Raw genomic sequence first — 57,336 nt, forward strand, 5'->3', positions numbered from 1 at the left:
AGGATCAGGGTGCGGCACTCCGGCACCGAGGTGTGCAGCGCGGCCGCGGCCGTGATGCCGTCGGTGCCGGGCAGGTCGATGTCGAGAACGGCCACATCCGGTCGCAGGGCGAGAGCGGTCGGCACGATGTCCGAGCCGGACGACAGCTCCGCCACGATCTCCAGGCCCGATTCCAGCTGGATCAGTGAGACCAGTGCCTTGCGCAACATGTGCATGTCTTCGGCAATCAGAACTCGTACCACTTAGGCCCCCCGAGCCTCAGTTGAGTCAGTCTCGGCCAAGTATGCCGTAAGTCGTGGCCAAAGCTGATGGCCTGAACCCGACCCGGTGCGACACCCATGTTCGCGGCTCCTCCACCCAAGATCCAGCAATCCTCCAGCCTGCCCTCTCATCCTCCCTGCCGCCCGGCCGCCGCACGGCCGGAGGCGAAGGGAGAGGCGACCGAGATGAATGGACCGCGCGGCTTGAAAGGTGTGCTCTGACATGGCACGACGGAAGCGTCCCGGCCACTGGCGCCGCCGGCTCGGCCGCTGGCTGCGCCCGGTGGGCGAGGCCCTCATGATCTACGGCGGCGTCGACCTGTACCTCACGGCCGCGGACGGCACCCGGGCCAGACTCCGCGGCCTCGACGACGGCTTCCGGCTGATGGTCGCCGCCGACGCGGACGGCCCGCCGCCCGGCCACCCGGAACGACTGCGCCCCGACGAACCGCTCAGCTCGCAGGAGCTGGCGCTGCTGCACGACCTGCTCGACGGGGCGCCCGGATTCCGTAGGTGAGCGATCCCGGAGGTGACCAGCACAGTTGATCTTCAAGCGTCCGTTTAGTACCGGCGCGGAGAGTGGGGTGGACAGACATCCGTGCCGACGCAGGGGGAGCAGAGGGATGACACCAGCGAGGAGCTTCACACATGCTCTGGCACAACGGTTCGCCGCGAGTGCCCAGGACACCGCTCTGCTCTGCCTGGACGAGGCGGGCCGGCCCACCGGCCGCACCTATCGCGAACTCGACGCCCGGGCCCGCGCCGTGGCCGCCGCACTGGACGGCCGCCGGGTCGCGGGCGCCCCGGTCCTGGTCGTCACCGACAGCGGACCGGACACGGTGGCGGCCCTGCTCGGCTGCCTGTACGCCGGTGCCGTCGCGGTCCCCGTACCGCCGCCGGACGCCTCCCGTGCGTCCGCCGAGCGCACCGCCGCCATCGCCGCGGACACCGACGCCACACTGCTGCTCACCCACTCCGCGCACGCCCCCGAGTTCTCCCGCCGCCTCGCCGGCGCCGGCCGCTCGGCGGTGGTGACGCTCGCCGTGGACAACCTGCCCTCCGGTACGGCCGACCGGCGACCGCCCGCGGCCGAAGCCGCCGACACCGCCCTGATCCAGTACACCTCGGGCAGCACCGCCACCCCGCGGGGCGTCCGCATCACCCATGCCAATCTGCTCGCCACCATGGAGAGCCTGCGCCGGGCCCTGCGCACCGACCGCACCGACCGCATCGGCGGCTGGCTGCCGCTCCACCACGACCTGGGCCTGGTCGGCCAGCTGCTGCACCCGCTGTGGCTCGGCGCCACCGCCGTCCTCATGCCCCAACAGCTGTTCGCCGCCGACCCGTTGCGCTGGCTGCACGAGGTCGCACGGCACGGCGTCACCGTCACCGCCGCCCCCGACTCGGCGTACGCCCGCTGCCTGGCCGCCGTCACGGACGCCGACCTCGCGGCACTCGACCTCGGCCGGCTGAACCTCGCCGTCAACGCCTCCGAACCCGTCTCCGCCGTCACCCAGGCCGCATTCACGAACCGCTTCGCCGCCGCGGGCCTGCGCCCCGAGGCCCTGGTCACCGGCTACGGGCTCGCCGAGGCGACCCTGCTGGTCAGCGTCGGCGGTTCGGGTCCCGCGACGAGGGCCACCGTCGGCGCCGAGGACCTGGAGCGAGGCGCGCTCAACCCGCCGGTCCCGGGCCGCCCGGTGCGCACGGTCGTCGGCAGTGGACGCCCCGCCTCGGTCACCGTACGCATCGTCGACCCGGCGAACTCGGCGGTGCTGCCGGACGGTTCGGTGGGGGAGATCTGGGTCCGCGGCGAGACCGTCGCCGCCGGCTACTGGCGCCGGCCCACGGAGACCGCGGCCTTCGGCGCCGCAACGGCCTGCGGCCAACGAGGCTTTCTGCGCACCGGCGACCTCGGCGCCCTGCTCGACGGCGAGTTGTACGTCACCGGCCGCATCAAGGACGCCCTCCTGGTCGACGGCCGCACCCTGCACCCACAGGAGGCCGAACGCCAACTGGCCCGCTGCGGCGCCCCGTTCGGCTCGGCGGTGGTGCTCTCCGCGCCCGCCGAGCGGGAGCAGATCGTGGCCATCCAGGAGGTCCACGGCACCGGCTGGAACCCCCGCCAACTGGCCGACCTGGCCGACCGGGTGCGCGGCTGCCTGCACGGCGAGTTCGGCGCCGAACCGGGCCGAGTCCTCCTGGTCCGCCCCGGCACGGTACGCCGCACCACCAGCGGCAAGGTACGCCGCTCCCTGATGCGCGACATGTACCTCAGAGGCGAACTGCACCCCCTGTACGCCCAGGCGACAAAAGAAGACCCGAGCCCATGACCCCACCACACCTGGCCCCCGAACCCACCATGACCCCGACCACCCCGCCCGATCCCAACACCCCACCCCCCACCGACATCCACCACCGAGCCGCCCGCCTGGAACGCCGTCTCGGTGACCCCGGTGACCCCGCCAACCCCCTCGGCTTCCGTGCCCTGCTGTCCGCCGATGACGGTTGCGAACTGCTCGCGGAGGCCGAGGAGTTGCTCGACGGAGAGGGGTTCGGGGGCGAGTTGGTGCCGGTCGGGCTGGGTGGGCGGCTGTGTGACGCCGACGGGCTGGTGCGCATGTTGCGGCCGGTCTTTCGGCGCGACGTCGCGCTCGGGTTCGGGTACGGCATCACCTCGTTGTTCGCCGCCGCGCCCGTCTTCGCCGCCGGTTCGCCGAGTCAGCAGGCCTCCGTGGCCCGGCTGCTCGGCTCCGGCGGGCGGGCCGCCATCGTCCACCGTTCCCTCGCGCACGGCACCGCGATGCTCCGCGGCGAGGTGGAGGCGATGCCGTACGGCGACGGACATCTGCTGCGCGGCCGCAAGGACGTCGTCATCAACGCCGAGCGGGCGGGCGCGATCGTCGCCTACGTCCGCACCGACCCGGCCCCCGGCTCCGCCGCCCACTCGGTGTTCCTGCTCGACCCCGGTCAACTCCGCGGCGCCGGGCTCCGGTTGCTCACCCGGCGCCCCACCACCGGCATGCGTGGCTGCCGTTTCGCCGGCTACGAGTTCGAGGACTGCCGGGTGCCGGGCGACACCCTGGTCGGCGCGGAGGGCACCGGCGTACGCCTCGCCCTGCGCACCTTCCAGCTCAACCGCACCCTCATCACCGGCGCGGTGATCGCCTCCGTGGACACGGTGCTGCGCTCCGCCGTACGCGCGGCGCTCGCCACCGGCACCCTCGGCCGCCGCCAACGCGGCGTCCTGGCAGGGGTGTTCGCGGACCTCCTGGCCGGCGACAGCTGCGCCACCGCCGTGGCGCGCGCCCTCTCCCTGCTGCCCGCCAGCGCCCACCTCGCAGCCGCCGGGCTCAAGTACCTCGTACCGGACCTGCTCCGCGACGACCTGGAGGAGCTGGCCACCGTGCTCGGCGCCGGCGGCTACAGCCGCGACACCGACCAGGGCATGCTCTCCAAACTGCTGCGCGACCTGCCCGCCGCCGGCCTCGGTCACGCCGGCACCGCCTCCTGCCAGGCCGTCGTGATCCCCCAACTGCCCCTGCTGGCCCGCACCTCCTGGGGCACGGAGGCAGAGCCCCCGCCCGCGCTGTTCCGCCCCGAGGCGCAGATACCCGCCCTGGACCTCGGCGCCCTCCAGGTCGCCGGCGGCGGCGACTTCCTGGCCGCCGCCCTCAGCGCCTCCACCGCCCGCCTCGCCGAGAACGGCGCCCCGGGCCCGTACGGCGAAGTCCTTCGCGCGACGGCCGTCGCTTTCCGCGACTGCCTGCTCGACCTGCGCGGCAGCTGCCGCGCCCTGGAACCCGGCGACCGGGCGGCGCTCACCAGCCCCGTCATGCCCGCGCTCGCCGACCGGCACGCCGTGCTCTGCGCGGCCGGCGCCGCCCTCGCCACCTGGGAGCAGCGCGCCGACGGTTTCCTCGCCGACCCCGCCTGGCTCGTCCTCGCCCTGCACCGGCTGGGCCGCCGCCTCGGCCTCACCCTGCCGCCCCTCCCCGCGGACTGCGTCGACCGCGTCACGGAGGAACTGCTGGCACGCTTCCGGGCCGGCCGCGGTTTCGATCTCCACGACGCACCCCTGGCGGAAGCAGGTACCCCGTGAACAGTCCCGCCGTAGCCCCACCCCTCCTCATGCCCGGACCGGACAGCCCCTGGAGCCGGGTCAGGCAGTCGATGGCCTGGCACGGCCACGTCGTCGTCCACGCGTCCTGGCACGACTGGCTGCCCGCCACCCTCGCCGACCCCCGGCTGCGCCCGCTGCTCGGCACCCGCGACTGGCAGCGACTGCACGCCCTGACCGACCCCCAGGCCCGCGACCGCTTCGCCGCCTCCCGCCTGCTCCTCAAATACACGGCGGGTGCCGCCCTGCAGACCCCGCCGGACGCCGTGGAACTCGCCTCCAAGGCGGGCGGCCGACCGTATCTGCGCGGCTGCGACCAGATCGAGGTGAGCCTCAGCCACACCGGCGACCTGCTGGTGGTGGGCCTGAGCCGGCGCGGCCGGATCGGCGTCGACACCGAGCGGGCCGACCGCCGCATCCAGTACTCGGCGGTCCAGCGGCACCTGTGCACCCCGGACGAGCGCCGCCGCCTCGCCACCCTGCCCCCGGACGCGCAGCAGCACGACCTCGTGAACACCTGGGTCCTGAAGGAGGCCTACACCAAGGCGCTCGGGCAGGGCATGCGGATGGGCTTCACCCAGTTCGGCTTCGACGCGGACCACTCCACCCTGCTCACCCCGCAGGGCGCCCCCGCCTCGCACGGCGAGTGGTCCTTCGCCACCTTCGAACTGCCCGGCGGCCACCTGGTGGGCGTCGCCTGCCACGACGCGGGCCACGGCGACGACGGCGACACCGCGGTCTCCACCATGCTCGACGAGGGCTTCCTCGGGGAGGTCGTCGACCTGATGGGCCGCGCCGCCCGCTGACCGCACGACGAAGGCCCCGCCTCGTACCCCTGGGGAAGGGGACGGTGGCGGGGCCTTCGGTTCAAGCTGCCGGATCCGCGCCCGCGTGGCGAACGCAGGCCGCGCGCGGATCCTTGAGGTGCCGGTCGGGAGCGGATGAGAGAGGGCCCGCTCTGGGTCCTTCCGGCGGTTCGGTCCCGTAGGACCGGTCGGTCCCGTGGGACCGGTCAGATCAGAGAGAGGTTCAGCCCTTGAGGGAAGCGACCTTGGAAGCAAGCGCCGACTTCTTGTTGGCGGCCTGGTTCTTGTGGATGACGCCCTTCGAGACGGCCTTGTCGAGCTGACGCGCGGCAGCGCGCTGGTACTCGGTGGCCTTCTCGGCGTCACCCGCGGCAGCGGCCTCGCGGGCCTTGCGGATCGCGGTCTTCAGGGAGGACTTGACGGCCTTGTTGCGCAGCCGGGCCTTCTCGTTGGTCTTGATCCGCTTGATCTGGGACTTGATGTTCGCCACGAATGAGCCTTTTCAGGTTCTGGCACGGGGCCGCAGGGGACCCGCACCGGTGAATTTCTGGAGAGTGCCTCGCGCTGAGAGGGCATGAGGCACAGCCACCCAGGCTACCAGTGGCACCGCCGACCGCCCAAAACGGTTCCCGGTCGCCGCCCGTGGGACCATGGAGCCTACGTATCGATCCGACCCGAGGCACAAGGCGCCTCAAGAGACAGGACCCTGCGTGCCCGCGACCCCTAACAATGTGCCCGAGCCGAGCCGTACCGCCCCGGCTCTGATTCGCAATTTCTGCATCATCGCGCACATCGACCACGGCAAGTCCACGCTCGCCGACCGGATGCTCCAGCTGACCGGCGTCGTCGAGCAGCGGCAGATGCGTGCTCAGTACCTCGACCGGATGGACATCGAGCGCGAGCGCGGCATCACGATCAAGTCCCAGGCGGTGCGCCTGCCCTGGGCTCCGACCCACGAGCCCGGCAACACGCACATCCTCAACATGATCGACACCCCGGGGCACGTCGACTTCACGTACGAGGTCTCGCGGTCGCTCGCCGCCTGCGAAGGCACCGTCCTCCTCGTCGACGCCGCCCAGGGCATCGAGGCCCAGACCCTCGCCAACCTCTACCTGGCGATGGAGAACGACCTCAAGATCATTCCTGTACTGAACAAGATCGACCTGCCCGCCGCCCAGCCGGAGAAGTTCTCCGAGGAGCTCGCCAACCTGATCGGTTGCGACCCCGAGGACGTCCTCAAGGTCTCCGCCAAGACGGGCCTGGGTGTCGAGGCGCTTCTCGACAAGGTGGTCGCCGAGATCCCGGCCCCGGTCGGTGTCGCCGACGCGCCCGCGCGCGCGATGATCTTCGACTCCGTCTACGACTCCTACCGCGGCGTCGTGACGTACGTACGAGTCATCGACGGCCAGCTCAACAAGCGTGAGCGGATCCGGATGATGTCCACCGGCGCGACGCACGAGCTGCTGGAGATCGGTGTCTCGGCGCCCGAGATGAAGTCGGCCGACGGCCTCGGCGTCGGTGAGGTCGGCTACCTCATCACCGGTGTGAAGGACGTCCGCCAGTCCAAGGTCGGTGACACGATCACCACCCTGCACAAGGGCGCCACCGAGGCTCTCGGCGGTTACAAGGACCCGAAGCCGATGGTCTTCTCGGGTCTGTATCCGCTGGACGGCTCCGACTACCCCGAGCTGCGCGATGCCCTCGACAAGCTTCAGCTCAACGACGCCGCGCTGGTGTACGAGCCGGAGACCTCCGCCGCCCTCGGCTTCGGCTTCCGCGTCGGCTTCCTGGGCCTGCTGCACCTCGACGTGATCCGTGAGCGGCTGGAGCGCGAGTTCGGCCTCGACCTCATCGCCACCGCGCCCAACGTGGTCTACCGCGTGGTCATGGAGGACGGCTCCGAGCACACGGTCACCAACCCGAGCGAGTTCCCCGAGGGGAAGATCGACGACGTGTACGAGCCCGTCGTACGCGCCACGATCCTCGCGCCCTCCGAGTTCATCGGCTCGATCATGGAGCTGTGCCAGACCCGGCGCGGCACCCTGCTGGGCATGGACTACCTCTCCGAGGACCGGGTCGAGATCCGCTACACCCTCCCGCTCGCGGAGATCGTCTTCGACTTCTTCGACCAGCTGAAGTCCAAGACGCGCGGTTACGCCTCCCTGGACTACGAGCCCACCGGCGAGCAGGCCTCCAGCCTGGTCAAGGTCGACATCCTGCTGCACGGCGACAAGGTGGACGCCTTCTCGGCGGTCACGCACAAGGACGCGGCGTACGCGTACGGGGTGCGGCTCGTCGCCAAGCTGCGTGAGCTCATCCCGCGACAGGCCTTCGAGGTGCCGATCCAGGCCGCCATCGGCTCCCGGGTGATCGCCCGCGAGACCATCCGCGCCATCCGCAAGGACGTCCTCGCCAAGTGCTACGGCGGCGACATCTCCCGCAAGCGCAAGCTCCTGGAGAAGCAGAAGGAGGGCAAGAAGCGAATGAAGATGGTGGGTTCCGTGGAGGTTCCCCAGGAGGCCTTCATCGCCGTGCTCTCCAGTGATGACAGCGCGGGGTCGGGCAAGGGCAAGAAGTAACCACGGGTAACAACGGGATACAACGAGGGCCCGTCGCGAAGTGCGGCGGGCCCTTGGTGCGGGAGCGGTCGCTCTCTGTACGAATTGAACCCTCCTCCGGCCGAAGCCGGGGGATTCCTGGCTCACGCTGCTCGGCCACTCGACGAGCGGTCGGGTCTTACGCGATCAGCACCAGCCGGGTTGGAACCAGCCCGGTTGACAGCAAGTGTCAAGGAGTAGCGCGTGCTTGGCTCTCGCGACGCACTAGACGCAGCGTAGCCGGTCCGAAGGTGAAGAATCCGGGGATTCGCAAGATCGCAGACCGTCGCCTCTTACGTAGGGGCCGGTCGCGCCTTACTCTGATCCCTGCTCGATAGTTACTCGCGAGTTAAACAACGCCTCGCGGGTAGAAACCAGCCGCACTGAGCCAGCCGCGCTGCCGCGGGCCCCGGAGGATGTCGTGAGCGACACACAGACACTGATCGAGAACCGTCCGCCGAGCGTGGCGGCCCTCTTCCTGGAGCGCGTTGCCGCCACACCGGATGCCGAGGCATACCGCTACCCGGTGGCGCCCGCCTCCGGTGAGGGCCCCGACGACTGGAAGGCGCTGAGCTGGGCGCAGGCCGCCGAGCGGGTCTACTCGATCGCCGCCGGTCTGATCGAACTGGGTGTGCAGCCCGAGCAGCGCGTCGCGCTCGCCGCCTCCACCCGGGTCGAGTGGCTCCTCGCCGACCTCGGCATCATGTGCGCCGGGGCCGCCACGACCACGATCTACCCGCAGACCAACGCCGACGAGTCGGCGTTCATCCTCTCCGACTCCGAGAGCCGGGTGCTGATCGCGGAGGACGCGGCCCAGCTCGCCAAGGCGGTTGAGAAGCGCGCCGATCTGCCCGAGCTCACGCATGTCGTCGTGATCGACCCGGCCGGGGTCGAGACCAGCGACTGGGTCCTCACCCTCACCGAGCTGGAGGCCCGGGGCGCCGCCCGGCTGGAGAAGGACCCCGACCTGATCAGGGAGCGGGTCGGCGCGATCACCAAGGACCAGCTCGCCACCCTCATCTACACCTCCGGCACCACGGGCCGCCCCAAGGGTGTGCGCCTGCCGCACGACAACTGGTCGTACATGGCGAAGGCGATCGCCGCGACCGGCCTGATCAGCACCGAGGACGTGCAGTACCTCTGGCTGCCGCTCGCGCACGTCTTCGGCAAGGTGCTCACCTCCGGCCAGATCGAGGTCGGTCACGTCACCGCCGTCGACGGCCGCGTCGACAAGATCATCGAGAATCTGCCGATCGTGCAGCCGACGTACATGGCGGCCGTCCCGCGCATCTTCGAGAAGGTCTACAACGGGGTCGCGGCCAAGGCGAAGGCCGGCGGCGGCGCCAAGTACAAGATCTTCCAGTGGGCCGCCGAGGTCGCCCGCGAGTACGCCAAGGCCTCGCAGGACAACTTCCGGCGCACCGGCACGGCGTCCGTCCCCTTCGCGCTCGGCGCCAAGCACAAGGTCGCCGACGCGCTGGTCTTCGCCAAGATCCGCGAGGCGTTCGGCGGCAACCTGCGGGCGTGCGTCTCCGGCTCGGCGGCGCTCGCCCCGGACATCGGCTACTTCTTCGCCGGCGCCGGCATCCACATCCTCGAGGGCTACGGCCTCACGGAGTCCTCCGCGGCCTCGTTCGTGAACCCCGGCGAGGCGTACCGCACCGGCACGGTCGGCAAGCCGCTGCCCGGCACGGAGGTGCGCATCGCGGACGACGGCGAGATCCTGCTGCGCGGCCCGGGCATCATGGAGGGCTACCACGGGCTGCCCGAGAAGACCGCCGAGGTGCTGGAGTCGGACGGCTGGTTCCACACCGGTGACATCGGTGAGCTGTCCCCGGACGGCTACCTGCGCATCACCGACCGCAAGAAGGACCTCATCAAGACGTCCGGCGGCAAGTACATCGCGCCGGCCGAGGTCGAGGGCCAGTTCAAGGCGGTGTGCCCGTACGTCTCCAACATCCTGGTGCACGGGGCCGACCGGAACTTCTGCACGGCGCTGATCGCTCTGGACGAGCCGTCCATTCTCGAGTGGGCCAAGGAGAACGGGCTCGAGGGCAAGTCGTACGCCGACGTGGTGGCCGCGCCGGTCACGGTCTCCCTGATCGAGGGGTACGTCAAGGAGCTCAACGCGGGGCTCCAGCGGTGGCAGACCGTCAAGAAGTTCCGGCTGCTGCCGCGGGATCTCGATGTGGAGCACGGGGAGATCACGCCGAGCCTGAAGCTGAAGCGGCCGGTTGTCGAGCGGGAGTACAAGCACCTCATCGATGAGATGTACGCCGGTTCGCGCGAGGCGTAGGGGACAAGAGGCGTAGGGGATGAAGGGGCGTCAGAGCCGGCCCCTGCTCACCAGTTGACGTAGCTCCCGGACCTGTGTGCGCAGTGCCTCCAGGTCCGGGGGATCGTCGCCGTCGAGCTCGGCCTCCAGTTGCGCCAGCCGCATGGTCACCTCCCCGTACTCCGTCTGCTCCTGCGCCAACAGGCGTTCCAGTTGCAGGTTCTTGCGGTGGAGGTCGAGGAAGACGGTGACCTTCGCCCGCAGGACCCAGGGGTCGAAGGGCTTGGTCAGGTAGTCCGCGGCGCCGGTGGCGTAGCCGCGGAACGCGTAGCCGGAGTCGTCCTCCGCGCCGGTCAGGAAGATGATCGGGACGTCCTTGGTCTGGTCGAGCCGCTTGATGTTCGCGGCTGTCTCGAACCCGTCCATGCCCGGCATGCGGACGTCGAGCAGTACGAGGGCGAAGTGCTGGCGCAGCAGCGCCTTCATCGCCTCCTCGCCCGAACGCGCGCGTACCAGTGGCTCGTTGAGGGACCCCAGGACGGCCTCCAGCGCGATCAGGTTGTCCTCCATGTCGTCCACGAGGAGGATGCTGGCGCGCTCGCGAGTCGTTGCCTCAGCGCTCATGGTGAGTGTGCCTCATTCGGTATTCGGCGGGATCGCCGCTTCCTCGGTCGTACCCGGCTCCGGGGCAGCGGTGTCGGTGGTCTCGTCCACGCACTCCGGATCGAGGAGTGTGCAGACGACCGTCAGCAGCTGGTCGACGTCCACCGGCTTCGGTACGTAGTCGTTCGCACCCCGCGCGATGGACTTCTCGCGGTCTCCGGGCATCGCCTTCGCGGTCAGGGCGACGATCGGCAGTCCGGTCCAGCGGGGGGTGCGGCGGATGGCGGCGATGGTCTCGTACCCGTCCATCTCCGGCATCATGATGTCCATCAGGACGAGTTCGACGTCCGGGTTGCGCTCCAGGGTCTCGATGCCCTCGCGGCCGTTCTCCGCGTACAGGACCGGCATGCCGACGCGGCCGAGGACATGGGTGAGGGCGAAGACGTTGCGGATGTCGTCGTCGACGATCAACACCCGTCGCCCGGGCAGCACTTGACCCGCCCGGCCGGTCTTCCACGCCTCCAGTTTGGTGGGGGCCGGCCAGGAGTCGTCCACATCGTGCGCGGCGGTGAACGGCTCGGTCGACAGCTGCTCCGGCATCGGCAGCTGACGGTCCTCGGTGGTCGGCCCGGTCGCGAGGTGGCCGGGGCTGACCACGGGGACGTACAGCGTGAACGTGGACCCCTTGCCGGGCTCGCTCTCGGCGACGATACGGCCGCCGAGCAGGCCGGCGATCTCCCGGCTGATGGACAGACCGAGGCCCGTGCCGCCGTACTTGCGGTTGGTGGTGCCGTCGGCCTGCTGGAACGCCTCGAAGATCACCGGGAGTTTCTCGGTGGCGATGCCGATACCGGTGTCGGTGACGGCGAAGGCGATCACGTCGACGCTGTCGTGGACCTGGGGGTGCTCGGGGTCCTTGATCCGGTTCACGCAGAGTTCGACCCGGCCGGTCGCGGTGAACTTGATCGCGTTGGACAGGAGGTTGCGCAGGATCTGCTGGAGTCGCTGTTCGTCCGAGTACATCTCACGCGGCACGTCCTCGCCGACCGACACCTCGAAGGCGAGCCCCCGGTCGAGGGTGAGGGGGCGGAAGGTGGCGTGGACGTAGTCGAGGAGTTTGATGAGCGGCAGCTTCTTCGGGCGTACGTCCATCCGGCCGGCCTCGATCTTCGACAGGTCCAGGATGTCGTTGATCAGCTGGAGGAGGTCGGAGCCCGAGCGGTGGATGGTCGTCGCGAACTGCACCTCCTGGTCGGAGAGATGGCCGTCCGGGTTGTCGGAGAGCAGCCTCGCCAGGATCAGCAGGGAGTTGAGCGGGGTGCGCAGCTCGTGCGACATGTTCGCCAGGAACTCCGACTTGTACTGGGAGGAGGTCGCCAACAGGGCTGCCTTCTCTTCCAGTTCGGCGTTGGAGCGCTGCAACTCCGCCTGTTGCTTCTGGAGTTCGTCGGAGCGTTCCTGCAGCTGCATGGCGAGGCGCTGGGACTCGCCGAGCAGGGACTCCGTACGGGAGTTGGCGATGATCGTGTTGATGGCGACGGCGATGGTGTTGACGAACTGGTCGAAGAACGCCAGGTGCACGTCGGAGAAGCGGGAGAAGGAGGCCAGCTCGATCACGCCGAGGAGCTTGTCCTCGAAGAGGATCGGGATGATGACGACGCTCGTGGGCGCCGCCTCGCCGAGCCCGCTGTTGATCTTGATGTAGTCCGGCGGGGCCTCCTCGACGAGGATCCGCTTCTTCTCGCGGGCCGCCTGCCGGACCAGGCCGTGCACGGGGAGGCCGCCGGTCTCGACGGTCGCACCCTGGGCCGAGCCGTACCCGGCGATGAACGCGAGCCCCTTGGTGGGCACGGTGGTGCGCAGCGAGGCGCTGTCCTCGCCCGGGTCGGCCAGGAAGAACGCGCCGTACTGGGCGTTCACCAGCGGTGTCAGCTCGCGCAGCAGCAGGTCGGCGACCTCCATCAGGTCGCGGTGGCCCTGCATCAGCGCGGCCAGCCGGGCCAGGTTGGACTCCAGCCAGTCCTTGGCGCGGGTGGTCTCGCGGAGGTTGGCCACCATCAGGTTGATGTTGTCCTTCAGCTCGGCGACCTCGCCCTGGGTCTCCACGCTGATGGAGCGGGACATGTCGCCCTGGGCCACCGCGGAGGCGACCTCGGCGATCGCGCGGACCTGGGTGGTCAGGTTCGACGCGAGTTCGTTCACGTTCGTCGTCAGGCGCTTCCAGGTGCCGTACACGCCCTCGACCCTTGCCTGGCCGCCGAGTTGACCCTCGGAGCCGACCTCGCGGGCCACTCGCGTGACCTCGGAGGAGAAGGAGGACAGCGTGTCGACCATCGTGTTGATGGCGGTCTTCAGCTCCAGGATCTCGCCGCGCGCGTCGACGTCGATCTTCTTGGAGAGGTCGCCGTTGGCGACGGCCGTGGTCACCTGGGCGATGTTCCGCACCTGCGAAGTGAGGTTGTCCGCCATGTAGTTGACGTTGTCGGTCAGGTCCCGCCACACACCGGAGACACCCAGCACCTGGGCCCGGCCGCCGAGCCGTCCGTCGGTGCCGACCTCGCGGGCCACGCGGGTCACCTCGTCGGCGAACGCGCGCAGCTGCTCCACCATCGTGTTGACGGTGTCCTTCAGCTCCAGGATCTCGCCGCGCGCGTCGACGGTGATCTTCTTGGACAGGTCGCCGTTGGCCACGGCGGTCGTCACCTGGGCGATGTTCCGCACCTGCGAAGTCAGGTTCAGTGCCATGAAGTTGACGTTGTCGGTCAGGTCCTTCCAGACGCCCGACACGCCCCGCACCTGTGCCTGGCCGCCGAGGTTTCCCTCGGTGCCGACCTCGCGGGCGACCCTGGTCACTTCGTCCGCGAAGGCGGACAGCTGGTCCACCATCGTGTTGATCGTGGACTTCAGCTCCAGGATCTCGCCCTTCGCCTCGACCGTGATCTTCTTGCCGAGGTCGCCCTGTGCCACGGCGGTCGAGACGAGCGCGATGTTGCGGACCTGCGAAGTCAGGTTGTCCGCCATGAAGTTGACGTTGTCGGTGAGGTCCTTCCAGACCCCGGAGACCCCTCGCACCTGGGCCCGGCCGCCGAGGTTTCCTTCCGTGCCGACCTCGCGGGCGACCCTGGTCACTTCGTCCGCGAAGGCGGACAGCTGGTCCACCATCGTGTTGATAGTCGACTTCAGCTCCAGGATCTCGCCCTGTGCGTCGACCGTGATCTTCTGGCTCAGGTCGCCGTTGGCGACGGCCGTGGTCACCTGGGCGATGTTCCGCACCTGTGAAGTCAGGTTCGAGGCCATGAAGTTGACGTTGTCGGTCAGGTCCTTCCAGACCCCGCTGACACCGCGCACCTGGGCACGGCCGCCCAACTGGCCCTCGGTGCCGACCTCGCGGGCGACCCTGGTCACCTCGTCCGCGAAGGCGGACAACTGGTCCACCATCGTGTTGACGGTCAGTTTCAGTTCGAGCAGCTCGCCGGTCGCCTCGACCGTGACCGTACGGGTCAGGTCACCGCGGGCCACCGCCGTCGTCACCAGTGCGATGTCCCGCACCTGGGCGGTCAGCCGGGACGCCATCGTGTTGACGGCCTCGGTCACGTCCCGCCAACTGCCGGAAAGGCCCGTCACCTTGGCCCGTCCGCCGAGCCGCCCCTCCGTGCCCACCTCGCGCGCGACCCGGGTCACCTCGCCCGTGAACAGCGACAGCTGGTCGACCATCTTGTTCACGGCGCGGCCCAGCCGCCGCAGATCACCTCGCAACTGCCGGCTGCCGTCGTGCAGGTCGACCCGCTGGGTCAGATCGCCGCCGGCCACCGCGTCCAGTACGCGCGTCGCATTGGCCGCCGGGGCCACCAAGGCGTCCAGGATCTGGTTCACGTCGTTGACCCGGGAGGTCCAGGCGCCCTGTCCCGGGCTGGCCGAGACCCGTTCGTCGAGTCGTCCGTGCCGCACCAACTCCCGCTTCACGCGCTGTGCTTCTGCATTGAAGTGCGTGCTGCGGTCCATGATCTGGTTGAAGACGGCGGTCATCTCGGCCACCACCCCGTGGCCCGTCTCCGGAACCTTCGTGAAGTCGCCGTCCCGGGCGGCGGTCATCGCGGCGAGCAGCGGGCGTAGCTCCGATGCTCGGACTTGTTCCGGTTTTTGTCCGTCTTCGAGCACACGCGTAGCACTGTTCTCACTCATGGCGGCCCACTTCGGTAACTCGGCGCTTATGGGCGTGGCCAGTCTGTCACTCTGTCCGCATTGACTGAGGCGTATTCGTCCGAACTGCTCGGGGAGCTGGACATGGGGGCCATTCCGACGCAACGGGAGACCGCTTCCTGTGCCTGCGATGCGCCTGCGCATCCGCACACGACCGCACACGGAAGCACGGACCGGTGTGCGCGGACGTACACGACGCTGCCCGGCAGCCCCCTCGCACCGGGTTCCGCCCGCGCGCTCGTGCGGTCCGCGGTCTCCGACTGGGCCGAGGCCCGCGTTCCCGGCGCCGAACACCTCACCGCCCGCCTCGCCGACGACGCCGTGCTGGTCGTCAGCGAACTCGTCACCAACGCCGTCGTGCACGCGGGCACCGAGGTCGAGGTGGAGTGCCGCCTGGAGGAGGGGGACCGAGCGCTCGTCCTGGAGGTCTCCGACCACCACCCCTCCCGCGCGCCCCGCGACCCGGACGCCGAAGTGCCGTACGAGACACCGGAGTACGGCCGCGGACTGCGCCTCGTCTCCACGCTCGCCGAGTCCTGGGGCGTGACGTTCCGCAGGGGCGTCAAGACCGTGTGGGCCCGGCTGCCCGCCGAGCGGAACACGGTCCGCGGCGAGACCGAGGCGTACGCCGGCCGGTACGCCCTGGAACGCGGCCTGCGCGCCGCCGAGATACTCGCGCCCGACCCCCAGCGCGCCGAGCGCGACCGGGACTGGCTCCACCGGGGCGCCCTGTCGTTCCTCGCCGAGGCCTCCGACCTGCTGGCCGGGCAGCTCGACGAGAACCTGGTCGCCGCGCTGGCCGGACAGCTGATCGTGCCGCGGCTGGCCGACTGGTGCGCGGTGTGGCTGGAGGACGAGGTCATGGGGCGCTGGGGCTCCCCGCGCTCGGGCGGAGCCGAGAACGAGGGCGGCTGGGCGGCCGACAGCACCTCGGGAACCGGGCCCCGGCTCGCCCGCGTCTGGCACGGCAGCGAGAACCGCATCGAGCAACTGCGGCAGGCCCTGGAGAAGGAACCGCCGTCACCGCCCGAGACGTTGAGGTCCGGACCCGTTCCGCACCCCTGGCCCGGCGAGGCCCTCGGCGTGCGCGACGAGCACGGCACGGCGCTCGCGTACCGCCTGATCGCGGGCGGCCGCCCGCTCGGCACACTCGTCATCGGCCGCGCCGGTCTGCTGCGCTTCCCCGACGAGGTCACCGGCCTCGTCGAGGACCTCAGCCGCCGGGTGGCCCTCGCCATCGGCGCGGCCCGCCAGTACGCCCGCCAGGCCACCATCAGCCAGGTCCTGCAGCGCGGCCTGCTGCCCGCCGCCGTCGCCGAGATCCCCGGCGTACGCAGCGCCCTCGTCTACGAACCGTGCGACAAGGGCGGCCCCAGCGGCGACTTCTACGACCTCTTCCCGGCCGGCGACGGCCGCTGGTGCTTCGCCATCGGCGACGTCCAGGGCAAGGGTCCCGAGGCCGCCGTGGTCATCGGCCTGGCCCGACCCTGGCTGCGCCTCCTCGCGCGCGAGGGCTACGGCGTCGCCGACGTCCTGGACCGCCTCAACCGCCTCCTCCTGGACGACGCGACGGAGGCCGCGGACGCCGCCGCCCGGGCACTGGTGCGACCGCCCGCCCCCGGCGACGGCCCGCAGACCCGCTTCCTCTCCCTCCTCTACGGCGAACTGGCCCCCTTCGACGGCGGCATCCGCTGCACCCTCGCCTCCGCCGGCCACCCGCTCCCGCTGGTCCTCGGCCCCGACGGGGACGTCCGTACGGCCGCACGTCCGCAGACCCTGCTCGGCGTCATCGAGGACGAGACGTACGTCAGCGAGACCATCGAGCTGCGCCCCGGCGACAGCCTCCTGTGCGTCACGGACGGTGTGACCGAGCGCCGCGACGGCTCCCGCATGTTCGACGACGCCGACGGGCTCTCGACCGCCCTCACCGGGTGCGCGGGGCTGAGCGCCGAGCTGATCGCGGAGCGCATCCGGAGGCTGGTGCACGAGTTCGGCGGGAGGCCGCCGGAGGACGACATGGCGCTGCTGGTGCTGCAGGCGGAGTAGGGATCTCCGTGGGTGCTGGACAATGGAGGGCATGCCCTCCGCACTCCCCGACGGCGAGCCGGTCCCCGACGACGGCGCGCTCCCCGCGTCCGCGCTCGCCGGTTCGGCCGACCGCCCCCTCGGCTTCTACCTGCACGTTCCGTACTGCGCGACCCGCTGCGGCTACTGCGACTTCAACACCTACACGGCCACCGAACTGCGCGGCACGGGCGGTGTCCTCGCCTCCCGGGACAACTACGCGGACACCCTGATCGACGAGGTCCGCCTGGCCCGTAAGGTCCTGGGCGACGACCCGCGCCAGGTCCGCACGGTCTTCGTCGGCGGCGGTACGCCGACCCTGCTGGCCGCGGACGATCTCGTACGCATGCTGCACGCGATCCGCGACGAGTTCTCTCTCGCGCCCGACGCGGAGATCACGACGGAGGCGAACCCGGAGTCGGTGGACCCGGCGTATCTGGCCACGCTCCGGCAGGGCGGCTTCAACCGGATCTCCTTCGGCATGCAGAGCGCGAAGCAGCACGTACTGAAGGTCCTGGACCGCACGCACACGCCGGGCCGCCCCGAGGCGTGCGTCGCGGAGGCCCGCGCGGCCGGCTTCGAGCACGTCAACCTGGACCTGATCTACGGCACCCCGGGGGAGTCGGACGACGACTGGCGGGCGTCCCTGGAGGCGGCGCTCGGCGCGGGCCCCGACCACGTCTCGGCCTACGCCCTGATCGTCGAGGAGGGCACGCAGCTCGCTCGTCGTATCCGCCGCGGCGAGGTCCCGATGACGGACGACGACGTCCACGCGGACCGCTACCTGATCGCGGACGAGGTGATGTCGGCGGCGGGCTTCGACTGGTACGAGGTCTCGAACTGGGCCACCTCCGAGGCGGGCCGCTGCCTGCACAACGAGCTGTACTGGCGGGGCGCCGACTGGTGGGGCGCGGGGCCCGGGGCGCACTCGCACGTGGGCGGGGTGCGCTGGTGGAACGTGAAGCATCCGGGCGCGTACGCGGGGGCGTTGGCGGCGGGGAGGTCGCCGGGGGCGGGCCGGGAGCTGTTGTCGGAGGAGGACCGCCGGGTGGAGCGGATCCTGCTGGAGCTGCGGTTGCGGGAGGGGGTGCCGTTGTCCTTGCTGCGGGAGGAGGGGCTGGCGGCTTCTCGGCGGGCGCTGGGGGAGGGACTGCTGCAGGGCGGGCCGTATGAGGAGGGGCGGGCGGTGCTGACGCTGCGGGGGCGGCTGTTGGCGGACGCGGTGGTGCGGGACTTGGTGGATTGATCACCCGTGGGGGTGGTTGGCCCCGGGTGGGCCCTTGCGGGGGTGTGTCCCGTTCTTAGGGTGCCGCCATGGACGACCGACAGATGATCGAGTTCTTCGGCACGCTTGACGTCCCCGAGGGCGTGAGGGCCGAGCTCTTGCGAGGGGACGTCGTTATGACGAGGTCCCCGGACCTGGTGCACAACTGCACGGTGACGGACGTCCAGGATGGTGTTCCGCGGAGCCGCTGGCAGCGGCTGCAGCGCCAGTACGTCGAGATGCACCGGGAGACGAGTGAGCCCGTCCCGGACATCGTGGTGCTCGAACGGGGTGCCGGGCCGGACTCCGGCCGCCTCGTACCGGCCGAGGCGGTCACCATGCTCGCCGAGGTCGTGTCCACGGCCAGTGCACACCGCGACTACGTGACCAAACGATCGATCTATGCCGGGGCAGGTGTACCGCTGTACCTGATCGTCGATCCGGCAGCGGCTGAATGCCTCGTACTCACCGAGCCGTACGGGAGCGGCGAGCGCGCCGACTACCGATGTCAGCGCAGCTGGAGATACGGGGAGACGCTCCTCCTGCCCGTGCTCGACACTGGCATCGATACCGCCGAGTTCAGGCCTGTCCAGGCGTCGTGACGAAGTCGATCAACTCCTCCACCCGCCCCAGCAACTCCGGCTCCAGGTCCTTGTAAGACCGCACCCGCCCCAGAATCCCCTGCCAGGCCGCCCCGGTGTTTTCCGGCCACCCCAGCGCCCGGCACACCCCCGTCTTCCAGTCCTGCCCGTGCGGCACCCGCGGCCAGCCTGCGATCCCCAGTGACGACGGCTTCACCGCCTCCCAGATGTCGATGTACGGGTGGCCGACGACCAAGGCGTGCTCGCTCGTCACCGCCTGCGCGATGCGCCACTCCTTCGACCCCGGCACCAGGTGGTCCACCAGGACCCCCAGCCGTGCGTCCGGCCCCGGTGCGAATTCGGCCACGATCGACGGCAGGTCGTCCACGCCCTCCAGGTACTCCACGACCACGCCCTCGATGCGCAGGTCGTCGCCCCACACCCGCTCGACCAGCTCCGCGTCGTGCCGCCCCTCGACGTAGATGCGCCCGGCCCGGGCCACGCGCGCGCGTGCGCCCGGGACGGCGACCGAACCGGATGCCGTACGGGTGGGACGTGCCGGAGCGGACGAGGACGGGCGGACGAGCGTCACCACCCGTCCCTCCAGGAGGAAGCCCCGCGGCTCCATCGGGAAGACACGGTGCTTGCCGAAGCGGTCCTCCAGGGTCACCGTGCCCGCCTCGCAGCGGATCACCGCGCCGCAGAAACCGGTGCCGGGTTCCTCGACCACCAGACCGGGTTCGGCCGGGACCTCCGGGACGGGCTTGGGCTTCTTCCACGGCGGGGTCAGGTCGGCGGAGTACTGGCGCATTCGGATGACGATAGGAGAAGCCGCCGGGCGGCGGTCACGACACGCCGAAACGCGCGGCCAGCTCGTCCCGCTGTGCCCGCACGAACCCCGCGTCCACCACCGCTCCGTGACCGGGCACGTACAGCGCGTCCTCGCCGCCGAGGTCCAGGAGCCGGTCGAGGGCGGCCGGCCAGTGCGACGGTACGGCGTCGGGGCCGGCCTGCGGCTCGCCGGATTCCTCGACCAGGTCGCCGCAGAAGACGACCTCCGGGGAGCCGGGGACCAGGACGACGAGGTCGTGGGCGGTGTGGCCCGGGCCCACGTTCGCGAGCAGGACCTGCCGCCCGGCGCCCAGGTCGAGGGTCCACTCGCCGGTCACGTGATGGCGGGGCGGCGCCAGCGCGTCGACCGCCTCCTCGGCCACGCGCGCGTCCAGACCGTTGCCCACGGCGTCGGCGCGCAGCTCCTCGCGCGCGTGCCGGGCGCCGAACACCGTGTCCATCCCCACCGGGCCGTACACCTCCGCGCCCGTGAACGCCGCCGCCCCGAAGACATGGTCGAAGTGCGGATGCGTGAGCGCGAGATGGGTCACACGGTGCCCGGCGATCTCCTGTGCCTCGGTGCGCAACCGAGCGCCCTCCGCGAGGCTCGACCCCGCGTCGATCACCAGCGCCGCGCCCTCGCCGACGACCAGCCCCGCAGTGCAGTCCCAGCCGGGAAGCCGGCAGCGCCCGACCCCGGCCGCGACCCGCTCCCACCCGAACTCTTCCCAAGTCACCCTCATACGGCGACGCTAACGGTGACACCCTTGAACAGCACGACGTCGCGGGACCGGCCTTGCCCGGGGCGTACCCCACCGCCGTACACTGGGCCGGGGAACGCTGGCACTCGGACGGACAGAGTGCCAGGCGACGGGCCTGGGGGACGACTTCTGGAGGTGTGCGCGATGCTGAGTGAACGACGGCTTCAGGTACTGCGCGCCATCGTCCAGGACTACGTCGGCACCGAGGAGCCGGTGGGGTCGAAGGCCCTGACCGAGCGGCACAACCTCGGGGTGTCCCCGGCCACGGTCCGCAACGACATGGCCGCCCTGGAGGACGAGGGGTTCATCGCCCAGCCGCACACCAGCGCCGGGCGGATCCCGACCGACAAGGGGTACCGCCTGTTCGTCGACAAGCTCGCCGGCGTCAAGCCGATGTCGGCGCCCGAGCGGCGGGCCATCCAGAACTTCCTCGACGGCGCCGTCGATCTCGACGACGTGGTGGCGCGTACCGTGCGGCTGCTCGCGCAGCTCACACGGCAGGTCGCCGTCGTGCAGTACCCGTCCCTGACCCGCTCGACCGTGCGGCACGTGGAGCTGCTCTCGCTCGCCCCCGCGCGCGTGATGCTCGTGCTGATCACGGACACCGGCCGGGTCGAGCAGCGCATGGTCGACTGCCCGGCGCCGGTCGGCGAGGCCTCGCTCGCCGACCTGCGGGCGCGGCTCAACAGCCGGGTCGCGGGGCGGCGGTTCTCGGACGTCCCCCTCCTCGTGGAAGACCTGCCCGAGGGCTTCGACCTCGAGGACCGGGGTACGGTCTCGACAGTGCTCTCCACTCTCCTGGAGACACTCGTCGAGGAGAACGAGGAGCGGCTGATGATCGGCGGCACCGCCAATCTGACCCGCTTCGGACATGACTTCCCCCTCACCATCCGCCCCGTCCTGGAGGCGCTGGAGGAGCAGGTCGTGCTCCTCAAGTTGCTTGGTGAGGCGGGGGATTCGGGCATGACGGTGCGCATCGGGCACGAGAACGCCTATGAGGGACTCAACTCCACTTCTGTGGTGTCGGTCGGTTACGGTTCGGGCGGCGAGGCAGTCGCCAAGCTCGGCGTGGTCGGACCGACCCGCATGGATTACCCGGGAACGATGGGAGCGGTACGCGCAGTGGCACGGTACGTCGGACAGATCCTGGCGGAGTCCTAAGTGGCCACGGACTACTACGCCGTTCTCGGCGTGCGCCGCGACGCGTCGCAGGAAGAGATCAAGAAGGCCTTCCGGCGGCTCGCGCGCGAGCTGCACCCGGACGTCAATCCGGATCCGAAGACCCAGGAGCGGTTCAAGGAGATCAACGCCGCCTACGAGGTGCTGTCGGACCCGCAGAAGAAGCAGGTCTACGACCTCGGCGGCGACCCCCTCTCGCAGGCGGGCGGCGCAGGCGCGGGCGGCTTCGGCGCCGGTGGCTTCGGGAACTTCTCGGACATCATGGACGCGTTCTTCGGTACGGCGTCGCAGCGCGGGCCGCGCTCGCGCACCCGCAGGGGCCAGGACGCGATGATCCGGCTGGAGATCGACCTCGACGAGGCGGCCTTCGGTACGACCAAGGACATCCAGGTCGACACGGCGATCGTCTGCGCCACCTGCAGCGGTGAGGGCGCGGCGCCCGGCACGACCGCTCAGACGTGTGACATGTGCCGCGGTCGCGGTGAGGTGTCGCAGGTGACGCGGTCCTTCCTGGGCCAGGTCATGACCTCGCGTCCGTGCCCGCAGTGCCAGGGCTTCGGCACCGTGGTTCCCACGCCGTGCCCGGAGTGCGCCGGTGACGGTCGCGTACGGTCCCGTCGCACCCTCACGGTCAAGATCCCGGCCGGTGTCGACAACGGCACCCGCATCCAGCTCGCGGGCGAGGGCGAGGTCGGCCCCGGCGGCGGTCCCGCCGGTGACCTCTACGTCGAGATCCACGAGCTGCCGCACTCGACCTTCCAGCGGCGCGGCGACGACCTGCACTGCACGGTCACCATCCCGATGACCGCCGCATCCCTCGGCACCAAGGTCCCGCTGGAGACGCTCGACGGCATGGAGGAGATCGACATCCGGCCCGGCACCCAGTCCGGCCAGTCGATCCCGCTGCACGGCCGCGGCGTCACGCATCTGCGCGGCGGCGGCCGCGGCGACCTCATCGTCCACGTCGAGGTCCAGACCCCGAACAAGCTGGACCCGGAGCAGGAGCGACTGCTGCGCGAGCTGGCCAAGCTGCGGGGCGAGGAGCGGCCCACAGGGCAGTTCCAGCCGGGGCAGCAAGGGCTGTTCTCGCGGCTGAAGGATGCCTTCAATGGTCGCTGACGCGAGCTGGGCGATGACTGCCGGGGGTCCGGGGGTCGTCCCCCGGGCAGACACAGTCAGCCGGGGCAGCAAGGGCTGTTCTCGCGGCTGAAGGATGCGTTCAACGGGCGCTGAGGTGGTGCTGGGGGCTGCCGCCCCCAGACCCCCGCTTCGGCCTGAACGGCCTCGTCCTCAAACGCCGGACGGGCTGAAAATACTGGCCGGCGTCCAGAGGTGCCGTAGGCCTATGCCTTGCCGAAGACCCGATTCGGACTTGTTCGGAGGACGTGACAACATGCCGTCATGTCCTCCGCACTGACCGATCTCTTCCCTCATCCGATCGTGCAGGCCCCCATGGCGGGCGGCGTCTCCGTGCCGCATCTCGCCGCGGCCGTGGCCGAGGCCGGCGGGCTCGGGTTCCTCGCCGCCGGGTACAAGACGGCCGACGGCATGTACCAGGAGATCAAACAGCTTCGGAGCCTCACGAGCCGCCCCTTCGGCGTGAACCTCTTCATGCCGCAGCCCGAATACGCGGACCCCGGCGCGATCGAGATCTACGCCCACCAGCTGGCCGGCGAGGCCTCCTGGTACGAGACCGAGCTCGGCGACCCGGACAGCGGCCGCGACGACGGCTACGACACCAAGCTCGCCGTGCTGCTCGACAACCCGGTGCCGGTGGTCTCCTTCCACTTCGGCGTCCCGAGCCGCGACGTGATCGACTCCCTGCACCGCGTCGGAACGTTCACCCTGGTCGCCGCGACCACCCCGGAGGAGGCCCTCGCCGTGGAGCGGTCCGGCGCCGACGCGGTCGTCACGCAGGGCATCGAGGCCGGCGGCCACCAGGGCACCCACCGCGACATCCCGGAGAACGACGGCACCGGCATCGGCCTGCTCTCCCTCATCGCCCAGGTCCGCGAGACCGTGAGCATCCCGATCGTCGCCGCAGGCGGCATCATGCGCGGCGGCCAGATCGCCGCGGCGCTCGCGGCGGGCGCGAGCGCGGCGCAGCTCGGCACGGCGTTCCTCGCCACGCCGGAGTCCGGTGCCAACGCCGTCCACAAGCAGGCGCTGACCAACCCCCTGTTCGTCCGTACGGAGTTGACGCGCGCGTTCTCCGGCCGCCCGGCCCGCGGCCTGGTCAACCGCTTCCTGCGCGAGCACGGCCCGTACGCCCCCGCCGCCTACCCGGAGGTCCACCACCTCACCTCGCCCCTGCGCAAGCAGGCCGCCGCGTCCGGCGACGCGCAGGGCATGGCGCTGTGGGCGGGGCAGGGTCACCGCATGGCCCGCGAACTTCCCGCCGGGCGGCTGGTGGAGGTCCTCGCCGCCGAACTCGACGCCGCCAAGACAGCGTTGTCGGGCAAGGGCGATCTGCGATGACCGCGCCGGTGTTCGTCGTCGAGTCCCTGGCGGGCGTGGGCGCCGGGGCGATCGTCGAACTGGACGGCGCCGAGGGGCGGCACGCGGTGTCCGTACGGCGGCTGCAGCCCGGCGAGGACGTGGTGCTGACCGACGGTCTGGGCCGCGGCGCCGCCGGTGCGGTCGTCCGCACGGAGGGCAAGGACCGCCTGTTCGTCGAGCCCTCCGAGTTCCCCTTCGAGCCCGAACCGGCGCCCCGTATCACCGTCGTCCAGGCCCTCCCCAAGGGCGACCGCGGCGAGCTGGCCGTCGAGACGATGACCGAGACCGGCGTCGACGCGATCGTTCCCTGGTCGGCGGCCCGCTGCATCACCCAGTGGAAGGGCGACCGGGGCCTGAAGGCCCTCGCCAAGTGGCGTGCCACGGCCCGCGAGGCCGGCAAGCAGTCCCGTCGGCTGCGCTTCCCGGAGGTCGCGGACGCGGCAACGACCAAGCAGGTTGCCGCACTTCTCGCCAAAGCCGACTTCGCCGCCGTACTGCACGAGGACCGCGACTACGGCAGCGAACCGCTGGCCACCGCCGAACTGCCCGCCGAGGGCGAGATCGTGCTGGTCGTCGGCCCCGAGGGGGGCGTCTCCCAGGACGAGTTGGCGCTCTTCGAGGAGGCGGGCGCGAAGGCGTACCGGCTCGGGCGTAGCGTGCTGCGTACGTCGACCGCCGGTACCGCGGCGACCGCCCTGCTCCTGGGCCGCACCGGCCGCTGGTCCTGAACCTCACAGGGGGAACACCGTGGAACTCGCCCAAGTCCGCCTCCTCGTCACCGACTTCGCCGCCTGCTACCGCTTCTACGCCGAGGTCCTCGGCCTCAAGCCGCAGTCGGGCGCGGCCGAGGGACCGTACGAGAAGTTCAGCGCGGCCACCGGTTCGGCGGGCATCGCCCTCCAGGACCGTTCGATGATGGCCGAGGTCCTGAACGAGCTGGGCGACACGGCAACGGGCCACCGCTCCCTGGTGGTTCTCCGGGTCGACGACCTCGACACCTACTGCGAACAGATCGCCACCCGGGGCGCCACCCTCGTCCACGGCCCGTCCCCCATGACGGACCGCATGCGGGTGGCGCACCTCAAGGACCCGGAGGGCAACGTGGTGGAACTGCAGGAGTGGTTGCTGCTGCGCGGCTGATCACTCAGGGGTGCGCGGCGGGCGCTTTCGTGACCGTATGCGCTCTACCGCGGAAGCGGACTCGGTGGCAGGCTGCCGTCCATGGGGGCGTTGAGGCGCATTTGGCGGCGGCCGCGGGGACGGCGGGCGGCGGCCGCGGTGGTGTTCGCTGTGCTGGCCGTCGGTGGAGCCGTCGCGTGTGATCCCGGCGGGCTGAACTCCGCGTCCGTGGCGTACACGACCGACCAGACCGCGACCAAGGAGCTGAAGCGGCAGAAGGTCGACGTGCAGTGGCTCAGCTGTACCGCCAACTACGGGAACAACAAGGTCTCCACGCCCGGCAAGTCGACGCCCTCGGCGAGCGAGACCACCATCGCCAACGTCGACTGCCAGGGGCAGACCAAGGACGGGCGGGAGATCACCGTCACCGGCAAGGTCACCCGGGCCGTCGACGGCGCCTGCGTACGCGGCGACCTCACCGCCAAGGTGGGCGGCAAGCAGTGGTTCCACGTCACCGGGCTCGGCAACTGCAACGCGACCCCGTCGCCCATCGTCAACAACCCGAGCAACGGCAACGGGCAGCAGCCCGGCCCCACCGTCACCGTGACCGTCACCAGGACCATCTGGTGCAAGGGCGACCCGCAGTGCCGGCCCGTCGAGGGCAAGTGATCCAAACCTCTGTCCGTGCCTGCCCCACTTTGCCTAAAGTGATCAGGTGACTCAGCCCGCGTATCTCCGGTTCCCGCACGTGCACGGCGAATTGGTGGCCTTCGTCGCCGAGGACGACGTATGGCTCGCGCCTCTCGACGGCGGCTGGGCGCGGCGGGTGAGCGCCGACAACGTGCCGGTGTCCCAGCCCCGCATCTCACCCGACGGCACCACCGTCGCCTGGACCTCCACCCGCGACGGCGCCCCCGAGGTGCATGTCGCTCCGGTCGACGGCGGACGGTCGAAACGCCTGACGTACTGGGGGAGCTGGGGCGCCCGGGTGCGCGGCTGGACCCCGGACGGGCAGGTCCTGGTGACCAGTTCCCAGGGCCAGGCGAGCTCACGCAGGACCTGGGCGCGCGCCGTCCCGCTCGACGGCGGACCGGCCACGACCCTGCCGTACGGCCCCGTGGGCGGTGTGGCCCACGGCCCGCACACGGTCCTGCTGAGCGCGCCCATGCAGTCCGAGGCCGCCTGGTGGAAGCGGTACCGGGGCGGCACGGCGGGCAAGCTGTGGATCGACCGCGCGGGCGACGGCGACTTCGTACGGCTGCATGAAGGGCTGGACGGGAACATCGAGTACCCGGTGTGGGCGGGGGAGCGGATCGCGTTCCTGTCCGACCACGAGGGCACCGGCGCGCTGTACTCCTCCCTCGCCGACGGCTCCGACCTGCGCCGGCACACGCCCCTGGACGGCTTCTACGCCCGGCAGGCCGCCGGCGACGGCACCCGCGTCGTCTACGCGGCCGCCGGTGAGCTGTGGCTGCTCGACGACCTCGACGGCGCCGAACCGCGCCGCCTGGACCTCCGGCTCGGCGGGCCGCGCGTCGACCTGCAGACGTTCCCGGTGAACGCCGGGCGCTGGTTCGACTCCGCTGCCCCCGACCGCACCGCTCGCGGCAGCGCGGTCGGTGTGCGCGGCGCCGTGCACTGGGTCACCCACCGTTCAGGACCGGCCCGCGCGCTGGCCGCCGAACCCGGCGTACGGGCCCGGCTGCCGCGCACCTTCCGCGCCGAGGGCGAGGAGTGGGTGGTGTGGGTGACGGACGCCGAGGGCGACGACGCCCTGGAGTTCGCGCCGTCGACCGGCCTCGCGCCCGGCGCGACCCCGCGCCGGCTCGCCGCCGGACAGCTCGGCCGCGTCCTGGAGCTCGCCGTGGCCCCCGACGGCAGCCGCACCGCGGTCGCCTCGCACGACGGACGGCTGCTGCTCGTCGAGCGCGAGTCGGGCGAGGTGCGCGAGGTGGACCGCAGCGAGGACGGCGAGGTGTCCGGGCTCGCGTTCTCGCCCGACTCGGCGTGGCTCGCCTGGACCCACCCCGGCCCGCGCCCCCTCAGCCAGCTCAAGCTCGCCAACACCACCGACCTGTCGGTCACCGAGGCCACCCCGCTCCGCTTCCAGGACTACGCGCCCGCCTTCACCCTCGACGGCAAGCACCTCGCCTTCCTCTCCAGCCGCGCCTTCGACCCGGTCTACGACGAGCACGTCTTCGACCTGGCGTTCGTGGTCGGCTCCCGCCCGTACCTGATCACCCTGGCGGCGACGACGCCCTCGCCCTTCGGCCCGCAGCGGCACGGACGCCCCTTCGACGCCCCGGACAAGGACGAGACGCCCGACAGCGAGGGCACCCCCACCACCCGTATCGACCTCGAAGGGCTCGCCGACCGCATCGTGCCCTTCCCGGTCGAGGCCGCCCGCTATACCACCCTGCGCGCGGCGAAGGACGGTGTGCTGTGGCTGCGCCACCCGGTGCGCGGCGAACTCGGCGCCTCCCGCGCGACCCCCGACGCCCCCGAGCCCAAGACCGAGCTGGAGCGCTACGACCTCGTCCAGCAGCGCATCGAGCATCTCGCGGGCGACGCCGACGAGTTCGAGGTCAGCGGCGACGGCAAGCGGGTCCTGCTGTGGACCGACGGCCGGCTCAAGGTCGTCCCCAGCGACCGGCGCGCCTCGAGCGACGACGACAGCGACTCGAACGTCACCGTCGACCTCACCCGCGTACGCCAGAGCGTCGACCCGGCCGCCGAGTGGCGGCAGATGTACGAGGAGACGGGCCGCATCATGCGGGACCACTTCTGGCGCCCCGACATGAGCGGCGTCGACTGGGACGGCGTCCTGGACCGCTACCGCCCCGTCCTCGACCGCATCGCCACCCACAGCGACCTCGTCGACCTGCTGTGGGAGGTCCAGGGCGAGCTCGGCACCTCGCACGCGTACGTCCAGCCGCGCGGCGGCCACGGCAACGGCCCGCGCCAGGGACTCCTCGGCGCCGACATCTCCCGTCACGAGGACGGCAGTTGGCGCGTCGACCGCGTCCTGCCCGCGGAGACCTCCGACCCCGAGGCCCGGTCCCCGCTCGCCGCACCCGGCGTCGCGATCCGCGCCGGCGACGCGATCGTGGCGGTCGCCGGCCACCCGGTGGACCCGGTGACCGGCCCCGCCCCCCTCCTGGTCGGCACGGCGGGCAAGCCGGTCGAGCTGACCGTCTCCCCGTCCGGCGGCGGCGACGTCCGGCACACGGTCGTCGTGCCGATCGCCGACGAGGTGCCGCTGCGCTACCACGCCTGGGTCGCCGACCGCCGTGCCTACGTCCACGAGAAGTCCGGCGGCCGGCTCGGCTACCTCCACGTCCCCGACATGCAGGCGCCCGGCTGGGCCCAGATCCACCGCGACCTGCGCGTCGAGGTGGCCAGGGAGGGCCTCGTCGTGGACGTCCGCGAGAACGCCGGCGGGCACACCTCCCAACTGGTCGTCGAGAAGCTGGCCCGCAGGATCGTCGGCTGGGGCCTGCCGCGCGGTATGCGGCCCTACAGCTACCCCGAGGACGCCCCGCGCGGCCCCGTCGTCGCCGTGGCCAACGAGTGGTCCGGCTCCGACGGCGACATCGTCAACGCGGCCATCAAGGCACTCGGCATCGGCCCGGTGGTCGGCACCCGCACCTGGGGCGGCGTCATCGGCATCGACAGCCGTTACCACCTGGTCGACGGCACCCTGATCACCCAGCCCAAGTACGCGATCTGGCTGGAGGGTTACGGCTGGGGGGTCGAGAACCGCGGGGTCGATCCGGACGTGGAGGTGGTGCAGCGCCCGCAGGACTACGGCGCGGGCCGGGACGCCCAGCTGGACGAGGCCGTACGGATCGCGCTCGCCGCCCTGGAGGAGACTCCCGCCAAGACACCACCGAGCCTGGACTGACGCCCCTCGATACGATGCCCCCGTACTCGATCAGCATGATCGGTCAACCGGCTTGAGGAGAGCGCATGCCAGGGGAGCCGCAGGACGACTGCCTGTTCTGCAAGATCGTCGCGGGCCATGTCCCGGCGACGATCGTCCGTGAAACGGAAACCACCATCGCCTTCCGGGACATCAACCCCCAGGCGCCCACCCACATCCTGGTGATCCCCAAGGCGCACTACAAGAACGCCGCGGCCCTCGCCGCCGCCGAACCGGCCCTCGCCGCGGACATCCTGTGCGAGGCCCAGTCGGTCGCCGACGAGGAGAAGCTGGAGAGCTACCGCACCGTCTTCAACACGGGCGCCGGCGCAGGCCAGACCGTCTTCCACGCCCATGCGCACGTCCTCGGCGGCCGTGGCCTCCAGTGGCCCCCCGGGTAACTCGCCGTGTCCGTACGTGAATTGGTGGTCCTCGGCACCGCCAGCCAGGTCCCGACCCGGCACCGCAACCACAACGGCTACCTGCTGCGCTGGGACGGCGAGGGCGTCCTCTTCGACCCCGGCGAGGGCACGCAGCGCCAGATGCTGCGCGCCGGGGTCGCCGCGCACGACCTGAACCGGATCTGCGTCACCCACTTCCACGGCGACCACTCGCTGGGTCTCGCGGGCGTCATCCAGCGCATCAACCTGGACCGGGTCCCGCACGAGATCACCGCGCACTACCCGCGCTCCGGGCAACGCTTCTTCGACCGCCTGCGGTACGCGACGGCCTACCGGGAGACGGTCCAGCTCACCGAGGCCCCGGTCGACACGGATGGTCCCCTGGCCACCGCCGCCTCGTACACCCTCGACGCCCGCAAGCTCTCGCACCCCGTCGAGTCCTACGGCTACCGGCTGATCGAACCGGACGGCCGCCGCATGCTGCCCGACCGGCTCGCCGCGCACGGCATCAAGGGCCCGGACGTCGGCCGCATCCAGCGGGAGGGCGTGGTCGGCGGCGTGTCCCTGGAGGACGTCAGCGAGGTGCGCCGCGGCCAGCGGTTCGCGTTCGTCATGGACACCCGGCTGTGCGACGGCGTGTACGCCCTCGCGGACGGCTGCGACATGCTCGTCATCGAGTCCACGTTCCTCGACGAGGACACCGGCCTCGCGGTCGAGCACGGCCACCTGACCGCCGGGCAGGCGGCGACGGTGGCGCGAGACGCGGGCGTACGGCATCTGGTGCTCACGCACTTCAGCCAGCGCTACTCGGATTCCGACGAGTTCGAACGGCAGGCACGGGCGGCCGGGTTCGAGGGCGAGCTGACGGTGGCGCACGATCTTCTACGGGTCCCGGTTCCGAAACGGCGATAAACCCCCCGTACGATGCTGCGATGTCCACCCGCAATTCCATTCCCAAAGCAGAACTGCACCTCCACATCGAAGGCACCCTGGAGCCGGAGCTGGCTTTCGAGCTGGCCGCCCGCAACGGCGTCGAGCTGCCGTACGCCGACACGGACGAGCTCCGCAAGGCGTACGACTTCGAGGACCTCCAGTCCTTCCTGAACCTGTACTACGGGCTCATGGCCGTCCTGCGCACCGAGCGGGACTTCGAGGACCTCGCGAACGCCTACCTCGCCCGCGCCGCCGCGCAGGGCGTACGGCACGCGGAGATCTTCTTCGACCCGCAGGCGCATCTCGCGCGCGGCGTGGACATGGGCACGGTGGTGGAGGGGCTGTGGCGCGCGCTGGGGAGCAGCGAGGCGAACCACGGCGTCTCCACCAGGCTCATCCTCTGCTTCCTGCGCGACGAGTCCGCAGAGTCGGCCCTCGCGACCCTGGAGGCCGCGAAGCCGTACCTGGACCGGATCACCGGTGTCGGCCTCGACTCGGCCGAGGTCGGGCACCCGCCGGTGAAGTTCCGCGAGGTGTACGAGGCCGCCGCCGGGCTGGGGCTGCGGCGCGTCGCGCACGCGGGCGAGGAGGGGCCGCCGGAGTACATCACCGAGGCCCTGGACGTGCTCGGCGTCGAGCGCGTGGACCACGGGCTGCGGTGCATGGAGGACGCGGCGCTGGTCGCCCGCCTGGTCCGCGACCGCATCCCGCTCACCCTCTGCCCGCTGTCGAACGTCCGCCTGCGCACGGTCGACACGCTGGCCGACCACCCGCTGCCCGCGATGCTCGACGCCGGCCTGCTCTGCACGGTCAACTCCGACGACCCCGCCTACTTCGGCGGCTACGCGGGCGACAACTTCGACGCGGTGCGCTCGACGCTCGGCCTGACCGAGGACCGCCTGCGCGAACTGGCCCGCAACTCCTTCCTCGCGTCCTTCCTGGAGGACGACGAGGAGCGGCGGTCGCGGTATCTCGCCGAGGTGGAGGCGTACGAGTTCTAGGCGGCGGTGGTGAAGTCCGGTGCGGGCGACGCAGTTGCAGGTGTTGCGGCTGCGGGCGTTGCCGGGGGCTGCTGTCCCCAGACCCCCGCTTCGGCCCGAACGGCCTCGTCCTCGAACTCCCCCAGAGGGGGTACCCCCGGACGGGCTGAAGTGCCCAGCGCCACCGCGGTCAGCGGCACCGCGATCACGAGCAGTCCTACGGCCAGCACCGCGCCCATGACGGGAAACCCCGCCCGCGCCGCCAGCAGGCTCCCGGTCAGCGGTCCGGCCGCCGTCCCCAGCGAGGACGCCGACCCGACGAGCACCGCCCAACGCCCGCGCGGATCAAGGGAAGCCGCCAGCCCGATCACGTACGACAGCACGATCGGGTAGAGCAGGTTCCAGGCGATCTCGCCGGTCGCGAAGGACGTCAGGTCGGTCGCGGACGCGCTGAGCACGATGCAGCCGGCGATCAGCACGGTGCCTGCCCCGATGGGCAGCGCAAGGCCGAGCCGCGGCCCGACCGCGCCCGCGCCGACGACCCCGAGCAGCGCGACACCGAGCGCCACCGCGAAGACCACCCCGACGGTGGCCTCCGTCAGATGCGCCTGGGCCAGCCCGATGCGGCCGCTGACGCCCCACAGCGCGTTCTGCGCGAGGGACCAGCAGAGCATCACGGCGGCGAGGACCAGACCGGAGCGGAGGTGGGGGAGGCGGGTGCCGCCGAGGTGGCTGTGCGAGACCGCCGTACGCACCGAGAGGCGGCCGGTGGCCGGCCACACGGCGAGTGAGGTGAGCGCGATGGCGGCGAGCGGCTGCCCGTGGCCCGCGCCCAGGTGGGGGACCGTCAGATACACGGCGCCCGCGAGCGCGGAGACGCCGAGCAGGCCGACCGTGGTCGTCCGGTGCGGGTCCCTCCCCCACGCTCGGACACCCTCGCGCGGGTGGACCCCCATGGCGGCGATCCCGGTGGCCGCGACCGTGGTCGCCGTACCGGACCCGAAACCGCCGATCAGCGCGCCCGCGACGACGGCCCAGACGGTGCTGGTGAGCGCCGCGCCGCCGTAGCCGACGACGGCCAGGGCGAGGCCGATGCGGGCCAGGGTGCGCGGGCCGACGCGGTCGACGCGCGAGGCGAGCAGGAAGCCGGCCGCGGCCGAACTCAACAGCAACGCACTGCCGATGGCGCCCGCCTCGGTGGCGGACAGCTCAAGCCCCGAGTCGAGCCGTCCGACGGTGGTCGGCAGCAGATACGGAGCGAGGTACCCGGCCGCGAAAAGGGCGACGAGAGGCCAGGGGTTGGTGCGAGGGGCGAACACGGGCGTTCCCAGGGCATGCGAAAGAAGCGGCTCAAGAAGGGGATTGGGCGACGACCGTCGACGGACAGGAACGCGCGAGCAAGTTGTATCAAGCACGCGGTTCGAGAAAGAAGCCCGGGGGGTGTGATGTGGCGCACGTTGTGTTTGGGGTGGATGGGGTCGGGTAGACGAGCGCCCCAACAGCCGTGGATCTGCGGGCTAACGCCAGTGGGCCGAGCCCCCCGCACCGGGTGCGGTCGTTTCGATTTTCGCCCTGATCTCCCGCATCACCGCGACGATCCGCTCCTCGTGCTCCGGCGTGAGACGGGCCACCGGAACCGAGCAGCTGATGGCGTCCTGTGCCGGGACGTCGTACCGCAGCGCGAAGCCGAAGCCGACGATTCCGGTCACGCCCTCCTCGCGGTCGATCGAGTACCCCCGCGCCCGCACCCCGGCGAGGTCCGCCACCAGTGACGCGCGGCTGGTGTGCGTGTTGGGCGTGAGCGCCTCGTACGGACCCTCGGGCAGCTCCTCGTCGCCCCGCTCGGCCAGCAGCGCCTTGCCCAGCGCGCCCACGTGCGCGGGCAGCCGCCGCCCCACCCGGCTGATCGTCCGCAGGTACTCGTGCGACTCCCGCGTCGCCAGATACGCCACGGCCTGCTCGTCGAGCCGCCCCATGTGGATCGTCTCGCCGAGCGCCTCCGAGGCCTCGTCGAGATACGGCCGTACGACGCGCACGCGCGGGTCGGAGTCGAGATAGCTGGTGCCGGTGAGCAGGGCGTGGATGCCGATGCCGTACAGCGAGCCGGTGACGTCCGTGCGTACCCAGCCCCTGCTGATCAGGGTCTGCAGCAGCGCGTACATCGAGCTGCGCGGCACGCCCAGCTCGTCCGCCAGCTCCTGCAGCCGCGCCGGACGGTCGCCGCGCGCGGCGAGCAGTTCCAGCAGCTCCACCGTCCGCGCGGCGGACTTCACCTCGCGCACGCCCCCTGTCCCACTCCCCGTCTCCGGCATGAGCCGATCGTAATCCGGGCGGCCCGGGCCATTGACGGCGGCTGTTCGTGTATCTAACCTCCATCTTCATACGTAGATGACGTCTACATAGGGAGATGGTCAGGGTGAGTGGCGGTACGGACACGGAGACCGTGGTGCGAAGGCTGCGCGACGGGATGGCGGGCGGCGTGCTCTCGTTCCCGCTCACGAGCTTCCACGACGACGGCTCCCTCGACCCCGACGGCTTCCGCGCCCATGTCGCGGCACAGATCGCCACCGCCCCCGGCGCCGTCTTCCCCGCCTGCGGCACCGGCGAGTTCTTCTCGCTGGACGAGGACGAGTACCGGCAGGTCGTGACCATCGCCGTCGAGGAGGCGGGCGGCCGCGTCCCCGTCGTGGCCGGCATCGGATACGGCTGGGCGCAGGCCGTACGGTTCGCGCGCATCGCCGAGGAGGCCGGCGCCGACGCGCTCCTCGTCCTGCCGCACTACCTGGTCGCCGCCCCGCAGGAGGGGCTCGTCGGGCAGCTGGAGCAGATCGCCGCCCGCACCCGGCTGCCGCTCATCGCCTACCAGCGCGGCCAAGTCACCTTCACCGCCCACTCGTTGAGGCGCATCGCCCGCATCCCGGGCGTCATCGGGCTCAAGGACGGCCACAGCGACCTCGACCGCCTCCAGCGCCTCACCCTGGCCGCCCCCGAGGGCTTCCTGTTCTTCAACGGCGCGTCCACCGCCGAGGTCCAGGCCCGCGCCTACGCCACCGTCGGCATCCCCGCCTACTCCTCCGCCGTGCACGCCTTCGCCCCCGAGATCGCGAACGCCTTCTTCGGCGCGCTGCGCGACGGCGACGACAAGACCGTGGAGCGACTGCTGCGCGAGTTCTACGTCCCGCTCGTCGAACTCCGCGACCGCGTACCGGGATACGCCGTGTCGCTGGTCAAGGCGGCGGCCCGGCTGCGCGGCCGCCCGGTGGGCCCCGTGCGCGCCCCGCTCACCGACCCCTCGGCCGCCGACCTGGCCGACCTCAAGACCCTCCTGATCACCGGACTCGACCTCGTAGGAGCCGCCCTGTGACCCGCGACCTGACCATCACCGACGTACGGCTGACGCCGATCCTGGTCGCCGACCCGCCCCTCCTCAACACGCAGGGCGTGCACCAGCCGTACACCCCGCGGCTGATCGTGGAGGTGGTGACGGCCGACGGGACCACGGGTGTCGGTGAGACCTACGGCGACACCAAGTACCTGGAGCTGGCACGCCCGTTCGCGGCGAAGCTGAAGGGCCGTCAAGTCAGTGATTTCAACGGCCTGTTCACGATCGCGGACGAGGTGTCCGTCGACGACTCCCGGGTCTTTGGCCAGGTCGACGTCGGCGGACTGCGCGGTGTCCAGACCGCCGACAAGCTGAGGCTGTCCGTCGTCTCCGGCTTCGAGGTCGCCTGCCTGGACGCCCTCGGCAAGGCGCTCGGCCTGCCCGTGCACGCGCTGCTCGGCGGCAAGCTGCGCGACGCGGTCGAGTACAGCGCCTACCTGTTCTACAAGTGGGCCGACCACCCCGAGGGCGTGGCCTCGGAGAAGGACGACTGGGGTGCCGCCGTCGACCCGGCCGGGGTCGTCGAGCAGGCGCGGCTGTTCAAGGAGCGGTACGGGTTCACGTCGTTCAAGCTCAAGGGCGGCGTCTTCCCGCCCGACGAGGAGATCGCCGCCGTACACGCCCTGGCCGAGGCGTTCCCCGGGCACCCCCTGCGTCTGGACCCCAACGGGGCCTGGTCCGTGGAGACTTCGCTGAAGGTGGCGAAGGAGCTCGGGGACGTCCTCGAGTACCTGGAGGACCCGGCGCTCGGCACCCCCGCCATGGCCGAGGTCTCTGCTGCAATGAGAGGGGCGGCGCGAAGCGCCTCGGGCAAGGGTGGTGGTGGGCGACGGGTGGGCGTGCCGCTCGCCACCAACATGTGCGTGACGACCTTCGCCGAGATCAAGGAGGCGTTCACCAAGGACGCCGTCCAGGTGGTCCTCTCCGACCACCACTACTGGGGCGGCCTGCGCAACACCCAGCAACTCGCCGCCATCTGCCGCACGTTCGGCGTCGGGGTGTCCATGCACTCCAACACCCACCTCGGGATCAGCCTGGCCGCGATGACCCACGTCGCGGCCACCGTCCCGAACCTCCACCACGCCTGCGACTCCCACTACCCCTGGCAGTCGGAGGACGTGCTCACCGAGCGGCTGACCTTCGAGGCCGGCAAGGTCACCGTCTCCGACGCGCCGGGCCTCGGCGTCGAACTCGACCGCGACAAGCTGCAGTTCCTGCACCAGCGGTGGCTCGACGACGACGGATCCCTGCGCGAGCGCGACGATGCGGCGGCGATGCGCGTCGCCGAGCCGGAGTGGGTCACGCCGTCCGTCCCCCGCTGGTAGATCGCCCCCACCGCCCTTACCCGTTCCCCTCCCCAGGGGCTGCCACCCCTTCGACCCCGCCCAGGGGGCTCTGCCCCCTGGACCCCCGCTCCTCGAACTCCCCCGGAGGGGCTGGATTCGCATCACGATCGGAGCCGCTCGTGTCTGCTGTAGTCCCCGAAGTCGTCCACCCACCAGCCGTCCAGTCCGCCATCCGCAAGATCTTCCGCCGGGTGGTCCCGCTGTTCTTCGTGATGTTCGTCGCGAACTACATGGACCGCGTCAACCTCGGCTTCGCGCAGGACCAACTCCGTGCCGACGTGGGCCTGTCGGCCGCCGCCTTCGGCCTCGGTGCCGGCATCTTCTTCATCGCGTACGCCCTCTTCGAAGTCCCCTCCAACATGCTGATGGAGCGCTTCGGCCCCAAGGCCTGGCTCACCCGCATCATGATCAGCTGGGGTGTGGTGGCGACGGCGATGGCCTTCGTCGACAGCCCGGGCATGTTCTACGCGCTGCGCTTCCTCCTCGGCGTCGCCGAGGCGGGCTTCTTCCCGGCCGTCATCTACTACTTCTCCCGCTGGCTCCCCGACTCCCACCGGGGCCGCGCCACCTCCATCTTCCTGATGGGCTCCGGCACGGCGACGGTGATCGTGGGCCCGGTCTCCGGAGCCCTCCTGGAGATGCACGGCGTCTGGGGCCACTCCGGCTGGCAGTGGATGTTCTTCATCGAGGGCGTCTTCTCCGTCGTACTCGGGTTCGTCGTGTACCGCTTCCTCGACTCCGGTATCGAGAAGGCGAGTTGGCTGACGGACGAGGAGAAGCGGGAGCTGGTCGCGGTCATCGACGCCGAGCAGGACGGCCGCGACACCGCCCAGGCCAGGGTCTCCCGCTGGAAGCTGCTCGCCGACCCCCAGATGCTGCTGTTCCTCTGGATCTACTTCGCGATCAACGTCGCCCTGTACGCGGTGACCTTCTGGCTGCCGTCGATCGTGGACGACATCGGCGGACTCAGCGACTTCCAGGTCGGGCTGCTGACGGCGGTGCCGTGGCTGTGCGCGATCGTCGCGGTGTACGTCAGCGGGCGGCTCTCCGACCGCATCGGCAAGCGGCGCCCGATCCTGATGGCGCTGCTGGTCCTGGGCGGCATCGGCACGCTGCTCGCGGTGTTCGTGTCACCGTGGTTGAGCCTCGGCGCCCTGTGCCTGGCCGCGATGGGCTTCAAGCCCGCCTCGCCGATCTTCTGGACGATCCCGCAGAGCTACCTGGACGCGCGGGCGGCGGCTCCGGGCATCGCCCTGATCAACTCGATCGGAAACCTCGGCGGATTCGTGGCCCCCACGGCGTTCGGCATCATCGAGGACGCGACGGGTTCCACGAAGGCCGGCCTGGTGGGCCTGACGGTCGTCGGCTTCCTGGCCGCGCTCAGCGTGCTGCTGGTGCGCGGGGGCGGCCGCAACGACCGGATCCGGACACGCACGGCACCCGTACCGACCGCCACGGCCCCCAAGACGACCCCGGGCGCGGCCCGTACGTCACACCCGGGGGCTGCGACGGCTTGAGAGCCGGTGCAGAGCCGTCCCCCCTCGGCCTGGCGCGCGACGCCTCGCAGGTAACCCCCGTTCTCGGCTTCGCCGGAGCGGGGGTCCGGGGCGGGGGCCGGAACCGGGACCCATGACCCCGCGCGCTCATCCGGCCGGGGACGCAACACCGGCCCCGACGGCACGGGCGTCCGCGGCGTGAGCGACGGCGTGTTGTCAGTGGTGTGGTGCACACTGGCCTGATCCGCACCATGCCAGGGAGTGCACCGTGATCGCGTCCAGCGCGTCCACCGGAAAGGGACCGTCGCACCGCGCAGAGGGAGCGGCCTGTCAGGCCCAGGTCGATCCCCTCACCGCCCTGCGCACACCGGACGATCCCCCCTGGGACGTGTACCTCACGGGCACCGTCTTCCTCGACATCATCTTCACCGGGCTCGACTCCGCCCCGGTGCGCGGGACCGAGTCCTGGGCACGCGGGATGGGGTCGAGCCCCGGCGGCGTCGCCAACATGGCCACGGCACTGGCCCGCCTGGGCCTGCGGACATCCCTCGCGGCCGCCTTCGGCGACGACCACTACGGGGAGTACTGCTGGGACGCGCTGGAGCAGGGCGAGCACATCGACCTCTCCGCCTCCCGCACCATGCCCGGCTGGCACTCCCCGGTCACCGTCTCGATGGCGTACGAGGGCGAGCGCACGATGGTCTCCCACGGCCACGAACCGCCCCCCGAGGGCGCGTTCGACCAGACGGGCGCCCCCGACTGCCCGCCCCGCGCGCGTGCCGCCGTCGCCTCCCTCACGCCCGGCAGGCGCGCCCCCTGGATCGCCCAGGTCGCGCGCCGCGGCACCCGCATCTTCGCCGACGTCGGCTGGGACGACACCGGCGCCTGGGACCTGTCGGGCCTCGCCGACCTCGAACACTGCGAGGCGTTCCTGCCGAACGCGGAGGAGGCCATGCGGTACACGGGCGCCACCTGCCCCCGCGCCGCCGCCCACGCCCTGACCGAACACGTACCGCTGGCCGTCGTCACCCTCGGTGCGGAGGGCGCCTACGCGGTGGACCGGCGCACCGGCGAGAGCGCCGAGGTCCCCGCCATCGCCGTCGAGGCCCTCGACCCCACCGGCGCGGGCGACGTGTTCGTCGCCGGCTTCGTCACCGGCACGCTCGCGGGTTGGCCGCTGGCCGACCGGCTCGCCTTCGCCGGTCTGACGGCGGCGCTGTCGGTGCAGGAGTTCGGCGGCTCCCTGTCCGCGCCGGGTTGGTCCGAGATCGGCGCCTGGTGGCGGAAGGTGCAGTCGGTGGAGGGCCAGGATCCGGCCGCCCTGCGGCGGTACGCGTTCCTGGAGGCCCTGGTGCCCGAGGAGGAGGCCAGACCGTGGCCCCTGCGGCGGGCGGTGCCGACGATCGGGTTCGGCAGGTCCGCCTGACGGCCCGGGCCGTAGATCCGGTGTGTGAAAGAGCGGCCGCCGAAAAGCCCTACGGCGTTGTCAGTCCCCCGGCGTACCCTTGAAACCGCCAGGCCGCCCCCGTGGCGAGCGTGTCGTACCGAGGAGGACGAGCAAGGCCTACAGAGCCGGCCCATGACTCAGACACCCACAGCTCACACCCCCGCGCAGGGGCAGGCGAAAGCACAGATCACCGTCCCCGGCCAGCACCCCATGGTGACCGTTCTCGGCTCCGGTGACTCCCTCCTGCGCGTGATCGAGAAGGCCTTCCCGGCGGCCGACATCCACGTCCGGGGCAATGAGATCAGCGCGGTCGGCGCTCCCCTGGAAGTCGCCCTGATTCAGCGCGTGTTCGACGAGATGATGCTGGTGCTCCGCACCGGGCAGCCGATGACGGAGGACGCAGTGGAACGCTCGATCGCCATGCTGAAGGCGAGCGAGAACGGGACGAGCGACGGCCAGGAGACCCCGGCCGAGGTACTGACGCAGAACATCCTGTCCTCGCGCGGCCGCACCATCCGCCCCAAGACCCTCAACCAGAAGCGGTACGTCGACGCGATCGACAAGCACACGATCGTCTTCGGCATCGGCCCCGCCGGCACCGGCAAGACCTACCTCGCCATGGCCAAGGCGGTGCAGGCCCTGCAGTCCAAGCAGGTCAACCGCATCATCCTGACCCGGCCCGCGGTCGAGGCGGGCGAGCGGCTCGGCTTCCTCCCCGGCACGCTCTACGAGAAGATCGACCCCTACCTCCGCCCGCTGTACGACGCGCTGCACGACATGCTGGACCCGGACTCGATCCCGCGGCTGATGGCGGCGGGGACGATCGAGGTCGCGCCGCTGGCGTACATGCGTGGCCGTAGCCTGAACGACGCCTTCATCATCCTGGACGAGGCCCAGAACACCAGCCCCGAGCAGATGAAGATGTTCCTCACCCGCCTCGGCTTCGACTCGAAGATCGTGGTCACGGGTGACGTGACGCAGGTCGACCTCCCCAACGGGACGAAGTCTGGTCTGCGCCAGGTCCAGGACATCCTGGAGGGCCTCGACGACGTCCACTTCTCCCGCCTGACGTCCCAGGACGTCGTACGACACAAGCTCGTCGGCCGTATCGTCGACGCGTACGAGAAGTACGACAGCCACCACGGCACGGAGAACGGCACCCACAAGGGCGGCCGCAACAAGCGGAAGTAGACAAACCAGCACCATGTCGATCGACGTCAACAACGAGTCCGGAACCGAGGTCGACGAGCAGGCGGTCCTCGACATCGCCCGTTACGCCCTCGCGCGGATGCGCATCCACCCGCTCTCCGAGCTCTCGGTGATCGTCGTGGACGCCGACGCCATGGAGCAGCTGCACATCCAGTGGATGGACCTGCCGGGGCCCACGGACGTCATGTCCTTCCCGATGGACGAGCTGCGTCCGCCGTCGAAGGACGACGACGAGCCCCCGCAGGGCCTCCTCGGCGACATCGTGCTGTGCCCCGAGGTCGCCAAGAAGCAGGGCGAGGAGGCCGAGACGCAGCACTCCATGGACGAGGAGCTCCAGCTGCTCACCGTTCACGGCGTGCTGCACCTCCTCGGGTACGACCACGAGGAGCCCGACGAGAAGGCCGAGATGTTCGGCCTGCAGGCGGCCATCGTGGACGGCTGGCGCGCGGAGAAGGGTCTCACCGGCCCGTCCCCGGCCCCGACCGTCTCATGAGCCCCCAGATCGTCGCGGGCGCGATCGCCCTGGTCGTCGTCGCCTGGCTCGCCGCCTGCGCGGAGGCGGGCCTCGCGCGCGTCTCCAGCTTCCGCGCCGAGGAGGCCGTACGCTCCGGCCGCCGCGGCAGCGCGAAGCTCGCCCAGGTCGCCGCCGACCCGACCCGCTACCTGAACGTGGCGCTGCTGGTCCGTGTCGCCTGCGAGATGGCGGCCGCGGCGCTGGTGACGTACGCCTGTCTGCAGGAGTTCTCCGGCACCACCGAGGCGTTGCTCGTCGCGATCGGCGTCATGGTCCTCGTGTCGTACGTCGCCGTCGGCGTCTCCCCGCGCACCATCGGCCGCCAGCATCCGCTGAACACGGCGACGGCGGCGGCGTACGTCCTGCTGCCCCTCGCGCGGATCATGGGCCCGATCCCGCCCCTCCTCATCCTCATCGGCAACGCGCTGACCCCCGGCAAGGGCTTCCGTCGCGGCCCCTTCGCCTCCGAGGCGGAGCTGCGCGCGCTCGTCGACCTCGCCGAGGCCGAGTCGCTGATCGAGGACGACGAGCGCCGCATGGTGCACTCGGTCTTCGAACTGGGCGACACGCTCGTGCGGGAGGTCATGGTCCCGAGGACCGACCTGGTGGTGATCGAGCGGTACAAGACGATCCGCCAGGCCCTCACCCTCGCCCTCCGCTCGGGCTTCTCGCGCATTCCCGTCACCGGGGAGAACGAGGACGACATCGTCGGGATCGTGTATCTGAAGGACCTGGCCCGCAAGACGCACATCAGCCGGGACGCCGAGAGCGAGCTCGTGTCGACGGCCATGCGGCCCGCCGCCTTCGTCCCCGACACCAAGAACGCCGGCGATCTGCTGCGCGAGATGCAGCAGGACCGCAATCACGTCGCCGTCGTCATCGACGAGTACGGCGGCACGGCCGGCATCGTCACCATCGAGGACATCCTCGAGGAGATCGTCGGCGAGATCACCGACGAGTACGACCGTGAACTGCCGCCCGTCGAGGACCTCGGCGACGACCGCTACCGCGTGACCGCCCGCCTCGACATCACCGACCTCGGCGAGCTGTACGGGCTCGACGAGTACGACGACGAGGACGTGGAGACCGTCGGCGGCCTGCTCGCGAAGGCGCTGGGCCGCGTGCCCATCGCCGAGGCGTCGTCGGTGGTCGAGCTCCCGGACGGGCGCGAACTGCGCCTGACCGCCGAGTCCGCGGCCGGCCGCCGGAACAAGATCGTGACCGTGCTCGTGGAGCCCGTGGGCCCGGCGGATCCGTCCGAGAAGGAGGCGAAGGAGGAGTGAGCCCCGAGGAGCTGCGCGACTTCTGTCTGTCGTTCAACGCGGCCGTGGAGGAGTTCCCCTTCTCCCCGGAGATCTCGGTCTTCAAGGTGCAGGGCAAGCTCTTCGCCCTGAGCTGGATGGACCGGCGGCCCCTGACGGTCAACCTCAAGTGCGACCCCGAGGACGCGCTCCGGCTCCGCGCCGACCACCCCGGCCTGATCATCCCCGGCTACCACATGAACAAGCGCCACTGGAACACCGTCACCGTCGACGGCGAGCTCCCGGACCGCCTGGTCCGGGAGCTCGTCGAGGACTCGTACGACCTGGTCGTGGCCGGTCTACCGCGCGCCGACCGGCTCCGCCTCGACCGCCCCTGAGCGCACCCTCAGTCCTACGGCGACCAGTGCGGCGGCGGCCAGGACGACCGCCGAGTCGATCATCAGCACGGTGTGCACACCGGACATCAGGTCGTCCGAGGTCGTCGCCAGGACGCCCAGCAGCGGGATGCCGACGGTGATGCCGACCTGCTGGGTCGAGGTGACCAGGCCGGTGGCCAGGCCCTGTTCCTCGTTCGGGACGCCGGAGGTGACGGTCAGGCCGTAGGAGATGATCGCGCCCAGGTGGCACATGCTGGCCAGCGAGACGGCGGCGGTGGCGAGCCACACCGACCAGGTGTGGGCGTTCAGGCCGAGCAGGGCGGCGATCAGGGCGCCCTGGCCGGCGAGCGAGACGACCAGGGTGCGGCGGGCGCCGATGCGGCCGATGACCTTCGGGGCGTAGGTGCCCGCGATCGCGGACAGGACGCCCTGGAAGCCGAAGACCAGGCCCGTCTCGAAGGCCGACAGCTTCAGGACCTCCTGCAGGTACAGCGTCAGGACGAAGACGACCGTCGACATCATCGAGAAGGTGACCAGGCCGCCCAGGTTGCCCCAGGCCACCGTGCGGCGGCGCAGCATGGGCAGGGAGACCAGGGGTGCCGCGGTGCGGGACTCGATGCCGACGAAGGCGGCGAGCAGCAGCAGGCCGGCGACCAGGGTGGTGATGACGTCGGTGCGGGCGAAGCCGTGGTCGGCGGCCGTCGACAGGGCGTAGATCAGTGAGAGCAGGCCGCCGGTGACGGTGATCGCGCCGGGGACGTCCAGGCGCGGGCGGTCCGGGGTGCGGGACTCGGGCAGCAGGCCGGGGGCCAGCGGCAGCACGATCAGCGCGAACACCGTGAGCAGGCCCATCGTGGAGCGCCAGCCGAAGGCGTCGGTGAGGACGCCGCCGGCCACCATGCCGACGGTGAAGCCGAGGGAGAGCAGGGTGCCCGAGATGCCGAGGGCGCGGTCCCGGGCCGGGCCCTCCGGGAAGGTCGTGGTCAGCAGGGACATGCCGGTCGGGACGATCGCTGCCGCGCCGAGGCCCTGCAGGGCGCGGCCGGTGAGGAACGACGTCGGGTCCCAGGCGAAGGTCGCCAGCAGCGAGGCCGCGCCGAAGAGTGCGAGGCCGGTGAGGAACAGCCTGCGGCGGCCGTAGAGGTCGCCGATCCGGCCGAACAGGAGCAGGAAGCCGCCGGAGGGCAGCGCGAACGCGGTGACCGCCCACTGCAGGCCGGACCGGCTCATGCCGAGGTCGCCGCCGAGGACGGGCAGCGCGACGTTCAGGACGGAGAAGTCCAGGGCGACCATGAACTGGGCCGCGCACAGGACGAAGAGGACGAGCCGGTCGCGCGTCGACAGCCGGGGGGTGTCGAGCGGCGCGGTGGTGTTGGTGCCGGGTGGGGTGGTGTCGATCGCCATGGGTAAGAGACTGCGGGCGTCGGAATAGCCGTGGGGAGCGGCAGGTTGTCCTGGTGGTGGCACCACCAGGCAGGACCTAGGGGGAGTTGGACACGTGGCGGACGTGATCGAGACCGCGGCGGGCAAGGCACACCGGCTGCGCGAGCTGCGGGAGTTCCTGATGAGCCGGCGGGCGCGGGTCTCGCCGACCGAGGCGGGGCTGCCGGACGGCGGGGCGCGGCGGCGTACTCCCGGGCTGCGGCGCGAGGAGGTCGCGGTGCTCGCCGGCGTCGGGGCGTCCTGGTACCAGTGGCTGGAGCAGGGGCGGGACATCTCCGTCTCCCCGCAGGTCCTGGACTCGGTGGCGCGGGTGCTGCGGCTGAGCAACGCCGAGCGGCGGCACCTGTACCGGCTCGCCGGGCTGAACCCGCCCGAGGCCGAGCCGGCGGGCCGGGACATGCACGAGGGCCTGCGGCGGCTGATCGACACGTGGATGCCGTATCCGGCGCACATCATGGACCCGTACTACAACTGCGTGCTGTACAACGACGCCGCCTCGACGGTGCTGGGCATGCGGCCGGACAACACGCAGAACTGCGTGGTCGACTTCTTCACGGACCCCCTGTACCGGTCGCGGTCGAAGAGCTGGGAGCGGAACGCCCGTACGGTCGTGGCGCAGTTCCGGGCCGCGAGCTCGGCCCGGCCCGACGACGACGGTTTCCAGACGTTGCTGACGGAGCTGACGGAGTCGAGCGAGGAGTTCGCCGCGCTGTGGGCGGAACGGGACATCGAGGACGCCGGGCAGATCCGCAAGGAGCTCGAGCATCCGCTCGTCGGGCTGCTGGTCGTGGAGTCCACGGCGATGCGGGTGCCGGCCCGGCCGGACCTGACGATCGTGCTGCACACGCCGATCGACGAGGCGAACACGGCGGCGAAGCTGGAGTGGCTGGCGTCCCCGGAGGCCCGGCGCGGGGCCATGTACCCCGTCGCGGGATGAGCGGTCCGGTTCTTCGTATGCTCAGGTCATGACCGACAGCAACGCGCTTGACCCCGAGGACCGCAAGATCGTCACCCTGGCCCGTTCCGCACGGGCTCGCAACGGCGTGCCCGAGGGGGCAGCCGTCCGGGACGAGACGGGCCGTACGTATGTCGCCGGGACGGTCGACCTGGCGTCGCTGAAGCTGAGCGCGCTGCGGACGGCGGTCGCCATGGCGGTGGCGTCCGGGGCGAAGTCGCTGGAGGCGGCGGCGGTGGTCACCGAGGCCGAGTCGGTGTCGGCCGAGGACCGGGCGGCGGTCCGGGATCTGGGCGGGGACGGGACGCCGGTGCTGGTGGCAGCGCCGGACGGCACGGTACGGAGCACCGTGACCGCAGGCTGAAAAGCGGGCGCTTCAGAGTCGTCCGGAATTCGTCCTTGCCGTTTCTCCATCACACGCGCATCAATGGAACCGGTAGTTCCGACGGACCGTCAGATTTGCCCGGCACTTCACCCCCCCACTCACCATCCACGGGGCGTACCGCACCACGCTCCGTGACGGCCCGTCCGGACCTCTCCCATCCATCCCCACATGGCAGTTCCCAGCTTCGGGAAGGGAGCCGGATCCCCATGAGAGCCAAACGAATAGGTGCAGGTGCGGCAATGGCGGTGGGGGCCCTCGCGGCCGCCTCGCTCGCGTTCGCCCCGAGCGCCCTCGCCGTCACCCCGCAGTCCGCGACGATCACCGCCGACTGCGGAAGCTTCGGCGGCGGAGACGCCACCCTCACGGCCACCCAGGACGGCACGTCGGCCACCATCACCGTCACGTCGTCCGCCATCACCGCGCCGATCGCCCTGTCGGAGGACTCGATCTCCTCCACGCTGACCATGGTCAACGCGAGCGGCGGCACCACCGCCTTCAGCGGCACGGAGAACCCGGCGATGGCGGCCGGCGACCCCGTCACCGTCGGCCCGCTCTCCGGCACCGTCGCCTCCGGTGACAGCCTGGAGGCCTACGGCGGTTCGCTGCAGATGACCGTCTTCGGCATCACCATCACCTGCACGGCGACCGCGGCGCAGTCGCCCGGACCGTTCGTGTTCGACTGAGTCGTCGACCGCACCATCGACTGAACCCGCTTGCACGGACCGTCAGTTGCGGTCGCCCTCCGGGCCCCGATCGCAACTGACGGTCCATCAGTTCAGTTTCGCCATCTCCATTGACTTCTCACGCGATCCACACATCAATGCCCCCAGTGAGCGCACAAGAGAGGGGGCACTCCCATGGGTTCGACAACCCGAAGACGCCGCTGGGCCTTGCTGCTCGGGGCGACCGCGCTCGCGGTCACCGGGGGTGGCGCACTGGCCTGTCCGGCCGGCGCCGCCACGAACGTGGACTTCGCCACGCACTGCATCCCGCCCGCCGTCGCGGGCATACCGCCGATCGACGGCACGACCACCGCCAACGTCTCGGTGGACAACGCCAGTCCGAAGGTCGGTGACACGGTCACCGTCACCTACACCGTCGTCAAGGCGGCCGCGAGCAACCCCACCGCCATCGCCCTGCCGGCCGACATCATGACGCCCACCGGCAAGGTCACCCTCGGCGGCGCGCAGACCGGGGACGTGACGGTCGCCGGGCCCAAGAAGAACGACCCGGTGCCGGGCAACGGCGCCTTCCCGTCGTTCTCCATGACCGGCACCTTCAAGGTCACCGCGGCCGGCTCGATCACGCTCTCGCCCGGCGACTACAACATCCACACCAGCTACATCCTGGAGCTGGACACGCCGTGCACGGTGATCACTCCGCCCGCCCCGGTTTCCGAGACCATCACCGCGACGGACGCCAATCCCACCAACAACCGTGCCATCTCGCTGGGTTCGGCCTCCGGCAACGCCGGTGACAGCGTCACCGTCAACGGCAGCGACTTCACGGCGGGCGCGACCGTCACCCTCGCCGGACGCTCCGGGGACACCCAGACCGCGGACACGGCAACCGTCACCGCCGGCACGGACGGCTCCTTCAGCGGCTCCCTCGTCGTCAACGACAAGACGACGACGGGGGTCGTGGCGTACGAGGGCAGTGCGTGGAGCGCCGACAAAGGGGCCGGTCCCGCCGCCTACGTCGTCAACGACACCACGCCCGTTCCCGACGGCAGCCAGAAGCTGACGACGACCGTGAAGGCGGGGACGCTGTCCATGTCCCAGGCCGGGGACTCCGTCGGCCTGTCGGCGGTCGACTTCGGCAAGGGCGGTGCCTCGACCGGCGCCCTGAACTCCGTCACCGTGAAGGACTTCCGCGGCGGACCCGCGGGCTGGTCCCTCACCGGCAAGGTCACCGACTTCACCGGTCCCGGCGCCAAGATCGATGCCGGGAAGCTGAGTTGGACCCCCGCCTGCGCCACCAAGGCGGGCAGCCCGAGCACCTGCCAGGCCGGTTCAGCGGGCACGGTGGGCAGTTCGGGCGCGACCCTGGCGTCCACCCCCAACGGCACCCTGACCGGCGGCGAGTTCACCGCCGATGCCGGACTCTCCCTGGACGTACCGGCGTTCACGCCTCCGGGTTCGTATGCGGGTGTGCTCACCCTGACGCTCACCTGACCGCACGGGCGCCCGCACCCGCCCGTTCACCTCGTCCACGTGGGGGTCCGCACCCATGCGCAAGCCGTACGTCCTCCTCCTGGGCCTGTTCCTGGGTCTCTTCCTCACAGGCCTGACCGCGCCGACGTCCGCGCACGCCGCCGACAACGGCAGCTGGTCCGTCTACCCCGCGTCCTCGCAGGTCGCCGCCCGCCCGTACTTCTATCTCTCCGCCGACCCCGGGACGACCGTCGAGGACAAGGTCGTCGTCGCCAACAAGACCGGGCAGCCGCTGACCTTCCGGCTGTATGCCGCCGACGCGTACAACACCGCGCGGGACGGCGGGTTCGCGGTGAAGACGGCGAAGGAGAAACAGCGGGGCGTGGGCGCCTGGGCGAAGCCCGCGAAATCGCGTGTGACCGTCCCCGCGCACGGCAAGGTCACCGTGCCCTTCACACTGCGCGTGCCCCAGGGCGCCGAACCCGGCGATCACCCGGGCGCGTTGGTGGCCCTGGACGAACGGATCGACAAGGGCGAGGGCTCACTCGCGCTCGGCGTACAGCGGGCCGTCGGCGCCCGCGTCTACCTCCGCGTCGGCGGACCGACCCTTCCCGCGATCTCCGTGGAGAACGTCCACGTCGTCCACCACCAGCCCCTCGTCCCGGGCCTGGGCGGCAGCACGGCGACGATCTCCTACACCCTGCACAACACCGGCAACGTCACTCTCAACCCGAAGGTGGAGCTGCGCGCCGAGGGCCTGTTCGGCCGTACGCTGCTCGCCCGCGACCTGTCCCGGATCCCCTCCGAACTGCTGCCGGGCCAGCGCGTCCACCTCACCGAGCCATGGCGCGGCGCGCCCCAACTCGACTGGGGCGACGTCACGTTGACGGCGAGCGCACAGAACACCCGGGAGTCGGCGAGCGCCTCGTTCTTCGCGCTGCCGTGGGTGGTGGCGCTGGTCCTGCTGGTGGTTGCGGTCGTGGGAGTCGCCCTGGTGATCAGAGCGCGTCGGGCCCGCGCTCTCCCGTCCGTACCCGTACGACCGTCTCGACCGGCAGCGCCCACACCTTCCCGTCCCCGATCTTCCCCGTCTGTGCGGCCTTGACGATCGCGTCGATCACGGCGTCCGAGTCCCCGTCCGCGACGACGACCTCGATGCGGACCTTGGGCACGAGGTCGACCTGGTACTCGGCGCCGCGGTACACCTCGGTGTGCCCGCGCTGACGGCCGTATCCGCTGGCCTCGGTCACGGTCATACCGTGCGCCCCGAGCTCCTGGAGGGCGGTCTTCACCTCGTCGAGGCGGTGGGGCTTGACGATCGCGGTGATGAGCTTCATGACGGGCTCTTGACCTTCTGCGCGGGGGAGAGGACGGAGGACGAGACCGGGGCGCCGTGGCCCAGGACGCCGTGATCGTATGCGGTCTCGGCGTGCACCGTAAGGTCCAGGCCGGTGTGCTCCTGCTCCTCGCTCGCGCGGAATCCCATCGCCTTGTCGATCAGTTTGCCGATGCCGTACGTGACGAGGAAGGCGTACGCCGCCACGGCCACGACGGCGACCAGCTGCTTGCCGAGCTGGGCGAGCCCGCCGCCGTAGAGGAGGCCCTCGGGGCCGCCGGTCATGGTGCCGATCGCGAAGACGCCGATGAGCAGCGTGCCGATGACGCCGCCGACCAGGTGGACGCCGACGACATCGAGCGAGTCGTCGTAGTCGAACGTGAACTTCCAGCCCACGGCGTACGAGCAGACGACACCGGCGGCGAGGCCGACGACCAGGGCGCCGAGCAGCGAGACCGCACCGCAGGAGGGCGTGATCGCGACCAGGCCCGCGACCGCGCCGGACGCGGCGCCCAGGGTGGTGGGGTGGCCGTCGCGCTTCTGCTCCACGAAGAGCCAGCCGAGCAGGCCGGTGCAGCCGGCGGCGAGGGTGTTGAGGAAGGCGGCGGCCGCGAGGCCGTTGGCGCCCAGGGCCGAGCCGGCGTTGAAGCCGAACCAGCCGAACCAGAGGAGACCGGCGCCCAGCATCACCATCGGCAGGTTGTGCGGACGCATCGCGTCCTTCTTGAAACCGAGCCGCGGCCCCAGCACCAGACAGAGGGCGAGGCCCGAGGCGCCGGAGGTGATCTCGACGGGCAGACCACCGGCGAAGTCGAGGGCGCCGAGATGGTTCGCGATCCAGCCGCCCGGGCCCCACACCCAGTGGGTGACGGGAACGTATACGAGCAGCGCCCAGACCGGGACGAAGATCAACCAGGCGGAGAACTTGACCCGGTCCGCGATCGCGCCGCTGATGAGCGCGGCCGTGATGATCGCGAAAGTGAGCTGGAAGGTGGCGAAGAGGAGGGTGGGCACGGTGCCGTGCACGCTGTCCGGCCCGATACCCGCCATCCCGACGTGCTTCAGCCCCCCGATCAGCCCGCCGCCGATGTCGTCCCCGAAGGCGAGCGAATACCCGGCGGCCAGCCAGACCGCCGTGACCAGGGCGATCGACACGAAGCTCATCATCAGCATGTTCAGGACGCTCTTCGTGCGGACCATGCCGCCGTAGAAGAGGGCGAGTCCCGGGGTCATCAGCAGGACGAGGGCGGTGGCGGCGAGCAGCCAGGCGGTGTCGCCGGTGTCGGCGTGCGCGGCGGCGAGGATCACGGTCGTCTCCAACGGTGTGGGGGCTCGTCAGAGCGTCACCGCCGTGCGTTTCCGGTTGTGCACGGATGTGTTTCCGTGATGTTTCGTTGCGTGGGGGTTTCCGAAAGCTCACCGGGAGTCGGCGTGGGGGCCGGTGCTCGGGCGCTTGTGCGGCGGGGCTCTGTGGATCAGGGAGAATGGGCGCCATGAGCGTTCGCAGTCAGTCATCCGAGCCGTCGGCATCGTCGCAGGCACCCCACCGCGCCGGCTTCGCCTGCTTCGTGGGCCGCCCCAACGCGGGCAAGTCCACACTCACGAATGCTCTGGTCGGCCAGAAGGTGGCGATCACCGCGAACCAGCCGCAGACGACGCGGCACACGGTACGGGGGATCGTGCACCGGGACGACGCCCAGCTGATCCTGGTCGACACCCCTGGGCTGCACAAGCCGCGCACGCTGCTGGGCGAGCGGCTCAACGACATCGTGCGCACCACCTGGGCCGAGGTCGACGTGATCGGCTTCTGCCTGCCCGCGAACGAGAAGCTCGGCCCCGGCGACCGCTTCATCGCGAAGGAACTGGCGTCGATCAAGAAGACGCCGAAGATCGCGATCGTCACGAAGACCGACCTCGTGGACAGCAAGACGCTCGCCGAGCAGCTCATCGCCATCGACCAGCTCGGCAAGGAGCTCGGCTTCGAGTGGGCGGAGATCGTGCCGGTGTCGGCGGTCGGCGACAAGCAGGTGGGCCTGCTGGCCGACCTGATCGTCCCGCTCCTGCCGGAGGGGCCGGCGCTCTATCCCGAGGGCGACCTCACCGACGAGCCCGAGCAGGTCATGATCGCGGAACTGATCCGCGAGGCCGCGCTGGAGGGTGTGCGGGACGAGCTGCCGCACTCCATCGCGGTCGTGGTGGAGGAGATGCTTCCGCGCGAGGACCGGCCCGCCGACAAGCCGCTCCTCGACATCCACGCCTTCCTCTACATCGAGCGCCCCAGCCAGAAGGGCATCATCATCGGCCCGAAGGGCCAGCGCCTGAAGGAGGTCGGGATCAAGAGCCGCAAGCAGATCGAGGCGTTGCTCGGTACGCCGGTGTTCCTGGACCTGCATGTGAAGGTCGCGAAGGACTGGCAGCGGGATCCGAGGCAACTCCGCAAGCTGGGGTTCTAAGGGGCTGTTCCCTGCGGGGACATGTCCTGCAGGCCCACCACCCGCAGCAGCTGCAGGCGCTCGTACGACTCCGTGCCCGGGCGGGCCGTGTGGACGATGAGCATGTGGTGGTCGTTCTGGTTCAGGAGGACCTCGCAGTCCAGTTCCAGCAGGCCGACCAGCGGATGCCGGAAGCGTTTCGTCGACTGGCGGCGCACCGCCACCTCGTGCTCGGCCCACAGAGCCGCGAACTCCTCACTCGACGCGCGCAGTTCGGCCACCAGCGCCGCCGGCTCCGGGTCGTCGGGACGTGCCGCCGCCACCGCCCGCAGGTTGGCCACATGGGCGCGTGCGTGGTCGGGCACGTCCTCCGGCGGGCATATTTCCCGTGCCGCCGGGTCCAGGAAGAAGCGGCGGACCAGGTTGCGTTCGCGCGGCGGGCGGGCGGACGCGTCCCCGGACAGTGCCCGCGCCATCGCGTTCTGCGCCAGTACCTCGCCACAGTCGCTCACCACCATCGCCGGTGTGTCGTGCAGCCGGTCCAGGACCAGCAGCAGACCGGGGCTCACGTGCGCGGAACCGCTCCCGCGCCGCGGCGGCTCCTCGCCCGCCAGGTGGAACAGATGGTCCCGTTCGTCGTCCGTCAGCCGCAGCGCGCGGGCCAGTGCCGTCAGCATCTGGCGGGATGGGCGCGGGCCCCGGGACTGTTCCAGCCGCGTGTAGTAGTCCACGGACATGGCCGCCAGCTGCGCCACCTCCTCGCGACGCAGGCCCGGCGTGCGGCGGCGGGAGCCCGGCGCCAGCCCCACGTGGGCCGGGTCGAGGCGGGCGCGGCCGCGGCGCAGGAAGTCGGCGAGTTCGGCTCGGTTCACCTCTCCAGCGTGCGGGAGTCCGTCCGGCTTATCCAGGGTCTGCCGATCCCCCGATCGGGAGGTCTCTCCCGGTGTCGGCGTTCCCGCCGAAAGCTGGGTCGGGACGAGAGGAGCAGATCATGCTGACATTGGTGACCGGTACGACGGGACAGGTAGGACGGCGCTTCGTGCCGAGGCTGCTGGCGCAGACCCGGGCGGGAGAGCGGGTGCGGGTGCTGGTGCGGGAGGCGGCGCGCGGGGAGCGGTTCGCGGAGCTGGGCGCCGAGGTCGTGGTCGGGGATCTGCGGGACGCGGAGTCGCTCGGCAAGGCGGTGGCCGGGGTGGACGCCGTCGTGAACGTCGCGGCGTCCTTCCGCGGGGTCCCGGACGAGGAGGCGTGGGCCGTCAACCGGGACGCGGCGGTGGCACTGGGCCGCGCCGCGCTGGCCTCCGGCGTGCGGCGGTTCGTGCAGGTGAGCACCGGGATGGTGTACGGCGTCGGACGGGGTCGCCCGCTCGTCGAGGAGGACGAGAGCCGGCCCGGCGGCACGATGTGGGGCGCCTACAGCGAGTCGAAGGTGGCGGCCGAGCGGGAGCTGCTCGCGCTGGACGGCATGGACGTGCGCGTCGGCCGGCTCCCCTTCGTCTACGGCGAGGGCGATCCGCACCTGGCCAACTCCCTGATGTGGGCCCGCAACTGGGCGGCGGCCCAGCGGCTGCACATGGGCCACCACGCGGACGTCGCCCAGGGACTGCTGCGTCTGCTGCACGCGCCGGGAGTCGCCGGCCGGATCTACAACATCGCCGACGACGCCCCCGTCACGGCGGTCGAGCTCCACCAGCTCAACGGCGTCGAGGTGCCCGCTGAACTCCAGGAGCACACGGACCCCGACCCCTGGTTCGGGATCATGTCCACCGAGCGGATCCGGCGGGAGCTGGGCTATCGCCCGCTGTACCCGACCGTCTGGGCGGCCAGGGACGCAGGCGCGCTCTGAACCGGCTGCCCTAGTCCACGCCCCTGATCCGCCGCACGAGCACCGCCCCCGCCAGCCCGATCACCGCCGCCACCAGGTACAGCACCCGGTAGCCGCCCAGGTAGGTCACGATCGGTGCGGCGAGGGCGGGTGCCGCGACCTGCGGCAGGGCGTTCGCCACGTTGATCACGCCGAGGTCCTTGCCGCGGTCCAGCGCCTTCGGCAGTACGTCCGTCATCAGCGCGAAGTCGACCGAGGTGAACACCCCGAAGCCGATCCCGAGCACCGCCGCCGCGACGATCGCGCCCGGCCAGGTCTGCCAGCCCGCCAGCGCCGCCGTCGCCACCGCCATCAGCACGCCCGACCAGATCACGAACGGCTTGCGGCGCCCCACCCGGTCCGACCACACCCCGCCCACCACGACCGTGGCGAGCAGCGTCACCGCGTTCACCGCCGTCAGGATCAGTACGCCCTGGTCGGGGTCGTCGTAGTGGAGGCGGTCCCGCAGGTAGTACAGCAGGTAGAGGAGTACGAGGGCGTTGCTGAGGTTGATCAGGAAGCGGGTCAGCCATGCCCAGCCCAGGTCCGGGTACCGGCGCGGGCTCAGCCAGAACCCGGCCAGGAAACCGCGCCACGACCAGGCCGGCCGGTCCGTCGCCCCCAGCCGCAGGTCCTCGTGGCGCAGGACGTACGGCAGCACGCCCACCACGGTGAACACCGCGCACGCCGCATAACCGGCCCCGATGCCGGCGGTCACCGTGGCGAGCCCGGTCCCGCCGACCACCCCGAGGATCTGCGCGGCCCCCAACCAGCCGCCCACCGAGCCCCGTTGGAGCCGCGGCACGCGGTCCGGGACCGCCGCCGTCACCGCCGCGAACGCCGCGTTCAGCGTCAACTGGACCAGGCACCAGCCCACCACCATCGTCCCCATGCCGCCCGCGCCCGCGAGCAGCAGCAACGACAGCGCGCCGCCCGCCGCCCCGGCCACGATCCACGGCGTACGGCGGCCCCGGCGCGCCGTCGTGCGGTCCGACAGCGCGCCGAAGAACGGGTTGGCCAGGAGCGAGACCAGCGCACCGGCGCCGGTGACCCACGCCAGCATCGTCTCCTTGGACATCCCGGATCCGGGCGCGAAGTCCTTCGCCTGGGAGGCCAGCAGGATCTGCAGCGGGCCGTACCAGCCCACCCAGATCGCCCCGTTGGCGAGCGAGAGGGAGGCCGTCCAGCCCCGGCCGACCCGCTCGACGGGCTCGGCGAGTGCGGCCGACGGGTCCTGGCCCCCGGCCCGGTCCCGGTCCCGGTCCCGCAGCGGGGCGGTCATCTCTGTGCCCGCAACAGTTCCCGGAACCAGTCGTACGAGGCCTTCGGGGTCCTCTTCTGCGTCTCGAAGTCCACGTGCACCAGCCCGAACCGGCGCTCGTACCCCTCCGCCCACTCGAAGTTGTCGAGCAGCGACCACACGAAGTAGCCGCGCACGTCCACACCCGCCTCCAACGCCCGGTGCAGCGCCCTGATGTGGCCGTCCAGGTAGGCGATCCGGTCCTGGTCGTCGATGCCCTGGTACGAGCAGCCGTTCTCGGTGATGACGACGGGCGGGAGGCGGTCGCCGTAGCGGTCGCGGAAGCCGGTCAGCAGTTCCGTCAGGCCCTCGGGGACCACCGGCCAGCCGAAGTCCGTCACCGGGACGCCCTCGATCTGCCGTACGGAGAAGGGGAGTTCGGCCGGGATCGTCAGGCCGCCGAACTCGATGTCCGCGCCCTGCGGGGCGCCCACGCGGGTCGGCGCGTAGTAGTTGACGCCGTACCAGTCCAGCGGCTCCGCGATGATCTTCAGGTCGGACTCGACGTCACCCGGCATCAACTCGCCGATGCCCTCCGGGTACTGGCCGAGCAGAAGAGGGTCGGCGAACAGGCGGTTCAACAGCAGGTCGTAGAACCCCGCCGCCTCCACGTCCGCCGTCTCCTCGGACGCCGGCCAGGTCGGCCCGTGCGAGTTGGCGATCCCGATGTCCGTGGCGCCGGACGCACGCAGGGCCCGTACGGCCAGACCGTGGGCCAGCAGCTGGTGGTGGGCGACCGGGAGCGCGTCGAACATCAGCTGCTTTCCCGGCGCGTGCGCGCCCAGCGCATGCCCCAACAGGGTCTGTTCGGCAGGCTCGTTGATGGTGATCCACTTCGTCACCCGGTCGCCCAGCCGCTCGGCGACGACCGACACGTACTCCGCGAAACGGGACGCGGTGTCCCGCTCCAGCCAGTCCATGCCCTGCGGGAGATCCCAGTGGAAGAGGGTCGGCGCCGGTCGTACGCCCGCCGCGCACAGCTCGTCCACGAGACGGTCGTAGAAGTCCAGGCCGCCCTTGGAGCGCACCCGCGGCCAGGAGATCGAGAAGCGGTACGTGTTCACGCCCAGGCCGGCCAGGAGGGCCACGTCCTCGCGGTAGCGGTGGTAGTGGTCGCAGGCCACCGCCGCGGTCGAGCCGTCCTTCACCCGTCCCGGCTCGGCCGTGAAGACGTCCCACACGGACGGCTCACGCTGGTCGGCCGCGCCCTCGATCTGATGGGCCGAGGTCGACACGCCCCACAGGAATCCGGCCGGGAACTGGGGTATCGGGTTCGCCGCCTTGAACGGATCAGTCGCCATGCGCGGATCATCCGTACCCGCGGTAACGGAAGTCAACGCCCGCGCATGAACGACCTGTTACGGGCTCACGCCCCTTCCTTCAGTACGCGGGAGATGAGCCTGCGCTGTTCCTCGGTCAGCCGGGGGTCGGCGGCGTACACCGTCTTTCCGTCCACGGTGATCTCGTAGCTGAACCCGTCCGGAACCCCGACGGGTGGCGTGCCCCGGCCCCCGGCCACGGCCTGTTCGGCCAGGGCATGCCACTCGTGTCCGTCGGGCCGCCCCGAGGTGTCCACCTCGGCGTGCCGCTCGATGCCCGCGAATCCACCCGTGCGCCTTACTCGAATACGCATGGGACCGTGTCTAGTACGGAACTAGGAGGTCTGCACCCCGACCTGCTCCCAGGCCTTCGTCACGGCCTGCAGTTCCTCGCCCTCGTTGAAGCGGGCCTTGGCCGCCGTGAGCGTGAGTTTCGCGAAGTCCACGAACAGCGCGTCCTTCTTCAGCTCGCCGCCGGTCAGGACGTCGTACCAGATCTGTCCGGCCTTCTCCCAGGCGTTCCCGCCGAGGGCATCGGCGACCAGGAAGAACGCGTGGTTGGGGATGCCGGAGTTGATGTGGACGCCGCCGTTGTCGCGGCCGGTGCGGACGAAGTCGTCCATGGTCGCCGGCTGCGGGTCCTTGCCGAGGACGTCGTCGTCGTACGCCGTGCCCGGCGCCTTCATGGAGCGCAGCGCCTTGCCGGTGACGCGCGGGGCGAGCAGCCCGGCGCCGATCAGCCAGTCGGCCTCGGCGGCGGTCTGGCCGAGCGTGTACTGCTTGATCAGCGAGCCGAAGACGTCGGACAGGGACTCGTTGAGGGCGCCGGGCTGGCCGAAGTAGGTCAGGTTGGCCGTGTACTGCGTGACGCCGTGCGTGAGCTCGTGGCCGATGACGTCGATCGGGATGGTGAAGTCGAGGAAGATCTCGCCGTCGCCGTCGCCGAACACCATCTGCTCGCCGTTCCAGAAGGCGTTGTTGTAGTCCTGGTCGAAGTGGACCGTCGCGTCCAGCGGCAGGCCGTTGCCGTCGATCGAGTAGCGCTCGTAGGCCTTCAGATACAGCTCGAAGGTGGCGCCCAGGCCCGCGTAGGCGCGGTTGACGGTGGCGTCCTTGCCGGGGTCCGAGCCCTCGGCGCGCACCTTCTTTCCGGGCAGGTCCGTGTGGTGGCGGGCGTCGTAGATGGTGCGGTGCGGCTGGTCGGGGGCCGCTCCGGCGGGCGGGGCGACGGTCGGGGCGCCGATGACGGTGGTCAGCCGGCGGTGGGTGCGCTCGTAGGCGTCGCGTTCCAGGGTCTTGCGCGCGGTGTTCGCGAGCGCGGAGTCCTCGTTCTGGGCCAGCTTGTCGAGGACATGAGGTGGCACGACGGTACAGAAGACGGGCTCGAAGCCCCCGTTGGTCTTCGTCATGCCCGGCACCCTTGCACTGAGTTATGACCGTGTCACTACCCGCAACCATGATTGGTGAAATATGGGGACAGCGGGCCGCACGCTCCGTGACGAAGTGGTATGGCGCACGTTTTGTCCCCTTTATCTCTCGGGTCCCGCATACTGATACGGCGCCCCGCTTCCGAAGGGGCTCGGCTAGCATGCGGAGCATCATGCGTTTCGGGCTGCTTCTTCTTAGCTGCCGCGGCGAGGGCCTGTAGTCCAGGTCGACTCCCTCCCCGCGGAGCTTTGCGTTGCGTCGTCGGCCGTCCTTCCGGACATCCTGATGAGGAG

Annotated in this window: 50 protein-coding genes (1 of these 50 only partly in view); 34 read left to right on the forward strand and 16 right to left on the reverse strand. The window is 71.0% G+C overall.

What is annotated here, in order from left to right; genetic code table 11:
• Positions 1–242, reverse strand: the beginning of a protein-coding gene (locus tag OG303_RS32660) for a DNA-binding response regulator (protein ID WP_405872915.1). 373 nt of this gene lie to the left of the window's left edge; only the first 242 of its 615 coding nucleotides appear in the window; the start codon lies at positions 240–242; its stop codon lies beyond the left edge, outside the window.
• Between the two features lie 241 nt (positions 243–483).
• Here OG303_RS32660 and OG303_RS32665 point away from each other — a divergent pair, with 241 nt between their 5' ends.
• The 4 genes from OG303_RS32665 (at position 484) to OG303_RS32680 (ending at position 5,186) form a co-directional block, all read left to right on the forward strand.
• Complete coding sequence (locus OG303_RS32665; protein ID WP_405872917.1) at positions 484–777, forward strand: DUF6059 family protein; 294 nt, start codon at positions 484–486, stop codon at positions 775–777.
• A gap of 106 nt (positions 778–883) precedes the next feature.
• Positions 884–2,593 (forward strand): fatty acyl-AMP ligase, encoded by a 1,710-nt coding sequence (locus OG303_RS32670; RefSeq protein WP_405872918.1) that lies wholly within the window; start codon positions 884–886, stop codon positions 2,591–2,593.
• Positions 2,590–4,362 (forward strand): acyl-CoA dehydrogenase, encoded by a 1,773-nt coding sequence (locus tag OG303_RS32675; RefSeq protein WP_405872919.1) that lies wholly within the window; start codon positions 2,590–2,592, stop codon positions 4,360–4,362. The genes OG303_RS32670 and OG303_RS32675 overlap by 4 nt, the downstream gene beginning before the upstream one ends.
• Positions 4,359–5,186: a 4'-phosphopantetheinyl transferase family protein gene (locus OG303_RS32680; RefSeq protein ID WP_405872921.1), complete on the forward strand. Its 828-nt coding sequence runs from the start codon at positions 4,359–4,361 to the stop codon at positions 5,184–5,186. Before OG303_RS32675 ends, OG303_RS32680 begins: the two co-directional genes overlap by 4 nt.
• A 223-nt stretch (positions 5,187–5,409) precedes the next feature.
• Here OG303_RS32680 and rpsT read toward each other — a convergent pair whose 3' ends face one another.
• A complete protein-coding gene (gene rpsT, locus OG303_RS32685) occupies positions 5,410–5,676 on the reverse strand; it encodes a 30S ribosomal protein S20 (RefSeq protein WP_030042978.1) in 267 nt (88 codons plus the stop codon).
• A gap of 220 nt (positions 5,677–5,896) precedes the next feature.
• Between rpsT and lepA the strand changes: the two genes are divergently transcribed.
• Together lepA and OG303_RS32695 are read left to right on the forward strand one after the other, a co-directional pair.
• A complete protein-coding gene (lepA, locus tag OG303_RS32690) occupies positions 5,897–7,765 on the forward strand; it encodes a translation elongation factor 4 (protein WP_405872923.1) in 1,869 nt (622 codons plus the stop codon).
• Between the two features lie 439 nt (positions 7,766–8,204).
• Positions 8,205–10,079 (forward strand): AMP-dependent synthetase/ligase, encoded by a 1,875-nt coding sequence (locus OG303_RS32695; protein ID WP_405872924.1) that lies wholly within the window; start codon positions 8,205–8,207, stop codon positions 10,077–10,079.
• A 30-nt stretch (positions 10,080–10,109) separates the two neighbouring features.
• Here the strand turns inward: OG303_RS32695 and OG303_RS32700 are convergent, their stop codons facing one another.
• Positions 10,110–10,682 carry a two-component system response regulator gene (locus OG303_RS32700; RefSeq protein WP_405872926.1) on the reverse strand — a complete coding sequence of 191 codons (573 nt, stop codon included), beginning with the start codon at positions 10,680–10,682 and terminating at the stop codon, positions 10,110–10,112.
• A 12-nt stretch (positions 10,683–10,694) separates the two neighbouring features.
• A complete protein-coding gene (locus tag OG303_RS32705) occupies positions 10,695–14,843 on the reverse strand; it encodes a HAMP domain-containing protein (RefSeq protein WP_405872927.1) in 4,149 nt (1,382 codons plus the stop codon).
• A 102-nt stretch (positions 14,844–14,945) separates the two neighbouring features.
• Between OG303_RS32705 and OG303_RS32710 the strand changes: the two genes are divergently transcribed.
• The 3 genes from OG303_RS32710 to OG303_RS32720 all read left to right on the forward strand — a co-directional run bounded on the left by OG303_RS32710 (position 14,946) and on the right by OG303_RS32720 (position 18,791).
• Positions 14,946–16,907 carry a SpoIIE family protein phosphatase gene (locus tag OG303_RS32710; RefSeq protein ID WP_405877608.1) on the forward strand — a complete coding sequence of 654 codons (1,962 nt, stop codon included), beginning with the start codon at positions 14,946–14,948 and terminating at the stop codon, positions 16,905–16,907.
• A 31-nt stretch (positions 16,908–16,938) separates the two neighbouring features.
• Positions 16,939–18,171 (forward strand): radical SAM family heme chaperone HemW, encoded by a 1,233-nt coding sequence (gene hemW / locus OG303_RS32715; RefSeq protein ID WP_405872928.1) that lies wholly within the window; start codon positions 16,939–16,941, stop codon positions 18,169–18,171.
• A 68-nt stretch (positions 18,172–18,239) separates the two neighbouring features.
• Positions 18,240–18,791, forward strand: coding sequence for a Uma2 family endonuclease (locus tag OG303_RS32720; RefSeq protein ID WP_405872930.1), 552 nt, complete (start codon positions 18,240–18,242; stop codon positions 18,789–18,791).
• Here the strand turns inward: OG303_RS32720 and OG303_RS32725 are convergent.
• Positions 18,769–19,581 (reverse strand): DUF3097 domain-containing protein, encoded by an 813-nt coding sequence (locus OG303_RS32725; RefSeq protein WP_405872932.1) that lies wholly within the window; start codon positions 19,579–19,581, stop codon positions 18,769–18,771. The genes OG303_RS32720 and OG303_RS32725 overlap by 23 nt on opposite strands.
• A gap of 34 nt (positions 19,582–19,615) precedes the next feature.
• Positions 19,616–20,344 (reverse strand): MBL fold metallo-hydrolase, encoded by a 729-nt coding sequence (locus OG303_RS32730; protein ID WP_405872933.1) that lies wholly within the window; start codon positions 20,342–20,344, stop codon positions 19,616–19,618.
• A 162-nt stretch (positions 20,345–20,506) separates the two neighbouring features.
• On the opposite strand from OG303_RS32730, the gene hrcA reads away from it, so the two are divergent.
• From hrcA to OG303_RS32780, 10 genes are all read left to right on the forward strand, one after another.
• Positions 20,507–21,523 (forward strand): heat-inducible transcriptional repressor HrcA, encoded by a 1,017-nt coding sequence (gene hrcA, locus OG303_RS32735; protein WP_405872934.1) that lies wholly within the window; start codon positions 20,507–20,509, stop codon positions 21,521–21,523.
• Positions 21,524–22,660 (forward strand): molecular chaperone DnaJ, encoded by a 1,137-nt coding sequence (gene dnaJ, locus OG303_RS32740; protein ID WP_405872935.1) that lies wholly within the window; start codon positions 21,524–21,526, stop codon positions 22,658–22,660.
• Positions 22,661–22,942: 282 nt separating this feature from the next.
• Entirely contained in the window at positions 22,943–24,019 is a 1,077-nt protein-coding gene (locus OG303_RS32745; protein ID WP_405872936.1) for a nitronate monooxygenase, read from the forward strand.
• Positions 24,016–24,768 carry a 16S rRNA (uracil(1498)-N(3))-methyltransferase gene (locus OG303_RS32750; protein ID WP_405872937.1) on the forward strand — a complete coding sequence of 251 codons (753 nt, stop codon included), beginning with the start codon at positions 24,016–24,018 and terminating at the stop codon, positions 24,766–24,768. The genes OG303_RS32745 and OG303_RS32750 overlap by 4 nt, the downstream gene beginning before the upstream one ends.
• A gap of 19 nt (positions 24,769–24,787) precedes the next feature.
• On the forward strand, positions 24,788–25,180 hold the full coding sequence (locus OG303_RS32755) for a VOC family protein (protein WP_405872938.1): 393 nt from the start codon (positions 24,788–24,790) through the stop codon (positions 25,178–25,180).
• A gap of 81 nt (positions 25,181–25,261) precedes the next feature.
• On the forward strand, positions 25,262–25,828 hold the full coding sequence (locus tag OG303_RS32760) for a hypothetical protein (RefSeq protein ID WP_405872939.1): 567 nt from the start codon (positions 25,262–25,264) through the stop codon (positions 25,826–25,828).
• A 46-nt stretch (positions 25,829–25,874) separates the two neighbouring features.
• Positions 25,875–29,063 carry a S41 family peptidase gene (locus OG303_RS32765; RefSeq protein WP_405872941.1) on the forward strand — a complete coding sequence of 1,063 codons (3,189 nt, stop codon included), beginning with the start codon at positions 25,875–25,877 and terminating at the stop codon, positions 29,061–29,063.
• A gap of 65 nt (positions 29,064–29,128) precedes the next feature.
• Entirely contained in the window at positions 29,129–29,482 is a 354-nt protein-coding gene (locus OG303_RS32770) for a histidine triad nucleotide-binding protein (RefSeq protein WP_405872942.1), read from the forward strand.
• A 6-nt stretch (positions 29,483–29,488) separates the two neighbouring features.
• On the forward strand, positions 29,489–30,394 hold the full coding sequence (locus OG303_RS32775; RefSeq protein WP_405872944.1) for a ribonuclease Z: 906 nt from the start codon (positions 29,489–29,491) through the stop codon (positions 30,392–30,394).
• Between the two features lie 20 nt (positions 30,395–30,414).
• A complete protein-coding gene (locus OG303_RS32780; RefSeq protein WP_405872945.1) occupies positions 30,415–31,416 on the forward strand; it encodes an adenosine deaminase in 1,002 nt (333 codons plus the stop codon).
• Here OG303_RS32780 and OG303_RS32785 read toward each other — a convergent pair.
• Together OG303_RS32785 and OG303_RS32790 are read right to left on the reverse strand one after the other, a co-directional pair.
• The gene (locus OG303_RS32785) at positions 31,413–32,714 is read right to left on the reverse strand and encodes an MFS transporter (protein WP_405872947.1); all 1,302 of its coding nucleotides are present in this window, start codon (positions 32,712–32,714) and stop codon (positions 31,413–31,415) included. The two genes, OG303_RS32780 and OG303_RS32785, sit on opposite strands and share 4 nt — an antisense overlap.
• 198 nt (positions 32,715–32,912) lie before the next feature.
• Positions 32,913–33,707, reverse strand: coding sequence for an IclR family transcriptional regulator (locus OG303_RS32790; protein ID WP_405872949.1), 795 nt, complete (start codon positions 33,705–33,707; stop codon positions 32,913–32,915).
• A gap of 95 nt (positions 33,708–33,802) precedes the next feature.
• On the opposite strand from OG303_RS32790, the gene OG303_RS32795 reads away from it, so the two are divergent.
• From OG303_RS32795 to OG303_RS32830, 8 genes are all read left to right on the forward strand, one after another.
• Entirely contained in the window at positions 33,803–34,759 is a 957-nt protein-coding gene (locus OG303_RS32795) for a 5-dehydro-4-deoxyglucarate dehydratase (RefSeq protein WP_405872951.1), read from the forward strand.
• Positions 34,756–36,102 carry a glucarate dehydratase family protein gene (locus OG303_RS32800; protein ID WP_405872952.1) on the forward strand — a complete coding sequence of 449 codons (1,347 nt, stop codon included), beginning with the start codon at positions 34,756–34,758 and terminating at the stop codon, positions 36,100–36,102. Before OG303_RS32795 ends, OG303_RS32800 begins: the two co-directional genes overlap by 4 nt.
• 140 nt (positions 36,103–36,242) lie before the next feature.
• A complete protein-coding gene (locus OG303_RS32805) occupies positions 36,243–37,640 on the forward strand; it encodes an MFS transporter (RefSeq protein ID WP_405872953.1) in 1,398 nt (465 codons plus the stop codon).
• A gap of 247 nt (positions 37,641–37,887) precedes the next feature.
• A complete protein-coding gene (locus tag OG303_RS32810; RefSeq protein ID WP_405872954.1) occupies positions 37,888–39,045 on the forward strand; it encodes a carbohydrate kinase family protein in 1,158 nt (385 codons plus the stop codon).
• A gap of 153 nt (positions 39,046–39,198) precedes the next feature.
• On the forward strand, positions 39,199–40,257 hold the full coding sequence (locus OG303_RS32815; RefSeq protein ID WP_405872956.1) for a PhoH family protein: 1,059 nt from the start codon (positions 39,199–39,201) through the stop codon (positions 40,255–40,257).
• Between the two features lie 13 nt (positions 40,258–40,270).
• A complete protein-coding gene (ybeY, locus tag OG303_RS32820) occupies positions 40,271–40,768 on the forward strand; it encodes an rRNA maturation RNase YbeY (RefSeq protein WP_405872957.1) in 498 nt (165 codons plus the stop codon).
• Positions 40,765–42,072, forward strand: coding sequence for a hemolysin family protein (locus OG303_RS32825; protein WP_405872959.1), 1,308 nt, complete (start codon positions 40,765–40,767; stop codon positions 42,070–42,072). Before ybeY ends, OG303_RS32825 begins: the two co-directional genes overlap by 4 nt.
• Positions 42,069–42,428 (forward strand): MmcQ/YjbR family DNA-binding protein, encoded by a 360-nt coding sequence (locus OG303_RS32830; RefSeq protein WP_405872960.1) that lies wholly within the window; start codon positions 42,069–42,071, stop codon positions 42,426–42,428. The genes OG303_RS32825 and OG303_RS32830 overlap by 4 nt, the downstream gene beginning before the upstream one ends.
• Here OG303_RS32830 and OG303_RS32835 read toward each other — a convergent pair.
• Positions 42,390–43,832 carry an MFS transporter gene (locus OG303_RS32835; RefSeq protein ID WP_405872961.1) on the reverse strand — a complete coding sequence of 481 codons (1,443 nt, stop codon included), beginning with the start codon at positions 43,830–43,832 and terminating at the stop codon, positions 42,390–42,392. The genes OG303_RS32830 and OG303_RS32835 overlap by 39 nt on opposite strands.
• Before the next feature lie 94 nt (positions 43,833–43,926).
• On the opposite strand from OG303_RS32835, the gene OG303_RS32840 reads away from it, so the two are divergent.
• From OG303_RS32840 to OG303_RS32860, 5 genes are all read left to right on the forward strand, one after another.
• The gene (locus OG303_RS32840) at positions 43,927–44,808 is read left to right on the forward strand and encodes a helix-turn-helix transcriptional regulator (protein WP_405872962.1); all 882 of its coding nucleotides are present in this window, start codon (positions 43,927–43,929) and stop codon (positions 44,806–44,808) included.
• A 28-nt stretch (positions 44,809–44,836) separates the two neighbouring features.
• Positions 44,837–45,190, forward strand: a complete 354-nt coding sequence (locus OG303_RS32845; RefSeq protein WP_405872964.1) for a cytidine deaminase — start codon at positions 44,837–44,839, stop codon at positions 45,188–45,190.
• Between the two features lie 227 nt (positions 45,191–45,417).
• Positions 45,418–45,894 carry a hypothetical protein gene (locus tag OG303_RS32850; RefSeq protein ID WP_405872965.1) on the forward strand — a complete coding sequence of 159 codons (477 nt, stop codon included), beginning with the start codon at positions 45,418–45,420 and terminating at the stop codon, positions 45,892–45,894.
• Positions 45,895–46,068: 174 nt separating this feature from the next.
• Positions 46,069–47,385 (forward strand): beta-xylosidase, encoded by a 1,317-nt coding sequence (locus OG303_RS32855; protein WP_405872966.1) that lies wholly within the window; start codon positions 46,069–46,071, stop codon positions 47,383–47,385.
• Between the two features lie 55 nt (positions 47,386–47,440).
• Positions 47,441–48,469, forward strand: coding sequence for a WxL protein peptidoglycan domain-containing protein (locus OG303_RS32860; protein ID WP_405872967.1), 1,029 nt, complete (start codon positions 47,441–47,443; stop codon positions 48,467–48,469).
• On the opposite strand, the gene OG303_RS32865 is transcribed toward OG303_RS32860, so the two are convergent.
• The gene (locus OG303_RS32865) at positions 48,363–48,701 is read right to left on the reverse strand and encodes a P-II family nitrogen regulator (protein ID WP_405872968.1); all 339 of its coding nucleotides are present in this window, start codon (positions 48,699–48,701) and stop codon (positions 48,363–48,365) included. The genes OG303_RS32860 and OG303_RS32865 overlap by 107 nt on opposite strands.
• On the reverse strand, positions 48,698–50,020 hold the full coding sequence (locus OG303_RS32870; protein ID WP_405872969.1) for an ammonium transporter: 1,323 nt from the start codon (positions 50,018–50,020) through the stop codon (positions 48,698–48,700). Before OG303_RS32870 ends, OG303_RS32865 begins: the two co-directional genes overlap by 4 nt.
• 164 nt (positions 50,021–50,184) lie before the next feature.
• Here OG303_RS32870 and era point away from each other — a divergent pair, with 164 nt between their 5' ends.
• Positions 50,185–51,153 (forward strand): GTPase Era, encoded by a 969-nt coding sequence (gene era, locus OG303_RS32875; RefSeq protein ID WP_405872970.1) that lies wholly within the window; start codon positions 50,185–50,187, stop codon positions 51,151–51,153.
• Here era and OG303_RS32880 read toward each other — a convergent pair.
• Positions 51,150–52,004: a helix-turn-helix transcriptional regulator gene (locus OG303_RS32880; RefSeq protein WP_405872972.1), complete on the reverse strand. Its 855-nt coding sequence runs from the start codon at positions 52,002–52,004 to the stop codon at positions 51,150–51,152. The two genes, era and OG303_RS32880, sit on opposite strands and share 4 nt — an antisense overlap.
• 119 nt (positions 52,005–52,123) lie before the next feature.
• On the opposite strand from OG303_RS32880, the gene OG303_RS32885 reads away from it, so the two are divergent.
• Positions 52,124–52,978, forward strand: coding sequence for an NAD-dependent epimerase/dehydratase family protein (locus OG303_RS32885; RefSeq protein WP_405872974.1), 855 nt, complete (start codon positions 52,124–52,126; stop codon positions 52,976–52,978).
• A 10-nt stretch (positions 52,979–52,988) separates the two neighbouring features.
• On the opposite strand, the gene OG303_RS32890 is transcribed toward OG303_RS32885, so the two are convergent.
• From OG303_RS32890 to OG303_RS32905, 4 genes are all read right to left on the reverse strand, one after another.
• A complete protein-coding gene (locus OG303_RS32890; protein WP_405872975.1) occupies positions 52,989–54,278 on the reverse strand; it encodes an MFS transporter in 1,290 nt (429 codons plus the stop codon).
• Positions 54,275–55,597, reverse strand: coding sequence for a GH1 family beta-glucosidase (locus OG303_RS32895; RefSeq protein ID WP_405872976.1), 1,323 nt, complete (start codon positions 55,595–55,597; stop codon positions 54,275–54,277). Before OG303_RS32895 ends, OG303_RS32890 begins: the two co-directional genes overlap by 4 nt.
• Positions 55,598–55,662: 65 nt before the next feature.
• The gene (locus OG303_RS32900) at positions 55,663–55,929 is read right to left on the reverse strand and encodes a protealysin inhibitor emfourin (protein WP_405872977.1); all 267 of its coding nucleotides are present in this window, start codon (positions 55,927–55,929) and stop codon (positions 55,663–55,665) included.
• A gap of 21 nt (positions 55,930–55,950) precedes the next feature.
• Positions 55,951–57,024: a M4 family metallopeptidase gene (locus OG303_RS32905; protein WP_405872979.1), complete on the reverse strand. Its 1,074-nt coding sequence runs from the start codon at positions 57,022–57,024 to the stop codon at positions 55,951–55,953.
• Positions 57,025–57,336: the final 312 nt, after the last annotated feature.

The organism is Streptomyces sp. NBC_00005 (assembly GCF_045160215.1).
Taxonomy (GTDB): domain Bacteria; phylum Actinomycetota; class Actinomycetes; order Streptomycetales; family Streptomycetaceae; genus Streptomyces.

Bases quoted from the DNA above. Each gene is read 5' to 3' on its own strand.
- OG303_RS32895 (WP_405872976.1), bottom strand. From the start codon at position 55,597: ATGGCGACTGATCCGTTCAAGGCGGCGAACCCGATACCCCAGTTCCCG.
- OG303_RS32675 (WP_405872919.1), top strand. From the start codon at position 2,590: ATGACCCCACCACACCTGGCCCCCGAACCCACCATGACCCCGACCACC.
- OG303_RS32720 (WP_405872930.1), top strand. From the start codon at position 18,240: ATGGACGACCGACAGATGATCGAGTTCTTCGGCACGCTTGACGTCCCC.
- OG303_RS32900 (WP_405872977.1), bottom strand. From the start codon at position 55,929: ATGCGTATTCGAGTAAGGCGCACGGGTGGATTCGCGGGCATCGAGCGG.
- OG303_RS32760 (WP_405872939.1), top strand. From the start codon at position 25,262: ATGGGGGCGTTGAGGCGCATTTGGCGGCGGCCGCGGGGACGGCGGGCG.
- OG303_RS32745 (WP_405872936.1), top strand. From the start codon at position 22,943: ATGTCCTCCGCACTGACCGATCTCTTCCCTCATCCGATCGTGCAGGCC.
- OG303_RS32700 (WP_405872926.1), bottom strand. From the start codon at position 10,682: ATGAGCGCTGAGGCAACGACTCGCGAGCGCGCCAGCATCCTCCTCGTG.
- ybeY (WP_405872957.1), top strand. From the start codon at position 40,271: ATGTCGATCGACGTCAACAACGAGTCCGGAACCGAGGTCGACGAGCAG.
- OG303_RS32885 (WP_405872974.1), top strand. From the start codon at position 52,124: ATGCTGACATTGGTGACCGGTACGACGGGACAGGTAGGACGGCGCTTC.
- OG303_RS32780 (WP_405872945.1), top strand. From the start codon at position 30,415: ATGTCCACCCGCAATTCCATTCCCAAAGCAGAACTGCACCTCCACATC.
- OG303_RS32670 (WP_405872918.1), top strand. From the start codon at position 884: ATGACACCAGCGAGGAGCTTCACACATGCTCTGGCACAACGGTTCGCC.
- OG303_RS32750 (WP_405872937.1), top strand. From the start codon at position 24,016: ATGACCGCGCCGGTGTTCGTCGTCGAGTCCCTGGCGGGCGTGGGCGCC.
- OG303_RS32770 (WP_405872942.1), top strand. From the start codon at position 29,129: ATGCCAGGGGAGCCGCAGGACGACTGCCTGTTCTGCAAGATCGTCGCG.
- OG303_RS32865 (WP_405872968.1), bottom strand. From the start codon at position 48,701: ATGAAGCTCATCACCGCGATCGTCAAGCCCCACCGCCTCGACGAGGTG.
- OG303_RS32665 (WP_405872917.1), top strand. From the start codon at position 484: ATGGCACGACGGAAGCGTCCCGGCCACTGGCGCCGCCGGCTCGGCCGC.
- OG303_RS32710 (WP_405877608.1), top strand. From the start codon at position 14,946: ATGGGGGCCATTCCGACGCAACGGGAGACCGCTTCCTGTGCCTGCGAT.
- OG303_RS32825 (WP_405872959.1), top strand. From the start codon at position 40,765: ATGAGCCCCCAGATCGTCGCGGGCGCGATCGCCCTGGTCGTCGTCGCC.
- OG303_RS32705 (WP_405872927.1), bottom strand. From the start codon at position 14,843: ATGAGTGAGAACAGTGCTACGCGTGTGCTCGAAGACGGACAAAAACCG.
- OG303_RS32860 (WP_405872967.1), top strand. From the start codon at position 47,441: ATGCGCAAGCCGTACGTCCTCCTCCTGGGCCTGTTCCTGGGTCTCTTC.
- OG303_RS32845 (WP_405872964.1), top strand. From the start codon at position 44,837: ATGACCGACAGCAACGCGCTTGACCCCGAGGACCGCAAGATCGTCACC.
- OG303_RS32835 (WP_405872961.1), bottom strand. From the start codon at position 43,832: ATGGCGATCGACACCACCCCACCCGGCACCAACACCACCGCGCCGCTC.
- hemW (WP_405872928.1), top strand. From the start codon at position 16,939: ATGCCCTCCGCACTCCCCGACGGCGAGCCGGTCCCCGACGACGGCGCG.
- era (WP_405872970.1), top strand. From the start codon at position 50,185: ATGGGCGCCATGAGCGTTCGCAGTCAGTCATCCGAGCCGTCGGCATCG.
- OG303_RS32730 (WP_405872933.1), bottom strand. From the start codon at position 20,344: ATGAGGGTGACTTGGGAAGAGTTCGGGTGGGAGCGGGTCGCGGCCGGG.
- OG303_RS32795 (WP_405872951.1), top strand. From the start codon at position 33,803: ATGGTCAGGGTGAGTGGCGGTACGGACACGGAGACCGTGGTGCGAAGG.
- OG303_RS32890 (WP_405872975.1), bottom strand. From the start codon at position 54,278: ATGACCGCCCCGCTGCGGGACCGGGACCGGGACCGGGCCGGGGGCCAG.
- OG303_RS32815 (WP_405872956.1), top strand. From the start codon at position 39,199: ATGACTCAGACACCCACAGCTCACACCCCCGCGCAGGGGCAGGCGAAA.
- OG303_RS32725 (WP_405872932.1), bottom strand. From the start codon at position 19,581: ATGCGCCAGTACTCCGCCGACCTGACCCCGCCGTGGAAGAAGCCCAAG.
- OG303_RS32855 (WP_405872966.1), top strand. From the start codon at position 46,069: ATGGGTTCGACAACCCGAAGACGCCGCTGGGCCTTGCTGCTCGGGGCG.
- hrcA (WP_405872934.1), top strand. From the start codon at position 20,507: ATGCTGAGTGAACGACGGCTTCAGGTACTGCGCGCCATCGTCCAGGAC.
- OG303_RS32790 (WP_405872949.1), bottom strand. From the start codon at position 33,707: ATGCCGGAGACGGGGAGTGGGACAGGGGGCGTGCGCGAGGTGAAGTCC.
- OG303_RS32905 (WP_405872979.1), bottom strand. From the start codon at position 57,024: ATGACGAAGACCAACGGGGGCTTCGAGCCCGTCTTCTGTACCGTCGTG.
- OG303_RS32850 (WP_405872965.1), top strand. From the start codon at position 45,418: ATGAGAGCCAAACGAATAGGTGCAGGTGCGGCAATGGCGGTGGGGGCC.